Origin of the sequence: Candidatus Dactylopiibacterium carminicum (assembly GCF_014736495.1) — a bacterium.
Classification (GTDB): domain Bacteria; phylum Pseudomonadota; class Gammaproteobacteria; order Burkholderiales; family Rhodocyclaceae; genus Uliginosibacterium; species Uliginosibacterium carminicum.
In genome coordinates this window covers 1-57,671 of record NZ_MDUX01000004.1, presented here as the reverse complement: position 1 = coordinate 57,671, position 57,671 = coordinate 1, and the positions used below count along the sequence as shown (strand labels likewise).

At 64.7% G+C, this 57,671-nt stretch carries 45 protein-coding genes and 2 pseudogenes (1 of these 47 running past the window's edge); 29 read left to right on the top strand and 18 right to left on the bottom strand.

What is annotated here, in order from left to right; translation table 11 throughout:
- The 6 genes from BGI27_RS02175 to pcp form a co-directional block, all read left to right on the top strand.
- Window positions 1–692: the final stretch of a TonB-dependent siderophore receptor gene (locus BGI27_RS02175; protein ID WP_095523274.1), read on the top strand. The gene continues 769 nt to the left of window position 1, outside the view; only the last 692 of its 1,461 coding nucleotides appear in the window; the start codon falls outside the window, past its left edge; the stop codon is at window positions 690–692.
- A gap of 65 nt (window positions 693–757) precedes the next feature.
- A complete protein-coding gene (trxA, locus tag BGI27_RS02170; protein WP_095523273.1) occupies window positions 758–2,029 on the top strand; it encodes a thioredoxin in 1,272 nt (423 codons plus the stop codon).
- Between the two features lie 99 nt (window positions 2,030–2,128).
- Window positions 2,129–2,512 carry a hypothetical protein gene (locus BGI27_RS02165; RefSeq protein ID WP_095523272.1) on the top strand — a complete coding sequence of 128 codons (384 nt, stop codon included), beginning with the start codon at window positions 2,129–2,131 and terminating at the stop codon, window positions 2,510–2,512.
- Window positions 2,513–2,638: 126 nt separating this feature from the next.
- A complete protein-coding gene (locus tag BGI27_RS02160) occupies window positions 2,639–3,118 on the top strand; it encodes a hypothetical protein (RefSeq protein ID WP_141239694.1) in 480 nt (159 codons plus the stop codon).
- Window positions 3,115–4,377, top strand: a complete 1,263-nt coding sequence (locus BGI27_RS02155) for a thioredoxin family protein (protein WP_170942894.1) — start codon at window positions 3,115–3,117, stop codon at window positions 4,375–4,377. The genes BGI27_RS02160 and BGI27_RS02155 overlap by 4 nt, the downstream gene beginning before the upstream one ends.
- Window positions 4,370–5,026 carry a pyroglutamyl-peptidase I gene (gene pcp / locus BGI27_RS02150; RefSeq protein WP_170942895.1) on the top strand — a complete coding sequence of 219 codons (657 nt, stop codon included), beginning with the start codon at window positions 4,370–4,372 and terminating at the stop codon, window positions 5,024–5,026. The genes BGI27_RS02155 and pcp overlap by 8 nt, the downstream gene beginning before the upstream one ends.
- A gap of 73 nt (window positions 5,027–5,099) precedes the next feature.
- Here pcp and tldD read toward each other — a convergent pair whose 3' ends face one another.
- The 3 genes from tldD to BGI27_RS02135 all read right to left on the bottom strand — a co-directional run bounded on the left by tldD (window position 5,100) and on the right by BGI27_RS02135 (window position 9,822).
- On the bottom strand, window positions 5,100–6,551 hold the full coding sequence (tldD, locus tag BGI27_RS02145; RefSeq protein WP_095523269.1) for a metalloprotease TldD: 1,452 nt from the start codon (window positions 6,549–6,551) through the stop codon (window positions 5,100–5,102).
- A gap of 167 nt (window positions 6,552–6,718) precedes the next feature.
- Window positions 6,719–8,062, bottom strand: coding sequence for a TldD/PmbA family protein (locus tag BGI27_RS02140; protein ID WP_095523268.1), 1,344 nt, complete (start codon window positions 8,060–8,062; stop codon window positions 6,719–6,721).
- Window positions 8,063–8,106: 44 nt separating this feature from the next.
- Window positions 8,107–9,822 carry an ABC transporter ATP-binding protein/permease gene (locus tag BGI27_RS02135; RefSeq protein ID WP_095523267.1) on the bottom strand — a complete coding sequence of 572 codons (1,716 nt, stop codon included), beginning with the start codon at window positions 9,820–9,822 and terminating at the stop codon, window positions 8,107–8,109.
- A gap of 567 nt (window positions 9,823–10,389) precedes the next feature.
- Between BGI27_RS02135 and BGI27_RS02130 the strand changes: the two genes are divergently transcribed.
- The 8 genes and pseudogenes from BGI27_RS02130 (at window position 10,390) to pepN (ending at window position 18,642) form a co-directional block, all read left to right on the top strand.
- Window positions 10,390–10,908: a sigma-70 family RNA polymerase sigma factor gene (locus BGI27_RS02130; protein ID WP_095523266.1), complete on the top strand. Its 519-nt coding sequence runs from the start codon at window positions 10,390–10,392 to the stop codon at window positions 10,906–10,908.
- A 1-nt stretch (window position 10,909) separates the two neighbouring features.
- Complete coding sequence (locus tag BGI27_RS02125; RefSeq protein ID WP_170942897.1) at window positions 10,910–11,833, top strand: DUF4880 domain-containing protein; 924 nt, start codon at window positions 10,910–10,912, stop codon at window positions 11,831–11,833.
- Window positions 11,834–11,988: 155 nt separating this feature from the next.
- A complete protein-coding gene (locus BGI27_RS02120; protein ID WP_170942898.1) occupies window positions 11,989–12,846 on the top strand; it encodes an energy transducer TonB in 858 nt (285 codons plus the stop codon).
- Window positions 12,847–12,897: 51 nt separating this feature from the next.
- Window positions 12,898–13,647 carry a MotA/TolQ/ExbB proton channel family protein gene (locus tag BGI27_RS02115; protein WP_095523263.1) on the top strand — a complete coding sequence of 250 codons (750 nt, stop codon included), beginning with the start codon at window positions 12,898–12,900 and terminating at the stop codon, window positions 13,645–13,647.
- Window positions 13,648–13,650: 3 nt separating this feature from the next.
- Complete coding sequence (locus BGI27_RS02110; protein ID WP_095523262.1) at window positions 13,651–14,076, top strand: ExbD/TolR family protein; 426 nt, start codon at window positions 13,651–13,653, stop codon at window positions 14,074–14,076.
- Window positions 14,077–14,091: 15 nt separating this feature from the next.
- A pseudogene (locus BGI27_RS18805) lies at window positions 14,092–14,463 on the top strand (aminopeptidase P family N-terminal domain-containing protein); the annotation flags it as partial.
- A gap of 55 nt (window positions 14,464–14,518) precedes the next feature.
- Entirely contained in the window at window positions 14,519–15,919 is a 1,401-nt protein-coding gene (locus tag BGI27_RS02105; RefSeq protein ID WP_223871551.1) for an aminopeptidase family protein P, read from the top strand.
- 53 nt (window positions 15,920–15,972) lie between these two features.
- A complete protein-coding gene (pepN, locus tag BGI27_RS02100; RefSeq protein WP_095523261.1) occupies window positions 15,973–18,642 on the top strand; it encodes an aminopeptidase N in 2,670 nt (889 codons plus the stop codon).
- A gap of 63 nt (window positions 18,643–18,705) precedes the next feature.
- Here pepN and BGI27_RS02095 read toward each other — a convergent pair whose 3' ends face one another.
- The gene (locus tag BGI27_RS02095; RefSeq protein ID WP_170942899.1) at window positions 18,706–19,254 is read right to left on the bottom strand and encodes a DUF1543 domain-containing protein; all 549 of its coding nucleotides are present in this window, start codon (window positions 19,252–19,254) and stop codon (window positions 18,706–18,708) included.
- A gap of 257 nt (window positions 19,255–19,511) precedes the next feature.
- Between BGI27_RS02095 and BGI27_RS02090 the strand changes: the two genes are divergently transcribed.
- The 5 genes from BGI27_RS02090 to queF all read left to right on the top strand — a co-directional run bounded on the left by BGI27_RS02090 (window position 19,512) and on the right by queF (window position 27,260).
- Entirely contained in the window at window positions 19,512–20,585 is a 1,074-nt protein-coding gene (locus BGI27_RS02090) for an efflux RND transporter periplasmic adaptor subunit (protein WP_095523313.1), read from the top strand.
- Window positions 20,582–23,908 carry an efflux RND transporter permease subunit gene (locus BGI27_RS02085; protein ID WP_095523259.1) on the top strand — a complete coding sequence of 1,109 codons (3,327 nt, stop codon included), beginning with the start codon at window positions 20,582–20,584 and terminating at the stop codon, window positions 23,906–23,908. The genes BGI27_RS02090 and BGI27_RS02085 overlap by 4 nt, the downstream gene beginning before the upstream one ends.
- Window positions 23,901–25,355: an efflux transporter outer membrane subunit gene (locus tag BGI27_RS02080; protein WP_223871550.1), complete on the top strand. Its 1,455-nt coding sequence runs from the start codon at window positions 23,901–23,903 to the stop codon at window positions 25,353–25,355. The genes BGI27_RS02085 and BGI27_RS02080 overlap by 8 nt, the downstream gene beginning before the upstream one ends.
- A gap of 135 nt (window positions 25,356–25,490) precedes the next feature.
- Window positions 25,491–26,192, top strand: coding sequence for a CerR family C-terminal domain-containing protein (locus BGI27_RS02075; RefSeq protein ID WP_095523258.1), 702 nt, complete (start codon window positions 25,491–25,493; stop codon window positions 26,190–26,192).
- Between the two features lie 222 nt (window positions 26,193–26,414).
- Entirely contained in the window at window positions 26,415–27,260 is an 846-nt protein-coding gene (gene queF / locus BGI27_RS02070) for an NADPH-dependent 7-cyano-7-deazaguanine reductase QueF (RefSeq protein ID WP_095523257.1), read from the top strand.
- Window positions 27,261–27,263: 3 nt separating this feature from the next.
- On the opposite strand, the gene BGI27_RS02065 is transcribed toward queF, so the two are convergent.
- Both BGI27_RS02065 and BGI27_RS02060 read right to left on the bottom strand, forming a co-directional pair.
- Window positions 27,264–30,224, bottom strand: a complete 2,961-nt coding sequence (locus BGI27_RS02065; protein ID WP_095523256.1) for a PAS domain-containing hybrid sensor histidine kinase/response regulator — start codon at window positions 30,222–30,224, stop codon at window positions 27,264–27,266.
- Window positions 30,225–30,306: 82 nt separating this feature from the next.
- The gene (locus tag BGI27_RS02060) at window positions 30,307–31,971 is read right to left on the bottom strand and encodes a sensor histidine kinase (RefSeq protein ID WP_170942900.1); all 1,665 of its coding nucleotides are present in this window, start codon (window positions 31,969–31,971) and stop codon (window positions 30,307–30,309) included.
- A gap of 183 nt (window positions 31,972–32,154) precedes the next feature.
- Between BGI27_RS02060 and htpG the strand changes: the two genes are divergently transcribed.
- Window positions 32,155–34,074, top strand: coding sequence for a molecular chaperone HtpG (htpG, locus tag BGI27_RS02055; RefSeq protein ID WP_095523254.1), 1,920 nt, complete (start codon window positions 32,155–32,157; stop codon window positions 34,072–34,074).
- Between the two features lie 350 nt (window positions 34,075–34,424).
- Here htpG and BGI27_RS02050 read toward each other — a convergent pair whose 3' ends face one another.
- The 6 genes from BGI27_RS02050 to BGI27_RS02025 form a co-directional block, all read right to left on the bottom strand.
- Window positions 34,425–35,381 (bottom strand): glucokinase, encoded by a 957-nt coding sequence (locus tag BGI27_RS02050; protein WP_095523253.1) that lies wholly within the window; start codon window positions 35,379–35,381, stop codon window positions 34,425–34,427.
- 792 nt (window positions 35,382–36,173) lie between these two features.
- Window positions 36,174–37,385 (bottom strand): M20 aminoacylase family protein, encoded by a 1,212-nt coding sequence (locus BGI27_RS02045; RefSeq protein ID WP_095523252.1) that lies wholly within the window; start codon window positions 37,383–37,385, stop codon window positions 36,174–36,176.
- Window positions 37,385–41,299, bottom strand: a complete 3,915-nt coding sequence (locus BGI27_RS02040; RefSeq protein WP_095523251.1) for a non-ribosomal peptide synthetase — start codon at window positions 41,297–41,299, stop codon at window positions 37,385–37,387. Before BGI27_RS02040 ends, BGI27_RS02045 begins: the two co-directional genes overlap by 1 nt.
- Entirely contained in the window at window positions 41,296–41,556 is a 261-nt protein-coding gene (locus BGI27_RS02035) for a phosphopantetheine-binding protein (protein WP_095523250.1), read from the bottom strand. The genes BGI27_RS02040 and BGI27_RS02035 overlap by 4 nt, the downstream gene beginning before the upstream one ends.
- On the bottom strand, window positions 41,553–42,839 hold the full coding sequence (locus tag BGI27_RS02030; protein ID WP_223871549.1) for an MFS transporter: 1,287 nt from the start codon (window positions 42,837–42,839) through the stop codon (window positions 41,553–41,555). The genes BGI27_RS02035 and BGI27_RS02030 overlap by 4 nt, the downstream gene beginning before the upstream one ends.
- 397 nt (window positions 42,840–43,236) lie before the next feature.
- Complete coding sequence (locus BGI27_RS02025) at window positions 43,237–44,703, bottom strand: YncE family protein (RefSeq protein WP_223871548.1); 1,467 nt, start codon at window positions 44,701–44,703, stop codon at window positions 43,237–43,239.
- A 373-nt stretch (window positions 44,704–45,076) separates the two neighbouring features.
- On the opposite strand from BGI27_RS02025, the gene BGI27_RS02020 reads away from it, so the two are divergent.
- From BGI27_RS02020 to BGI27_RS01980, 9 genes are all read left to right on the top strand, one after another.
- On the top strand, window positions 45,077–46,234 hold the full coding sequence (locus BGI27_RS02020) for an isochorismate synthase (protein ID WP_095523249.1): 1,158 nt from the start codon (window positions 45,077–45,079) through the stop codon (window positions 46,232–46,234).
- A gap of 8 nt (window positions 46,235–46,242) precedes the next feature.
- Complete coding sequence (locus BGI27_RS02015) at window positions 46,243–47,892, top strand: (2,3-dihydroxybenzoyl)adenylate synthase (RefSeq protein WP_095523248.1); 1,650 nt, start codon at window positions 46,243–46,245, stop codon at window positions 47,890–47,892.
- On the top strand, window positions 47,892–48,527 hold the full coding sequence (locus BGI27_RS02010) for an isochorismatase family protein (RefSeq protein WP_095523247.1): 636 nt from the start codon (window positions 47,892–47,894) through the stop codon (window positions 48,525–48,527). Before BGI27_RS02015 ends, BGI27_RS02010 begins: the two co-directional genes overlap by 1 nt.
- A gap of 37 nt (window positions 48,528–48,564) precedes the next feature.
- Window positions 48,565–49,335 carry a 2,3-dihydro-2,3-dihydroxybenzoate dehydrogenase gene (locus BGI27_RS02005; RefSeq protein WP_095523246.1) on the top strand — a complete coding sequence of 257 codons (771 nt, stop codon included), beginning with the start codon at window positions 48,565–48,567 and terminating at the stop codon, window positions 49,333–49,335.
- A gap of 31 nt (window positions 49,336–49,366) precedes the next feature.
- Window positions 49,367–50,470: an ABC transporter substrate-binding protein gene (locus tag BGI27_RS02000; protein ID WP_095523245.1), complete on the top strand. Its 1,104-nt coding sequence runs from the start codon at window positions 49,367–49,369 to the stop codon at window positions 50,468–50,470.
- A gap of 95 nt (window positions 50,471–50,565) precedes the next feature.
- Complete coding sequence (locus tag BGI27_RS01995; protein WP_223871547.1) at window positions 50,566–51,639, top strand: FecCD family ABC transporter permease; 1,074 nt, start codon at window positions 50,566–50,568, stop codon at window positions 51,637–51,639.
- Window positions 51,639–52,451: an ABC transporter ATP-binding protein gene (locus tag BGI27_RS01990; protein WP_095523244.1), complete on the top strand. Its 813-nt coding sequence runs from the start codon at window positions 51,639–51,641 to the stop codon at window positions 52,449–52,451. The genes BGI27_RS01995 and BGI27_RS01990 overlap by 1 nt, the downstream gene beginning before the upstream one ends.
- A complete protein-coding gene (locus BGI27_RS01985; protein ID WP_095523243.1) occupies window positions 52,448–53,308 on the top strand; it encodes an alpha/beta hydrolase in 861 nt (286 codons plus the stop codon). The genes BGI27_RS01990 and BGI27_RS01985 overlap by 4 nt, the downstream gene beginning before the upstream one ends.
- Window positions 53,309–53,567: 259 nt before the next feature.
- Window positions 53,568–54,512, top strand: coding sequence for an HrcA family transcriptional regulator (locus BGI27_RS01980; protein ID WP_095523242.1), 945 nt, complete (start codon window positions 53,568–53,570; stop codon window positions 54,510–54,512).
- Here BGI27_RS01980 and BGI27_RS01975 read toward each other — a convergent pair whose 3' ends face one another.
- The 6 genes and pseudogenes from BGI27_RS01975 to BGI27_RS01955 all read right to left on the bottom strand — a co-directional run.
- Window positions 54,513–55,031, bottom strand: coding sequence for a hypothetical protein (locus BGI27_RS01975; RefSeq protein ID WP_095523241.1), 519 nt, complete (start codon window positions 55,029–55,031; stop codon window positions 54,513–54,515). It lies immediately after the preceding gene.
- Window positions 55,032–55,185: 154 nt separating this feature from the next.
- Window positions 55,186–55,626, bottom strand: coding sequence for an aldose epimerase family protein (locus tag BGI27_RS18610; protein WP_317984270.1), 441 nt, complete (start codon window positions 55,624–55,626; stop codon window positions 55,186–55,188).
- Between the two features lie 85 nt (window positions 55,627–55,711).
- Window positions 55,712–56,035, bottom strand: a pseudogene (locus tag BGI27_RS18605) (aldose epimerase family protein); the annotation flags it as partial.
- Between the two features lie 11 nt (window positions 56,036–56,046).
- A complete protein-coding gene (locus tag BGI27_RS01965; RefSeq protein ID WP_095523240.1) occupies window positions 56,047–56,667 on the bottom strand; it encodes a DNA-3-methyladenine glycosylase I in 621 nt (206 codons plus the stop codon).
- Window positions 56,664–56,972: a putative quinol monooxygenase gene (locus tag BGI27_RS01960; RefSeq protein ID WP_095523239.1), complete on the bottom strand. Its 309-nt coding sequence runs from the start codon at window positions 56,970–56,972 to the stop codon at window positions 56,664–56,666. Before BGI27_RS01960 ends, BGI27_RS01965 begins: the two co-directional genes overlap by 4 nt.
- Before the next feature lie 228 nt (window positions 56,973–57,200).
- Window positions 57,201–57,671 (bottom strand): acetate uptake transporter (locus BGI27_RS01955; protein WP_141239823.1); only part of this gene is annotated, 471 nt, incomplete at its 5' end.

Sequence of the window (57,671 nt, the reverse complement as noted above, 5' to 3'; positions counted from 1 at the left end):
TCTATAACCTGACGCCCAGTATCTCCACCTATGCGAACTACGCGGAAGGTTTCAGCCCGCAGCTGGGCTATCGCATGTGCGAAGGGTCAAAGGCCGAGCCGATGCGCACCAAGAACCGCGAAGCGGGCATGAAGTTCGATCTGCTCGACAGCAAGTTCTCGATCACCACGGCGGCATTCAGCCTCGAGCAGAGCAACACCATGGTTTACAGCGCCGCGGGGGCCTGCTACACGCAACAAGCGGCACAGAAGACCAAGGGGCTTGAGCTGGACATGGCTGGCGAGCTGTACAAGGGGTTGAACGTGCTGTTCAACACCACCTACAGCACGGTGGAAGACCTTTCGGGCTCCAAGCTCGAGTTCGCCGCGCGTCCGAAGTACAAGGCCAGCCTGTGGAGCACCTATGAATTCCAGTCAGCAGCACTGCGCGGTTGGGGCGTCGGCATGGGAATCACGGCGAACGACAAGAGCTGGTTGGGCGACAAGTACGCCACCAGCACGAGTGACCCCGTGAAGCTCTCCGGTTCGGCACGCACCGATGCCTCCATCTCCTATAGGCAGAAGGACTGGTCGGTCATCCTGGGCGTGAAGAACCTGTTCGACCGCGAACTCTACGATTTCGCTACCACCACCAGCTACGTGCCGCTCCAGCAAGGCCGGACGGCAACCCTGACCTACAAGGTCAAGCTGTAATCACCCACCACACAGGCAGCGGGGCCGCGCAGGCTTTGCTGCCTTCATCTTTTCTGGAAGGCAACATGGCTGGATTGATACTGGAAGTAAGCGAAGAAACGTTTGAAAACGATGTGCTGGCGTCCAAGCTGCCGGTACTGCTGGATCTCTGGGCACCCTGGTGCGGTCCCTGCAAGGCGGTAGCGCCGGTCTTGAATAACCTGGCACCTGAATATGAGGGCGCGCTGGTGATCGCCAAGCTCGACGTGGAGAAATATCCCGCGGTGCAGAAGAGGCTCGGCGTCCGCGGCATTCCCACGCTGATCCTGTTCCGCGAGGGCAAGGAAGTATCCCGGGTTGTGGGCGTGAAGCGGGCGGACGAGTTCCGGCGCTGGTTGGCTGAAGAAGGCATCACGGCACCGGAGGGCGCCAATGCCGTGCGGGTCGATCAGGGGGCTGGCGCAGGCGCCTTCCATGGTGACGCCGAATTGCGTGAATGGCTGCTGGCCCGCTTGTGCCGGCGTGCGGCGGCAGGTTGCGTGGATGCTGCGAATTCAAGCACCTGGTACGACGGCAAAGGCAGTATGACGACCGCCATGGTGAGTCATGCCTCAGCCGAGGTGTTCACCCAGGTTACGGGCATGCCCGCATCATTCGGCGCCGCGTTGGAGTTCTGTACCCCGGGCGCGGTGGATGAGCAGAGCGTATTGCGTCTGCTCGAGGATGTCCGTCCTGGTGCAGACCTGCGCCAGGTCGGGGCGCGACTCGCGCTGCACATGCTGGGTGACAGCATGGCTGACTGGCCCGCCTTGCTGGGAGCTGAGCTCGATACCGTGCGTACCACCTGGATTTCGCTCGGAAACCGCAAACTCGCGGGAGAAAGTGTCGGCAAGGCGGAATGGCAGGCACTGGCCTCGGCATTGGAGGCCGTCAGTGCCAAGCCTCGTGCGCCGGAGCGCGCCGCGCAGACGGAGATTCTCGTATCACTGAGGGCACTCACCCCTTTGCCCGCGTCGGACGATACCGGCGCCTGGGGCGGAGGTCTGACCTATGGCGGGCGATTTCTCAAGAAAGTGCTGGCCGGAATCTTGCTTGGCTGGACGACTGAATTCGGCATCGAGGCTTTCCGGGATGGCTGGTTCCAGGCTCTGGAAGCCAAACAACCCGGGGGCAAGTTCACGCAGGAATCCCTGGGGGATGCACGCAATGCCTGGATTGCCGAGCATGGCGACAAGCAGGCGGTGATGGACGCCTTCTATCGTGATTACCAGGCCAATCTGGCCCCGGTATACGAGAACGCGATTGCCGAACTAAAACGCCTGATCCAGGCTGCACCCGTGGTTGTCGCGCAGGCCTGATCCTTGTGCCACCCCTGGTGATTCGAGCCATGGGCGGCACACCTGTAGCCAGAGGTCGTTCTGAAGGAACGGCGTCGTCATCAAAGGAAGGGAAGTCTGATGGATACCGCGTTCGCCGCACCTGGCGCTACTGAAAATGCGTTTTCCGGGGCTTTCCACGGCGATGCCGAACTTCGCGATTGGCTGCTCGCACGTCTGTTCCGGCGAGCGGCCGAAGGTCGTCTCAAAGGGTTCCAGTTCGAATGGGAAAACGGTCAGGGGGGTCTGACGGCGGGGCTGGTCAGCAGCGCTTCACCGGAAGTCTTCACCTCGCTGACCGGAATGCCGCCATCGTTTGCCGCCGCGCTGGAAGCCTGTATCCCTGAAGCCGTCACCGAAGCGCTGGCGCGCTCATTGCTCGAAGGTGTCAGCGTCGGCGCCGATCTGCGCCAGATCGCCCCCCGCTTCGTGCTAGCGATGCTGGATGATAGTGTGACCGAATGACTGGAGATCTTCGGCTCCGAGTGCGATGGCATGCGCCGCCAGTGGCGCAGCCTGACCCTGCGCGCCCTGGCGGGGGCTACCGTCGGCCAGAACGAATGGCAGGCGCTTCGCGCTGAACTGGAAGCGATGCTGCGCGAGTTGCGGCATACCACCTCTCAAAGGCATGCCTGTGTGGAACTGGGGTTGTTTCTGCATGCCCTCACGCCCCTGCCGGATCCTTGGCAGACAGGCGAATGGATGGGAGGGCTTTGGCGTGGCGGTTCGTTTTTGATGAGTCTCCTGGCTCAATGCCGTCTGGGCTGGCGCGAAGAACTCGGCTACGAGGCGTTTCGTCATGAGTGGTTCGTGGCACGCGAAAAACAGCAGCCCGAAGGAACATTCACCGATGAAGCGCTCCACGAAGCGCATCAGGTCTGGGCGTCTGAACATCCGGACAAGCAAGCTGCATTGGCCGAGTTCACCAGGGATTTCGAGCAACATCGGGAGCCTGTTCGCGCCGAATTTGCCGATGTCTTGCGTAAGCTGGTGCTTGCCGCCCCCCGGATCCCGAATGAAAATGACGCCTTGCCAAAGTATGCAGAAAAGCTAGCAGAGGTTGCCGGATGAGCAATGCAGGCAGTGGAAGGCAGGCGGTGACGGAGGCATGTGCGGCCGCGCGTGGGCGTACGGTACTGGCCGTTTTCTGGGCGCCCTGGCATGTGCGTGCCAAGGAAATGCTGGAAGAAGCCCGTCGTCTGGCGGATTCCGATCCGACGGCCCCCCTGGTGGTGCCCATCGATGTGGACTGCGACATGGATTTCGCCATCGAGCAGGGCATGCGGGCGGTGCCGCTGTGCATCCTGCTGAGAAACGGCGTGGAAACCGACCGTTCAGGCTGCACTTCGGGATTGGCCCATTGGTTGTGGCGCCATGATCTCGCATTGGCTAGCCGCCCCGCAGATTTCGATGGCGGCAAGGTTCAGAGCCCGAGCGGCGCTTTTCGCGGCGATGCGAAGCTGCAGGCCCGGCTTCGCGCAGAACTCAAGGAAAAGGCCCGCGCCGGTGCCATTTACGGTGCGCGTGCGCCACGCTGGTGTCATGGCCGTGGCACGATCACGGGCGCCCTTGCCGGCAGCCTGATCCCCGCACAGGCGGAGGCCGTTTCAGGCTTGCCGTTCTCTTTTGTCTGCGTGCTGGAGTTCCTCTGCTGCGACTGGTCTCCGGCCTTGGTGGATGAGATCTTCGATGCCATCGAACCTGGCGCGGAACTGGGCGGTATTGCCCTCAGGCTGATGTATCAGGCGCTGTCCGATCCGCATGTGGATTGGGCCGGGCAACTGGATGACCCGGCACTCGATGCGTGGCGCGTGCGCTGGTTACGCCTAGCGGAAAGGCAATTGGCTGGAATCCCCGTTGAAATGCAGGAATGGAGCGAGATACTGGTCGGGTGCGGCAGCCTGCGTTCGGCGCAGCGTGACCCATGGCGCGCCGTGCAGGATTGCGTGATCGATCTGCTCGGCCTGCTGTCACCGCCGCCGGCCAGCGATGAAGATCTGTGGGTGAACATCTTCTCGATGCACGGACTTCAGCTGATGCATTCGATCCGTGCGTACGAGTCAGGCTGGACGCGTGAGGATTTCGCCTTCGAAGGCATCCGCGCGCGCTGGTTCATGGATCTGGAGCGCCGCCAGCCGGGCGGCCGCTTCACGCCGGAAGCGCTGGAAGAGGCCCGCCAGGAATGGGTTGAAAGTGCCAGCCATGGCGGGCAGGCGCGCTTCGATCGCCTGCTTGAGGAGGCTTCTGCGCAATTCCCGCTATTTGAGCGGCGTATCCGCGAACAGCTGCTGGCACTGTTGGCAGAAACCCGGTATCGCCGTAGTGCCTGATCATGGCGGCATCCTGCTGACCGGGTTCGAGCCGTTCGGTCAGGCCGTTGAAAATCCTTCCGCGCATATCGCGCAGGCATTCGATGGCACGCAAGTGGCAGGGCTTTCCGTACAGGGGCGCCTGTTGCCCTGTGTCTTCGGTGAGGCCCGCCGGCATCTGGCGGCCCACATCGCAGACTGTTCGCCGTCTATCATCCTCTGCCTTGGGCTCGCGGCGAAGCGACCAGTCATTTCGATCGAGCGGGTCGCTCTGAACTTCATCGATGCCCCGATACCGGACAACACAGGCAAGCAGCCGATGGAGGCGCCCGTCATTGCGGGCGGGCCGTCTGCCCTGTTTGCCCGATTGCCGCTGCGCAGCCTCCTGGCTCGGCTGCAGCAGGCCGGCCTGCCCGCGGAAATCTCGCTGAGCGCTGGCAGTTACGTCTGCAACGAACTTTTCTATGGCTTGCTGCATTCCCTGTCGCAGCAGCCCGCAGATATCCAGGCTGGCTTCATTCACGTGCCGCCCATGCCCGGGCAAATTCCGGAGAATCCGGGCTTGGCGCTGGAAGCGCAGATATTCGCCATCCGACTGGTTCTGGAGTGCCTCACCGGAAGCTGCGCACCGCCCGCAGGGCTGACAGGGGCGAGCGGGCGCTGCGACTGATACAGCCTAGTCTTCAAACGTACAACAGCGTCGGGTCGCCCTGTTCTGCGCTTGAATGCAAAACGGCATGAAATCAGGCGGTGCCACCCACCAGCAGCCGGTCGACTTTCAGGGTCGGCTGGCCGACACAGACCGGTACATTCTGGCCCGCCTTGCCACAGGTCGCGAAGCCTGGATCCAGCGCGAGATCGTTGCCGACCATCGAGATGCGCTGCATCACTTCCGGACCATGGCCGGTCAGGGTCGCGCCTTTCACCGGCGCGCCCAGGCGGCCATTCTCGATCCGGTAGGCCAGGGCGCTCTGGAAGGTGAAGCGGCCACTGACGATATCCACCTGCCCACTGCCGAGGTTGGCGAGATATAGCCCGGATTTCACCGAGGCGATGATTTCCTGTGGATCGGAAATGCCCGCACGCATATAGGTATTGGTCATGCGTGGCATCGGCAAATGGGCGTAGGACTGGCGCCGGCCGTTGCCGGTCGGCGCCACGCCGGAGAGCCGGGCGTTCATGCCATCCTGCATGAAGCCACGCAGGATGCCGTTCTCGATCAGCACGGTTTCCTGACTGGCTTCGCCTTCGTCATCGACCGTGAGGGAGCCGCAATGGCCGGGCAGGGTGCCGTTATCGACGATCGTCACCCCGGCTGCTGCAACCTGTTGCCCGATGCGTCCGCTGTAGATCGACGAGCCCTGGCGGGTGAAATCTCCCTCGAAGCCGTGGCCGACCGCTTCGTGCAGCAGCATGCCGGGCCAGCCCGGGCCGATCACTACCGCCATTTCGCCGGAAGGCGAAGGCTGAGCATCCAGCTTGATCAGGGCTTCATCCACCACTTGCCGGAGTGTGGCGTCGAGCGTTTCTTCAGTGACGGCGTCGAAAGTGAAGCGGCCGCCGATGCCGCTGCTGGCCGATTCCCGCTGATTGCCACGGGTAACGATCACGAAGACCGAAAGCCTGAGCATCGGGCGTACGTCCGCCACGAGCCTGCCGTCCTGGCGCATCACCAGAATGGTTTCGTGCGCACAGTTGAGCGAGGCGTTCACTTCGCTCACGCGGCTGTCGAGCGCGCGTGCCTGGCGATCGATGCGTTCGAGCAATGCGATCTTGGCCTGCGCGTCGCGTGATGCCAGCGGGTCCTGCGTGTCATAACGCGCCGGATGTCCAAGCGATGGGTGTGCTGCGATGGCGGCGCGACCCTCGCCGCCCTGGCGCGCGATGGCGCGCACCGAGGCAGCGGCTTCGAGCAGGCGTGCATGGGAGATCTGTTGCGAGAAGGCGAAGGCGGATTGATCCTGATCCAGGGCACGCAGGCCGAAGCCCTGATCGCGTGAAAAGCTGCTGGAGCGCACGATGCCGCCTTCAAGGCTCCAGCTTTCGTGGCGGCTGTTTTGCAGATAGAGATCGGCGGCGTCTACGGCGTGCGCCATCACGGCATCAAGCGTGCGCGAAAGATCCTGGACGTCCAGGCCATTCGGTGCGAGCAGGCCTGCCTGTGCAAGTTGTAGCGGGGTTAGGGCTGAATTCATGTTCGATAGGTCCTGGACTGGCTTTGAAGCCTGTTCATAGTCTTGCTGCGATGCCGCGATCGGGGCTCATGTGCTGCTCGGAATCCTCGTGTATCCCCATACACGCCGCTTCCTGTGTTGAGCTTCGCCTCGCTGACAGCCTTTCGCTACAGACTTTGAGCAGGCTTTTAGCGGCTGGCCACATGCATGCGGGAAAGGAGGATGGAGCCGGTGCTGAAGGCTCCGCTGACAAAGGTGTCGGCGCCGATGGCGGCGATCGACTGCCACATCTCAAGCAGGTTGCCGGCGATGGTCACGCCATCCACGGCGTGACGGATCTCTCCGCGCTCGACCCAGAAACCACGTGCGGCGCGCGAGTAGTCGCCATTGATCAGGCGTGCGCCTTCGCCGGAAAGATTCGTCACCATCAGGCCGGTGCCGAGCTTTCTCAACATCGCGGCCAGATCGTCATCGGGCCGAGTGAGGCGGCTGGCGATCTGCACATTGGTGTTGCCGCCGGCATTGCCAGTGACCGGCAGGCCCAGTCTGCGTGCAGAGTACTGGCCGAGCAGCGCGCCGCGCAGCACACCGGATTCGACCAGCACGCGCCGGCTGGCGCTGATGCCCTCCGTATCGAAGGGCTGGCTGGCCAGGGCGCCGGGGATGAACGGATCCTCAATGACATCGATATGCTCGGGGAAGATCGGCTGGCCGAAGCGTTCGCCAAGGAAGCTGGTCTTCATGTACAGCGGCCGACCACTGATGGCCTGGCACAGGTGCTGGAGCAGGGAGATGGCGCTGCGCGCGTCGAACAGCACGGGGAATTCGCCGCTCGCGATGGGGCGCTGGTCCAGCAGGGAGATTGCGCGTCCCGCAGCCTGGGCGCCGATCTGTTTCGCAGCGGGAAGCTCACCTTGCCGCCGCCCGCCTTCGTGCCAGAACTCACGGCAGCGGATGTCGTCACGCGCTGCCAGCACGCTGGCGGTGAAGCCATGGTAGGACTGGGCGTAGCCGGCGCTGAAGCCGCGGCTGTTGGCGAGCCGCACCTGGGATTGTCCGGCCGAGGCCCAGGCGCCGTCACTCGCGGCTTCGGGCCAGTCCGCGATACCTTCTTCGATCTGCCGTGCCAGCGTGACCAGCGTTTCGCTATCCGGCTCCCAGGGATGGTAGAGATCCAGGTCGAGTGGGGTCTTGCAGAGCGCGTCGGTGTCCGGCAGCCCGGCAAAAGGATCTTCCTGCGTGTGCTGCGCAATCGCGCAGGCTGCCCTGGCCATTTCTTCCAGACTGTCCGGCGTGAAGTCGGTCGAGTGGGTGTGGCCCTGACGCTGCCCGATATACACCGCCAGCGACAGGCCACAGCTCACCTCCCGGCTCAGTGCCCGGATGCGGCCCTGGCGCAGATGGGCAGTCTGCCCCTTGTTCTCTGAAACGCTGGCCACGGCATCCGTGGCGCCATGCCGCCGGGCTGCATCGAGCAAGGCTGCGGTGATGGCATCGAGCCCGGCCTGATCGTGGGGAAAGAGATTGTTCATGCAATGAAGGTCCTTGCTGCTACGGAAGGGTGTTGAGAAGGCATTCAGGCGGAGGCGCCTTGCGGTGCGGGGGGCGTTCCGATATCGAGCACGCGATCGTGCAGACGCAGGAGGGAGTCCCGGTGCGCCACGCTGACCACGCAACTCTTCGGCAACTGCCGCATCACCTCGCCATACACGTGCGCCTCGATATCGTTGTCCAGCGCGCTGCTGGCTTCATCAAGGAAGACGTAATCCGGCCGGTGCAGCAGCACGCGGGCCAGGGCCAGGCGCTGCTGTTCGCCGCCGGAAAGCACCTGTTGCCAGCGTTCTTCATCATTGAGCCGTGCGCTCAGTGCTTCTAGACGGCAGGTGGTGAGGGCCTGGCGGATGTCCTCGTCACTGAAGTGGCCTATGGCCTCGGGATAACTGACCGCCGCACGCAGGCTGCCGGAAGGGATGTAGCTGCGCTGTGGTACGAACATCATGCCTCGCGCCGGTGTGTGTACCCGGCCGTTGCCATAAGGCCATAGACCCGCCAGCGCCCGCAGCAGGGTGCTCTTACCGGTGCCGGATGGGCCGCGCACCAGCCAGCGCTCACCGGTTGTGAAGGCAATCTGAGGAACGGTGGTCAGCGTCTGGTCTGTCGGCGTACGCAGCTCCAGTGCCCCATCCGTACGGATGCCCGAGGGGCTGTCGGTATCGTGTCGGATGCCCGCTTCGACATGCTCAGCTTTGCTGATCGCATCGGAGAGCTCACGCAGACGGCGCGTGACCGCCACGAGCTGGGCAAAACCGGTGTAGGCCTGCTGGAAGAAGTTCAGGGAGCCTGATACCGAAGAATAGGCCCGGGTGATGCGAACCATCTCGCCATAGGTGGTATGGCCTGCCAGAAAGGCGGGCAGAGCAAGCAGCGTGGGGATGGGCTCCGTCAGGTGGCCATAGACCGCCCGTGCGATACCCAGGCGCAGTTCGCACCAGATCATCTTGATGTTGTTGAGCCGTACGCTTTCGAAGCGCGACTGCAGGCGGGTGCTTTCGCTTTCTCCGCCCTGGTTGAATGCGACCTGCTCTGCGTTTTCGCGCAACTGGACAGCCAGATGGCGGAAGTTGGCCTCCACCGTTTCGTTGTGGTGGTTCAGCTGCATCAACGGTCGCCCTGTCAGGTGGGTGACCAGCAGCGCCATGCCCTGATGCAGGAAGCATGCAAGAAGCATGTATGCCGGAATCGTCAGCGCGATACCCCAGGGAGACAGGTCCAGATCGCCGGAGAGTCGATAGAGCACGATACTGAACGACACCACCGTTGCTGTGACCTGGACAATATTCAGGGACATCTGCAACAGACTGCCGGTGAAGTTCTTCACGTCCTCGGCGATGCGTTGATCCGCATTGCTCAACAGGCCGTCGCGTTCGATGGCGTAGTAGGCGCCTGCCGTTGTCCAGCGATCGAGAAACTGCCGCGTCATCCAGACCCGCCAGCGAAGCTTGAGGCGGCTATCCAGCATTACGCGCACATAGGTAAGGCAGCTGTCGGCGATTGCGACAGCCACCGAGACGATGAACAGTGACTTGATCGCCCCCCACTGCCTGCCGACGAGGGCGTCCGTGAACTGGCCGAGCAACTCGTTGGCCCAGATGCTCAGATATACGCCATAGAACGTGATCGCGAGGATGAGCAGAAGCATGGGGATTGCCACCCGGGCTTCGCGCGAGAGCCAGAAAGGCAGGAACAGCGCTCTCAAAGGGGTTCGGTACTGTTTTCTGGCTGAAGGATTCATTGCTGTCGGCTCAGGGGAATGGAGGCGCGAGGCGTTGCACCGCGTCTTGGTACCTGTTCATGGTCTTGCTGCGATGTCGTGACTGAGGTCCGTGCGCTGCTCGGCCGCCTGCGGCTGGCCTTGTACAGCCCGCCGGTCAGGCGTGCAGCGTGCTGTGCGAAACCGCTGCCTGCGGCCTCGTGTAGCCACATACACTCCTGTTCCTGTGTTGCCCTTCGTGCCGCTGACGGCCTTTCGCTACAGACTTCGAACAGGTTCTTACCACTCCATGTGCAGCCAGTCCTGAAAAGTGACAGTCGCCAGGTAATTTCACATATCGAAAGAAGAGAAAAGTCGTTGGCGTGCCTGTGTCGGAGGTCGAATACTGACCGGCCTTGATCGATGTCATGAAGTGGTGCGTCGTGCTGTTTTTTTCACCAAATTGGCTCAACAGGCGCGAAAGTTTGCGTTCCGTAACCTTTTGCCAGAAGCAATTTTCTCGGAGTGACGGCGCTTTGCCGGAGAGCGGCATGTTGTTTGCTAGTTCGCAACAGAAACTGCCCTTTCGTGCCAGTCTGGTAGCCCGTCATGAGTAGCAACCCCCGCCCCGAACATAAGCGCCATGAGGCGCTGAGCCTGATCTTCCGCAGCGATTACCGCTGGCTGGCCGAGCGCCTGCGTTTCAGGCTCGGTTGCGGTTTCCAGGCCGAGGATGTGGCGTCCGAAGCGTTTGCGCAGCTGGCCGCGCTACCGGATCTCGATCATGTGCGCGAGCCACGTGCCATGCTCACCACCATTGCCCAGCGTGTGATGTACGAAACCTGGCGGCGGCGGGATCTCGAACGTGCCTATCTGAACGTGCTGGCACAGATGCCCGAGGCCGTCCATCCATCGCCCGAGGATCGAGCGCAGCTGGTGGAGTCGCTGTTGGCAATCGACCAGGCACTGGATGGCCTGTCCGCCAAGGCGCGTAGCGCTTTCCTCTACAGCCAGCTCGACGGCCTGACCTATGCCGAGATCGGTGAGCAGCTCGGAGTGTCGGCCAGCATGGTTCGGCAGTACATGGCCAAGGCGCTGGCCTGCTGCTACGCGGCGGCCGAGGCTTGAGATGAGCGCGCTGGCCGATCCGATCGCGAACCAGGCCGTCGAATGGATGGTCTTGTTGCGTTCGGGCGCAGCCACCATCCAGGACAGAGAGGCCTTCGAGGGATGGCGTGACGCCGATCCCCGGCATGAAGCGGCCTGCCGGCGCATCGAGGGTGTGTTGGGCGGGCTGGCGCAGTGCCAGGGCGAGCCCGTGGCGATGCACAAGGCCTTGCTGTCCCGGCGCCGTGCGGTGAAAGGATTGTTGGGGCTTGCTGCGGCAGGTGTGGTGTCGTCCGGCCTAGTACGGTATCAGCCTGAACTGAGCGGGATGATGGCCGACCACCGTACCCCCGTCGGCAGGCGGCAGCGGATCACGCTGGCCGATGGCGGCACGCTGCTGCTCAATGCGCGGACTTCGCTGAACCTGAGTGCTCAAGCGGTCGATCTGATCGAGGGAGAAGTCCTGTTGCGTACACCCGCAACAGGCGAATCCTGGCAGATCCGCACGGCAAACGGGATCGTCCATGCCGAAAGGCCGGCAGCGCTGGCGGTACGCCACAAGCGTGGTGTGAGCCGTCTGGCGGTGCTGGATGGAGAGATCCTGCTGCAGTCGGGGCGTGGCCTGAGTCGTATGCTGGAGGCCGGGCAGCTGGCCTCGTTCGGAGACGCCGGCATCTATCTGCTTCAGGGCGTGTCCGTGCTTGCCGAGACCGCCTGGGAAGAGGGTTTGTTGCAGGTGGACGATCGCCCGCTGGTGGAGGTTGTGGAGGCGCTGGCGGATTATCGTGCAGGTGTGCTGAGAGTGGCTAGCTCCGCGGCATCCATGCGGGTGAGCGGTCTCTTCCCGCTGGATGAGCCGGACCGCGCCCTGCGTGCCATCGCCAGCGTGCTGCCGGTGCGCATCCGCAGCGTCACGCCGTGGTGGGTCAGCATCGAAGCTGTCTGAGCCGTCTTTCCGCATTCCTGGCTGTCACTTTTCCCTTTTCATTGCACAGACATTGCAAAAGCAGTGGAAAAGGAATGTGTCATGCCGCGTTTGATCCAGAACCGACGCTTCAAGCCTGTCTCCCGGCGGTTGGCCGTATCCGTGGGAGTTCTCTGATGGCAGTCCTGGAAGCATTTGGCCGCGCACCGTCCGCATCGTCGGCGCCTTTGATTCCCGGTGGTGCGGGATGGCGTATGGCCGGGGGGCCGGAAGAGTCCGTACTGCACAGGGATTGGCTGACGGGAAGCGGTGTGTTTGCGCTCGTTGTGCTGGCACATGTCTGCGTGTTGGCGCTCGCGCTGACCCAGCTGATCGGTATCGATCCACCGTCGGCAAAGGGAGAGAACGGCTCCCTGAGAGTCCGGCTGGTAGCAGCCAGAAGCGAGGCTGTTGCGGCGCTCGCGCAGCCGGAGCCCAGGCCGCAGCCACCGGAACCGAAACCTCAGCCTCCCAGACCCGAGCCCAGACCGGTGGCTCCACCGGTGATCGAGCGCAAGGTCGTTGTGAGCGAGGCGCCAGCCACACGCGTGGTAGCCCAGGCGCCTGAAGTGCCTGCTCCCGTGCCTGAAACACCTCCGCCGGCAGCGTCGGTGGCACCGGCACCCCAGGTTTCCATTCCGCCCGTCACCGCGACCCCTGCGGCTGCGGGGAGCACCAGCGGTCATCCCGACATGCTGGACCCCGACAAGCAGGCGCCGCAGGAGGTCAGCCAGATCGATTGCGCCGTGCCACGGCCGGACTATCCGCGCAGCGCGCGCCGCCAGGGCCTGGCCGGGCAGGTCACGGTCCGCCTGGTGATGGATTCGCAGGGGCGGGTCACCAGTGCAGACGTGATCCGCAGCAGTGGCCACGCAATGCTCGATGAAGCCGCGCGCAATGCTGCTCTGGGCGCCGCATGCAGACCGTATCGCGTGGCCGGGCGTGCCATCCGCGTGAGCGCTCTGCAGCCCTTCGATTTCATTCCTTCCAACTGAGCCAGTTGAGCCATTCCTCCTCCTTCTTCACGCGTTTCAAGAGGTAACCCCATGAACCAACTCGATCTTGTCGCCTACTGGAACCAGGGCGATTTCATCAGCCATTTCCTTACCGTCGTGCTGCTGATCATGTCCGTCTCTTCCTGGTCGGTGATGATCGTCAAGGCTGGCAAGTTGCTGCGCCTGCGCGGGCTGGCGCAAAACGCGCAGAGCCGCTTCTGGTATGCACGCAGTTGGGAAGAGGCGCTGAACTCGCTTGGCTCGCGCATCGAGAATCCGTTCTACAACCTCGCCCGTGCAGGGGAGGCGGCTACCACGCATAGACTCGAGCGTTCGGAGCTGCAGGGCAAGCTGGATCCCAGCGACTGGATCGCCCGCTGCCTGAAGGATGCGCTCGACGAGCACGCGGAGAAGACCCAGAGCGGCATGGCGGTGCTCGCATCGGTGGGCAGTACGGCACCGTTCGTGGGCCTGTTCGGCACCGTGTGGGGTATCTACCACGCGCTGCATGTGATCGGCATGACCGGTCAGGCATCTCTCGGGCAGGTGGCTGGCCCGGTCGGCGAAGCCTTGATCATGACCGCGCTCGGCCTTTTCGTGGCGATTCCGGCCGTGCTGGGCTACAACGCGATTGCCCGTCGCAGCAAGTCGCTGTCGCACAAACTGCATCGCTTCGCCAACGATCTGCATGCCTACTTCCTGACAGGCTCGCGCGTGGAACTGGCCCAGGGCAATGCTGCTGCCAACGATGTGCGCCCCGTGGTGGCTGCCAGCCCGCTGCAGGCACAGGCAAGGGGATAAATCATGAGCATGTCTTCGTCTGAATTCGACTCCGATGGCGGGGCGATCAACGAGATCAACATGACACCGCTGATCGACGTCATGCTGGTGCTGCTGATCATCTTCATCGTCACGCTACCGGTGATCCATGGCGCGGTGAACGTGGAGCTGCCGCAGGCCTCCAACCAGCCGGTGGATCAGCAGGAGCGCACCGTGGACATCTCGGTGGCTGCCGATGGCACGATCTACTGGGACAAGGAGGCCGTCAGCGATGGTGAGTTGCAGGGGCGGGTGGCTGCGGCTGCGGCCAATGGTGCGCAGCAGGCACCGGTGGTTCGCATCTATGCTGACAAGGCCGTGCGATATGAGCGCGTGGCTTACGTGCTCTCCAGCGCGCAGGGTGGTGGCCTGAGCAAGATCGATTTCGTGACCGATGGCCCTTTGCAATAGAACGATCTGAAAGATATGAACAAGCCGAGCGATCTTCCTTTGGCCGCCGAGCGGCTGGCGCGCCTGCGTGCCGCGATGCTGGAAGCTGGCATGGATGCCTGCGTGCTGCCTTCGTCGGACCCGCATGTATCGGAATATCCGCCGGCACACTGGGCCTTGCGTGAATGGCTCTCTGGCTTCAATGGCTCGGTGGGTACGCTGGCGATCACGTCCGAAGCCGCTGGCCTGTGGGTGGACAGCCGCTACTGGGAGCAGGCGGAACGTCAGCTACAGGGCTCCGGCATCGTCCTGATGCGCCAGGGGGCGGCTGATGTGCCAAGCCTGGAAGACTGGCTTCATGCAACGCTGGATTGCCGCGCACAGGTTGCCGTGGATGGCATGGTGCTGGCGTGGAGTGAGGCCGTTGCATTGCGCAACCGCCTGCAGGCCAAGGAGATCGTGCTTGCGCACGGATGTCGATCTGATTTCTCCGCTGCTGGCGGATCGCCCCGCATTGCCTGTCACACCGGTATTCGAACAGCCAGATGGCGAAGCCGGAGAGTCCCGCGCCGCCAAGCTTGCCCGCCTGCGTCAGCAGCTCGCCGGGCTTGGGGAAGGAGTCTGTTTCCTTTCCGCGCTGGACGACATCGCCTGGTTGCTGAATCTGCGCGGTGCGGACGTGCCCTTCAACCCGGTGTTCCTGGCCCATGCACTGGTGGATGCCCGCCAGGTTCGCCTGTTCATCGATGGTAGTCGCGTACCTGGTACGGTGCGTGCCCGTCTGGTGCTCGACGGTGTGCACATTGAGCCTTATGCCGAAGCGACGGAAGCTCTGATGCGCTTGCCGGCAGACTGTTGCGTGCTGATCGATCCCGAGCGCACGGTGGCTGGCCTGGTAGAGGCCTTGCCGGTCGAAGTTCGCCGCCTGGAAGCGGTGAGTCCGGTGGTGCTGATGAAGTCGCGCAAGAACACCTCCGAACAGTGCCATGTACGCGCCGCCATGGAGCAGGATGGTGCTGCGCTCTGCCGCTTCATGGCCTGGTTCGACGAAGCCGTGCCGGCTGGCGGGCTGGACGAGTTCAGCGTGGCGGCCCGGTTGCTGGAAGAGCGGAGTCGCAACACAGATTTTCGGGGCGAAAGCTTCGGCACCATCTGCGCTTTCCGTGCCAATGCGGCATTGCCGCATTACCGGGCCGAGCCTGAGCTGGCCGCCCGTATCGAGGGCGGCGGCATGCTGTTGCTGGATTCCGGTGGGCAATATCCCGCGGCAACCACCGACATCACCCGCATGTTGCCCGTTGGCCAGCCGGATGCCGAGCAGAAACGGGACTGCGCGCGGGTGCTGCGCGGGGTGATTGCCTTGTCCCGTGCGGTGTTTCCCGCCGGTATCGGTGCACCGATGGTGGATGCCATTGCGCGTGCACCGATCTGGGCGGATGGCATCGACTATGGTCATGGCACCGGGCATGGTGTGGGCTGCGACCTGCATGTGCACGAAGCACCGCAGCGCATCGCTTACCGGGGGCGCGTGCTGCCGCACAACACGCTGGAGTCCGGCATGATCACTTCCATCGAACCGGGAATCTACCGGCCCGGCAGATGGGGCGTGCGTATCGAGAACCTGGTGTTGGCGCGCGAAGCAGCCAGCACGGAATTCGGTGAATTCCTGAGTTTTGAAACCCTTACCTTGTGCCCGATCGATCTGCGCTGCATCGATCTGGCGGTGTTGCGACCAGACGAGATCGTCTGGTTGGATGCCTATCACCGTGAGGTGCGCCGCCGCCTCGAACCCTTGCTTGAAGGGGTTCCGCTGGCCTGGCTGCGCGCCCGTACCGCTGCCGTGGGCGGGCAATTGACCACCTGATCCGCCCACCCCGGCTGCGTTCATTCCCCACCTCTCGCAGAAAGAGAACCATCATGTCCGCTCCAGAAGCGCGTGCCGTGCTGCGCGCCGATTACACGCCTTATCCGTGGCAGATCGAATCCACCCATCTGCATTTCGAGCTGACCGAAGAGGACACGCTCGTTCATGCCCGGCTGGTGGTGCGTCGCCTTGCCGATACGCCCGCAGGAGCTTCGCTTGTGTTGCAGGGGCGAGCGCTGGAAACGTTGTCGCTGAGCATCGATGGTGTGCCGCTGACGCCGGAGGCCTGGTCACAGCAGGGCGAGGAGCTACATGTACAGGTGCCGGATGGCGCGTGCTTCGAGTTCTTCAGCGTGGTGCGCATCCATCCGGCCAGCAATACCTCGCTGATGGGCTTGTATCGCTCCAGCGGGCTGCTGTGTACGCAGTGCGAACCTGAAGGTTTCCGTCGCATCACCTGGTATCCGGATCGTCCGGATGTACTCAGCCGTTTCCGTGTGACGCTGGATGCGTTGCGCACCCGCTATCCGGTGCTGCTTGCCAACGGCAATCCGGTGGAGCGAACCGATCTGGGTGATAGCCGCCATCGCGTGGTCTGGGAGGATCCGTTCCCCAAACCCGCGTATCTCTTCGCGCTGGTGGCCGGCGAGCTGGCCTGCCTGGAGGACAGCTTCACAACTTGCAGCGGGCGCGAAGTCGCACTGCAGATCTACTCGGCGCCTGCGGATGCCGACCGCCTCGGGCATGCCATGGTCAGCCTCAAGCATGCCATGCGCTGGGATGAGGAGAATTACGGCCGCGAATACGATCTGGATATCTTCATGATCGTGGCCGTGGCCGATTTCAACATGGGCGCGATGGAAAACAAAGGGCTCAACATCTTCAATGCTGCCGCCTTGCTCGCCAGCCCGGAGACGGCCACAGACGTGGCGTGGCAGCGCATCGAGGCCATCGTGGCACACGAGTATTTCCACAACTGGTCCGGCAACCGCGTGACTTGCCGAGACTGGTTCCAACTCTCGCTCAAGGAGGGTTTCACCGTCTTCCGCGATGCGCAGTTCTCGGCGGACATGAATTCGCCCACCCTCAAGCGGATCCAGGACGTGAATCGTCTGCGCACAGCACAATTCGCCGAAGACGCCGGCCCGATGGCACACCCGATCCGTCCGGATTCCTATCTCGAGATCGCCAACTTCTACACCATGACGATCTACGAGAAGGGGGCCGAGGTCATCCGCATGCTGCGTACCTTGCTGGGAGCGGAAGGCTTCCGGCAGGGCAGCGACCTCTATTTCGCGCGTCACGATGGCCAGGCCGCCACCTGCGATGATTTCCTGCAGGCCATGGCGGATGCCACGGGCACAGATCTCACCGGTTTCGCGCGCTGGTATGCCCAGGCTGGCACGCCGCGTCTGACGGTGCGTGGGGAATGGCTGGCGGCGGAGCATTGCTATCGCGTGCATCTGGCACAGCGTTGCCTGCCCACGCCGGGGCAGGTCGAGAAACAGCCTTTCGTGATTCCCGTCGCCCTGGCCCTGTTTGGTGCCGATGGCAAGGCCATCGAGACCACGGACGGGCAGGGCGCGTCTGTCGCCGAGCGTGTCGTGGTGCTGGAGCAGGCCGAACAGAGCTTCGAATTCCACGGCGTGCAGGAAGTGCCGGTGCTGTCCGTATTGCGTGGCTTTTCCGCGCCGGTGATGGTGGCGCAGGACTGTACTCGCGATGAGCTGGCCTTCCTGATCCGTCACGAGACGGATGGCTTCAACCGTTGGGATGCGGCCCAGCGTCTGGGCGTGCAGGTCCTCCAGGAAATGATTGCAGCCCTCGCTGCGGGGAAGCGGGCCGAGGCCGATCCGATCCTGCTGCAAAGCCTGGGCGCCGTGCTGGCCGACGAGACACTGGACCTGGCTTTGTGCGCCGAACTGCTGGTGTTGCCGGGCGAGCACTACCTGGCTGGTCTGGGGGAAGCGGTGGATGTGGATCTCATCCGCCGCGCGCGCGATGCATTGCGCCGTGCCATCCAGGCAGCGCATAGTGAAACGATGCGCCAGCGGTATCTGACCTTGCATGCGGCCTCGTGTGCCGAGCCTTATCTCGCCAATGGCGGGCAGATCGCGCGCCGCGCCCTGCAAGGTGTTTTGCTGGGCTACCTTGTGCTGGCTGCGGATGACGATGCGCTTGCCCTGTGCGTGGCCCAGTATCAGACAGCTCATAATCTGACGCTGCGCCTCGGTGCGCTCGGGGCGCTTCTCAATGCGCCAACTGATGCATCAGGCTATGAAACCGCCCGCGTGCAATTACGGGCTGATTTCGCGGAGCGTCATGCCAGTGTGGCCCAGGTGATGGATAGCTGGTTCGCCGTGCAGGCCGGCTGCGTGGCCGGTGATGCCGTGGCGCGCGTGCGCAGGCTCATCCTGGATCCACGTTTCAGCTTGCGTAATCCGAATCGCGCTCGCGCCGTGATCGGCAGCTTCTGCGCCAATTTGCCGGCATTCCATCGGCGTGATGGAGAAGGCTACCGCTTCCTCTGCGAACAGGTGCTTGCCGCCGATGCCTTGAATCCGCAGCTATCCGGGCGGATGGTCAGTCCACTCACGCAATGGCGTCGCCACGATGCCCCGCGCCAGCAGGCCATGCTCGCCAGTCTGGAGTCTCTGAAAACCCAGGGCGGGTTGTCGCGTGACCTTTACGAGATTGTCAGCAAGAGCCTGTCAATCCAGTGAGTGCGCTCCAGGCGGGTACGCGTCAGCGTACCCGCCTCATTTTCACTGCGTTGCTGTGCGGTATCAGGCATTGAAGCCGTTGGCCTTCAGGAAGTCCTTGGCAAAGGGTTTGTAGCCATCGTGGGCCAGCGGCTGCCCTGCGGCCTCCGTGCGGGTGACGCGGATGCGGAAAGGAGAGCCCAGCGCGGCGAGCCGGTCCGATACCCTGTGCAACGCATCCGTATGCAACTGTGCGCTGCCGGCTCGGGTGGCCAACTGCTTCGCTCTGGCCTTGGCTTCGTCTGCTGTCGAGGCAATCACGAAGAGGTTTTCGTGCCCTTCGACAAAACTGGCCTTGCCAGCTTCGTAGAAGCCCAGATTGACATGCCAGAGATCAAGGGCGCCATCGGGCGCCGCATCCGTATCCAGCGAGATGCAGGCGCCGTCCACCATATCCAGGATCATCCAGGAATCCACATGTGGTGCCTTGCCGGGTGCGAACCAGGCCTTGAGCAACTGCCCACCGATCGACTCGATATCCGGACCCACCGCGAATACGACGTCGTGAATTTCGACGCTGGTACCTGCTGGATTGCCGCCCAGCATGACGGCAAAGAGTTTGTCCTCGGACACTTCGTGACTCCTGAGCGGGAAGGGCGCCAAGTCTAGCACTGCCAAAAAGCACCTGATCGAAAGCCCACAAGTGGCTTGTACGAGCTTGACTACAGTTTTGATCAAAAATATAGTTCGATCGTACGAACTTATCAGCATCTGATGCCTACGGACAGAATTTCGAGATACCCATGAATCGTTTCATTACTCATACGCTCAGCCGCCTTAGGGCGATGTCAGCCGAACTGGAGGGCAACGCCCATGGCACAGGCCAGGGCATGCGATCGCGTTCGGTACTTGTGCTGTCCATCTGCGCATGCCTGCTCGCTGCCTGCGCTGATCACTCCGGTTCGCCTGCGTCCGCATCTGTGCCAGTAACAGCAGATGTTGCCGTGGTGCGGCTGATGCAATTACCAGTGACCAGCGATGTGACAGGCTCCATCGTTTCCGATGGGCGCATCAATGTAACCACGCGTGTATTGGGGTTCATCCGTCAGCTTGATGTGCGCGAAGGTCAGCCCGTCAGGAAAGGCGACCTGTTGTTGCGGATCGATGCTTCTGACATCGATGCGGCCATCGTGCAGGCGGCGGCTGGCGTGCAGGTCGCCCAGGAGGCCTGGCAGGATGCGCAGTACGACGTGCGCCAGAATACGCAGTTGGTGCCTGTCGGTGCGATCCCTGCTGACTTGCTTCGCAAGTCCCGGCTGAGGGAGGAGACGACCCGTGCGGCGCTGGAGCAGGCCCGGGCAGCACTGGCGGCAGCCCAGGCGCAGCGCAATTATGTAGACATCACCAGCCCGGTGGATGGCGTGGTCGTCTCCGTGACGGGCCGCAGCGGCGAGATGGCCGCGCCCGGTGCGCCGCTGCTGACGGTGGAGTCACGCGAGGTCCTGCTGTTCAAGACTTTTGTTCCTGAGCACAACCTGGCGGCGATCAAGGCAGGTGATTCGGTTTCTGTTCGCGTTGATGCATTGGGCGATGAGCGCTTCAAAGGGCGAGTCCGGGGTGTGGTGCCCTCCGGAGATGGCGTAAGCCGCCGCAACGAGGTGGATATCGTGTTGCCGCGGGATGCACGCTTGTTGCCGGGCATGTTCGGCCGCCTTGAGATCCTGGTGGATGAGAAGCCGGTCATCACCGTTCCCCGTGCGGCACTGGTGCGCCGTGGCGGGCTGGATGGCGTTTTCGTGTTGCAAGAGGGTGTAGCGCGTTTTCGCTGGCTGCGCACCGGCAAGCATCTGGGTGATGCACTCGAAGTGAGCGCGGGCCTGTTGGACGGGGAAACTATTCTCGCCCGCGCCACCGATGTCGTCCGCGACGGTACGCCGATCCAGGTTGTCGGGAGCGTACGATGACAGCACCCCGTCTGAACTTTGCCGGCCTGCTGGCGAAGTACTTCATCACCTCCAAGCTCACGCTGGTTTTCATCATCGCGGTGGCGCTGTTGGGCGTCATGGCCGTGCTGCAGACGCCGCGCGAGGAAAATCCGCAGATCGTGGTGCCCGCAGCCGCCGTGGTGGTCGGTTTGCCGGGCGCCTCGGCGGCGGAAGTCGAATCGCTGGTGGTCACGCCGCTCGAAGGCATCCTGAGCGAACTGCCCGGTGTCGACCATATCGAGAGTGCTTCGCACAATTCACAAGGGATGGTGCAGGTGCAGTTCAAGGTCGGCGAATCCAAGGAGGCATCGCTGGTCAAGCTCTACGATCGCGTGATGGCCAGTCGTGCCTGGCTGCCCGCCGAAGCCACAATGCCGCTGGTGCAGAGCGTGGACGCCGACGACGTGCCCATCGTCACCTTCACGCTGACCTCGTCAACGTATGACGCCTACGCGCTCAACCGCGTGGCCGAGCGCATGGCCGAGCGCCTGCGTAGCGCCGAGAACGTCTCGGTGGTGTCGCTGCGTGGGGGGCTGCACCGTGAGATCGCCATTGAACTGGATCCAGACCGCCTGCAGGCATATGGTGTAACGCTGGGGCAGGCACGAGCTGCCGTGGCGGTCAGTAACCTGAATGTGCCCTTGCCACCTACGGTGCGTGGCGGACAAGTGCAGGCGATCAAGCTGGAGGCAGCCTATGCCTCTGCCGAGGATGTGCGCAACCAGCTCATCGCCGTGCATGACAACCGGCCGGTTTACGTGCGGGATGTGGCCACCGTCACTGATGGCGCTCCGTCGGAGCCGGCGATGATCAGCCGTTTTTCCTTCGGCCCGGGCGATCCGCGTGCCGGGGCTGCCGATACCGGCGATCTGCCCGCCGTTACCGTTTCCGTGGCCAAGAAAAAAGGGGCCAATGCCGTGGTGGTTGCCGATGCGGTGATCAAGCGCATGCAACACATGCAAGCCACTTTTGTTCCACAGGACATCCAGGTCATCGTGACGCGCAACGACGGCCAGAAGGCCGACGATGCGGTCAATCTGCTGCTGGAGCATCTGCTGATCGCCCTGGGCACTGTGGGCCTGGTGCTGATCTTCTTTCTGGGCTGGCGCGAGGCACTGATCGTGATGGTCACGGTGCCGCTGATCATGGCGATTACCCTGGCGGCCAACCTGCTTGGCGGTGTCACCATCAACCGCGTCACGCTTTTTGCGTTGATCCTGGCGCTGGGGCTGCTGGTGGATGCCGGCATCGTGGTCATCGAGAACATCCATCGTCACTATGCCAGCGGGAACCCGAAAGCTGACAAGGTGGCCGTGACCATACTGGCCACCAACGAGATCGGCAATGCCACCAATCTGGCCACCTTCGCGGTGATGCTGGTCTTCATTACGCTTGCAGTAGCCTTGACCGGCATGCCACGTCAGTACTTCTTTCCGGTGGCGGTTACCGTGCCGATGGCCATGGCAGCGTCCATCTTGGTGGCATACGTCGTCACACCTTGGGCGGCCAATCGATGGGTTCATCGCCACGCCATCCGGCACGATGAACCACAGGCAGAGTCATCGCATGAGGACTCGCCGCCGACACATGGTCACGGTGTGCCAGGGCGACTCGAGCGTGTGTACCTTCGGTTGTTCGGTCCCCTGCAGCAGTGCAAAAGGGTGCGTATCGTCTTCGGCGTGGCGGTGCTGCTGTTGCTGATGCTTTCCACCCTGCAAGGCGCCTGGCAGTTTGTACGCCCTTCGGGGGTTGGCGGGAGCGTGTCCGCACTGGGGGTACCGATCGGTTTTCTGCCGAAAGATAACCAGAATACCTTCAACGTGGTGGTGTCGATGCCTGAGACCACGCCGGTGGAAAACACGGACCGTCTTGTGCGCGAAATCGCTGCGGTACTGGCGAAAGAGCCACAAGTGGCCAACTGGCAGACCTGGATCGGCCAGGCTGGCGTGGCGGATTTCAATGGCCTGTTCAAGGGTACTGCCGCGCGTGCCGGCAGCCATGTGGCGGAAATCCGCGTCAACCTGGTCGACAAGCATCAACGCAAGCAAAGCTCCATCGACATCGTGCGTGAATTGCGTCCCAAGGTGGAAGCCATTCGCAAAGCCTGGCCCGGGGCCGAAGTGGCGCTCGTGGAACAGCCTCCCGGCCCGCCCTTACGTGCGACCGTGCTGGCAGAACTCTACGGTCCTGACGCCGAAGGTTTGCGCGTGTTGTCGGCCCAGGTACGCAAAGCCTTCGAGCAGACCTACGATACGACCGACATCACCGATAGCGAACCGGAAGACGTGCTTGAGCATCACGTCATACCGGACAAGGACAAGGCCGCGCGCTCTGGCGTCTCGGTCGCACAGATCGCCGAGGCGCTGCAACTGGTCTACGGCGGTGTCACCCTTGGTCGCGCTCACCTGCCTGACGAGAAACTGCCCGTGCCGGTCAAGGCCCTCGTACCGCGCCGTGCGGAGGTCGATCCAGCACGGCTCGATCGGGTGTTCGTGGCCAATACCGCCGGCCAGCCCGTGCCGCTGGCTGAACTAGTGAAAGTCCTCCCCGCATCAGTCGATCGACCCATCCTGCATCGCGACAACGAGAAGGTCACTTTCGTCGGTGCGGAATTGTCGGACTCGGTGCCGTTGTACGCCGTACTCGACCTGCAACGACGGTTGCAGGGGATCATCGCACCGGACGGCCGACCGCTACGCACGGGCAATCTGCGCTTCAAGGAGGATTCGCCCGACACCATTGACGGCTACCAGTTGCTCTGGGGCGGCGAGATGCGCATGACGCTGGATGTATACCGGGATCTTTCAATCTCGCTCAGCGGCGCACTGCTGATCATCTACTTCGTGCTTGTTGCCTACTATCGCTCGTTCATCGTTCCGATGGTGGCCATGTCGGCCGTGCCACTGGGCATCATCGGCATCTTTCCGGGGTACTGGCTCGTCGGCATGGACTTCTCGGCAACCTCGATGGTCGGCATCGTCGCGTTGGCGGGCGTGGTGATCCGCAATTCATTGCTGATCATCGATTTCATCCAGGACAACATCCGTCACGGCATGCCACTACACGAAGCGGTGCGCCAGGCTGGCGCCGTACGCCTGCGGCCGATCCTGCTGACCATGCTGGCGATCATTTTCGGCTCGGCCATCATGGTGACTGACCCGGTATTCGGCGGACTGGCCATCTCGCTGATCTTCGGCACGCTTGCCTCGACCGCACTGACCGTATTCATCGTACCGCTGCTCTACGAGCTGCATGCAAGGCGTCATGAAGCGTCGACTGCAACAGGAGCAGACCATGCTTGAAAAGATTCACACAACAACGGCGATTGAGTCCCGCCCGCGGCGGACGGTTCGCGATTGGCTGGTTGGCACATTGGGGCTGACGGCATTTGCGATGCTGAACGCCTGCGTCTCGCTGGCGCCAGCGCCTGAGCCCGTCGCATCACCGATCGCCGGGGATTGGCCGACACCCTCCGTTGCATCCGGCGGCGTGCTCGCAACCGGACTGCCCTGGCGTGAATACTTCACGGATCCGGCGTTGCAGACGCTGATCGAGACCGCACTGGCCAACAACCGCGATCTGCGCGTAGCGGCATTGCGCGCCGAGGAGGCGCGTGCAGCCTTCCGCATCCAGCGTGCGCAGCAGGCGCCGATGGTGGGTGTGAGTGTGCAGAGGATCCGTGCCGGTCTGCCAGATAGCCTGCAACCCCTGGCGGGCAGTTCGGTTGTGGAAGCCAACGTGGCCTCCGTAGGAATCAGCAATTGGGAGCTGGACCTTTGGGGGCGCGTGCGCAGCATGAAAACCGCTGCGCTGGAGCAATGGCTTGCCACCGAACAGGGGCATCGCGCCGTGGAGATTGCGCTGATCTCCCAGGTTGCCGATGCCTATCTGGGGCTGCGCGAGCTGGATGAGCGCATCGCGCTGGCGACGCGCACGGTGGAGAATCAGCAAGCGTTGGCACGCATCTTCGAGAAACGCTACGAGTTGGGACATGGCTCGCGGCTGGAGCTGACCCAGGTGAATACGCTGCTCAGTCAGGGCAGGGCCTTGCAGGTGCAACTGGCGCTGGCACGCGAGCAACAGCGCAACGCCCTGGCGCTGCTATTGGGCAGTGAGCCTCAATTGTCGCAGTCATCTGTCGCAATGAATGACAGCATGGTGATGCCGGAGCTAAGCCCCGGACTTCTGTCGGATCTGCTGATCAACCGTCCGGACATCCTGGCCGCCGAACATGCCTTGCAGGCACGCCAGGCCAATATCGGTGCGGCACGTGCAGCGTTCTTCCCGCGTATTGCCTTGACTGGCGCCGCCGGTACGGTCAGCGCTGATCTGAATGACCTGTTTTCATCGGGGACTGGCGCCTGGCTATTCCGGCCCGTGATCGAACTACCGATTTTCGATGCCGGCATGCGACGGGCCAACCTCGATTTGAGTGTCGTCCGGCGGGACATCGCCATTGCCGAATACGAGCGGGCGATCCAGGTCGCGTTCCGCGACGTCTCCAATGCCTTGGTCGCAAGACAGAAACTTGCCGAACAGACCATCGTGGCGCGCCAGGCACGTGCCGAACAGACCGAGCGTCTGAAACTGGCACGGACACTGTTCGATGCCGGCTCGGCTGCATACCTGGAGGTACTGGATGCCGAGCGTGACCTGCTGGCCGTCGAGCAGCAACTGGTGCAGCTGCACCGGGCGGCATTGTCGAGCCAGATCGGGTTGTATGCGGCACTGGGAGGTGGTACGAACTAGCGTCGGGTATTGCGTTGGGGCAGCACAGCCGCCGCCTGGCTCCATGCAGGAGTGCACCCGATCCCGGGCCGTTCCATTACCATCGAAAAGATAATTCATACGAACTATCTTTTTGTAGGAGCAGCAGGAGGATCCATGCCAAATCATGACAAAACAACCAGCGGTCATGAAGCACGCAGTGCCAAAACCCGATCTCAGTTGATCGAGGCGACGATCAGTGTCATTGCTGCCGTGGGCTATGAGGGCGCGACCACCCGCGCTTTGTCCCAGGCGGCCAACACCACCTTGTCAGCCATTCCCTATCATTTCGGCAGCAAGAAAGAACTCTATCTGGCCGCTGCGGACATGATCGCCGGATACGCTGCGGATCGCTTCGAAGAGGCGGCGAGCCTGCTGGATGATGCTCCGGACTCGGAACTTTCCGTTCGCTTCGAGCAAACGCTGATCCAGCTGCTCAACATCATTCTGGAGGAGGCAGAACCACATGCCTGGACGGCATTTGTCGCTCGCTGCGCCTACGACAACGATGATGCCTTTGCCTTGATTCATCAGCGCGCAATTGCACCGCTGCAAGCCCGCCTGATGCAGGTCGTCAGCCAATTCACCGGTCGGTCGGCCGATGACGAAGCGCTGCGGCTGCGTCTGAACGCAATCATGATGGCGATCTTCAGTTTCAGGTTTCTGCGCGGCGTGATGCTTCGTGGCATGGATTGGAAAAACATCAAGAATGAAGCGGTCTGGCAGATGACGGACATGATCCATGATCTTTGCCGAAGCGGCTTTCTTGCTGTCCGGCAGATCGATCCGGGTCATCTGGAGCGTCTCGCTCAAAAGTAGGAAGAGAGCCCTTTTGCCCGGAAAATGGACAAGGTTTCCCGATCGCAGCCTTGCCAGAGGTGAGTACCGGAATCTGGGGCAGAAACGAAATTCAGTGCATCGATCAATGCACGGAGCTGACGATCCGGGTGGCTTGGTTCCACGAAGGGGCTCCAGGCGTGCGTGCTACCATGCGGCCCCCTCTAACGGGGCTGCGTACGAAGCACGTTGAACAGGTGCCACATGAGTGATTTCCAGTCTTCCCTGAATACCCCTTCCGACTCTCCGCTGGGCAAATCGAGTGCGTATCGCAGCGATTACGCACCGGAGTTGCTGTTTCCGATTCCCCGCCGTGGCAAGCGGGAGGAGATCGGTGTAGATGAGGCAGCCCTGCCTTTCGTAGGGGAAGATCTCTGGAACGCCTACGAGCTTTCGTGGCTGGATCCGCGTGGCAAGCCCGTGGTGGCTTTGGGCGAGTTCAGGGTGCCGGCATCGTCGCCTTGCCTGATCGAATCCAAGTCGCTGAAGCTGTATCTGAATTCCTTCAACCAGACGCGGCTTGCTGGGCTGGGTGAGGCGCAGGCTCTGATCGCGCGGGATCTTTCGCAGGCGGCGGGATCTGAGGTGCAGGTATGCCTGCAGTCGCTGGATGCCGAGCGGGTTTTCGTGAAGCCTGTGGGTGTCTGCCTGGATGCACAGGAGATCGAAATCGATCGCTACCAGCCCGAGCCGGAACTGCTGCGTGCCGATCCGGCGCGCGTGGTGCAGAATGAACTGCTGTATTCGCATCTGCTGAAATCCAATTGCCTGGTGACTGGCCAGCCGGACTGGGGCGCGGTGTTCGTGCGCTACAGCGGCCTGGCTATCGATCGCGAGGCACTGTTGCGTTACATCGTTTCGTTCCGCGAGCACAATGAATTCCACGAGCAATGCGTGGAGCGCATCTTCTGCGATCTGATGCGCCAGTGCCGACCGGCAACGCTGATGGTGTGGGCGCGCTATACCCGGCGCGGTGGACTGGACATCAATCCTTGCCGCGTCACACCCGGCATGTCGTTGGCGGAGAATCTGGGCGAAGTCCGGCAGTGATCGTCAGTTTGTTGCGCGGTCTTCGATCAGGGGAATGCCCGCCGCTGCCAGATTGCTGACCACACGCGTGAGTGCTGCGGCCAGGCGTTGTTCGTCGATGGGTTTGGTGATGAAGTCATTCATGCCGGCACCGAGATAGGCCTCGCGATCTTCCACGCTGGCATTGGCTGTCAGCGCGATGACTGGAATGGCCGCATTGCGCACGGGCGTGCCGTCCGGGCCGCCGGCGCGGATCAGGCGGGTGGCTTCGTCGCCATCCATTTCGGGCATGCGCCCGTCCATCAGCACGGCATCGAAATCTTCCGCCGCGAGCTTTGTCAGTGCTTCGCGGCCGTTTTCCACGAAGATGCATTGCTGGCCCAGATGCTCCAGTTGCGCTTGCAGAATCAGGCGGTTGACCGCGGAATCCTCCGCACAGAGCAGGCGCAGGCTGGGAAGGGTCGGCGTGGGTAACGGTGGCGGGGCGTCATCTGCAGCCTGTGCCGGATGCAGCGGCAGCGTGAAGCGGAAGCAGCTGCCTTCCCCTTCGCGACTTTCCACGCCGATCACTCCGCCCATAGCCTCCACCAGTTCGCGGCAGATCGCCAGCCCGAGGCCCGTGCCGCCGAAGCGACGTGTGGTGCTGTGATCGGCCTGCTGGAATTTCTGGAATAGCTTGCCCACCACTTCGGGCGGAATGCCGATGCCGGTATCGCGTACGGCGAACAGGATGCGACCTTCTCCGGTATCGACATCCACGGTGACGGTGATGCGCCCATGGTGGGTGAATTTGATCGCGTTGCCCGCGAGATTGACGAGCACTTGCCGGATCCGTACCGGGTCTCCGAGAATCCAGCGCGGCAGTGCGGGGGCGACGTCGAGCATGAAGCGCAGCCCTTTCTCTCGGGCCGCGTGGCGCATGATCAGCATGCTATCGTCGAGCAACAGCGGCAGATCCAGCGGGATGTGTTCGATCTGCAATTCGCCCGCCTCGATCTTCGAGAAATCCAGGATGTCGTTCAGGATGCCGAGCAGGGATTCCGCGCTGGAGAGCCCGGTGGCGATGAAGTGCCGTGCTTTTTCGGGTACGCGGGCTTCACGCAGCGCCAGCCGCAGCGTGCCGATCACGCCCGAGATCGGGGTGCGGATTTCATGGCTCATGTTGGCCAGGAAGGCGGATTTCGCGACGTTGGCCTGTTCGGCCAGCTGCTTTGCTCGTTGCCAGCTGGTTTCCGCTTCGCGGATGGCGGTGATGTCAGAGAGCACACCGATGCGCACAGGCTGCGCATCGGCGCCGGAACTCACCGTATCGAGCAGCACGTAGTGGCGGGGCATGCCTTTCTCGAGCTCCAGTCGCAGGCTGCGTTCATGGATGCGCGGGTCGCCGCCATGATCCTGACTCAGCTCCAGCGGCATGTCGTCGGGCAAGGGCGGCAGGCCCAGTTGCTGGCTGGACTGCCCGGGCAGACTCTGACGGAAGACGCCCAGGGCGCGTGACAGGGCACGGTTGGCCATTACGAACAGGCCATCGCGGTCTTCGACGAAAATCGGTGTGGGCAGGGTGTCGAAGATGTCCTGGAAGAAATAGAGCAACTGAGATTGCTTGCGCAGTGCAGCCTGCAAGGCCAGCTCGGCACGCCGCCAAGGAGTGATGTCGAAGTTCGAGCCGACGATCACCTGTCGTCCATTGGCATCCAGACAGGCCTGCTTCGAGATCACGCGGAAAGCATCCTGCCCGGTGTAGGGATGGACGATGTGCTCTTCCTTGAGTACGACGAGTCCTTCACCAAGAATGGCCCGGTCTTCCTCTTCCACGTTGTGGGCGTATTCGGCGCTGCAGCCCAGATCCTGGGGCGAGTGGCCGAGCAGATCCTCGCTGGTCCTCTCGCTGTCGCGCACCATCGCCTTGTTCACCATGAGGTAGCGGCTGTCGGCATCCTTGACGTATACCGGCTGCGGAATCACGTCGATCAGCCGCTGAATGAACGCCTGGGTACGCTGGCGCAGGTCCGTTTCGCGGGCCACGGCTTCCTGCAGGCGACGCTCGGCCAGTTTCCATTCGGTGATGTAGAAATGTGCGCCGAGCACCAGGGCGCGTCCGTCGGGATCCTGGCAGCGGCGCTTGCGCACGATGCGGAAGACCTCTTCGGTACTGCCCGGCAGCGTCGTGTGCTGCTCCTTGGTGACTTCCCCGCCGGCCAGCACGAGGTCGTCCTCGCTTTCAGCAATGTTGGCGATCTCTTCAGAGGAGGCCAGATCCCGCGAGCTGCATCCGATCAGCGAAGCCTTGTCACGCCGCCTCTCCTTGGCGAAAGCCTCGTTCACCAGCACGTAACGGTGATTGGCGTCCTTGAGATAGACAGGTTCGGGGAAGACATCGATCAGATGCTGGATGAAAGTCTGCAATTGCTCACGCTGGATGGATTCGATCGCCAGCGCCTGCTTCTGTGCCTGTTCGGAAGCATGCCAGTGGGTGATGTCGAAATTGCAGCCGATGATCACGCGCTGTCCATCGGAGAGGCGGTGGCACTGCTTGCTCACCCGCTGGAAGCGGTCTTCCCCGGTCAGGGGATTGGGGCGGCGTTCATCCTTGAGGAGGGTGGCTCCACCGAGTACGTACGTGTCTTCCGCAAAGATCTCCCTGCCGTAGTCTTCATCGAAGATTTCCAGCGCTGTCTTGCCGATGACCTGTTCGGCGCTCAGACCGTGAGATTCGAGAAAGGCCTTGTTGGCGAGGAGGTAGCGTGCCTGGTTGTCTTTCGCGTAGGTGGGGGCTGGGATGACTTCGAGCAGCGCCTGCAGGCTGCGCTGGACTTCTTCACGCATCCGTTGCTGCCGGTAGCGATGCTGGAACCACTGTGCGAGCAGCAGCGCGGCGGCGAGCAATACCAGCGCCAGCATGGCGGATGGTGCCATCACCCACGACAGGAGCAGGGCGACGAGCGTGACGGCCAGGTGAATGAGCAGTATCCGGGCGAATGACATGGAAGGCTCCGGCGTGCGTGACTTGGCTGGGCTGAATTTACCCGGGGCTATCCAGGGATTGTATGCCGGAGTGCCCTCGGGATCACGGTGCCTGACGCCGGCGGATCACGCGGGCGCGCCGGGGAAGCGTGAAACTGAAACATGCGCCTTCGCCGGGACTGGATCGCGCCTCGATCTGGCCTCCATGGCGCTCGATGATGCGCCGCGCGGAAGCCAGACCGATACCCGTACCGCCAAAGGTCTGCTGGTTGTGCAGTTGCTGGAATGGCTGGAACAGGTGGCGTGCATGCGCCATGTCGAATCCGATGCCGTTGTCGCACAGCGTGAGGCGCACGCTTTCAGGTTCCACCTTGCCGGACAGACTGATGCGCGCCGGATGCTTATCCCGTGTGAATTTCCAGGCGTTGGCGATCAGGTTCGCGAGTGCGTTCTGCATCAGGGCTTCGTCTGCTTCCACATGCAGCTCTCCTGTGTGGCTGAACAGCACCTCACGGTCGGGCTTGGTCTTGCGCAGATCATCGATGATTTCTTCGGCCATGCGCCCCAGATCGAGCTTGCGCAGGGAAAGGGGAGAGCGGGAAATGCTGGCCAGTTTGAGCAGCGCGTCGATGAGCTCTCCCATGCGCAGGCTGGCGCGGTAGATACGCTCGACATAGTCCTTACCCTGTGTATCCAGCAGGCTGCTACTGTCTTCGCGCAACGCATGGGCAAAGCCGTTGATGGCACGCAGGGGTGCGCGCAGGTCATGGGAGATGGAATAGCTGAATGCCACCTGCTCGCGATTGAACTGCTCCAGTTCCCCCGTGCGTTGATGCACGCGCTCTTCCAGTGATGCATTCAGGCGCGCCACCGCGGCATGTGCGCTCTTCTGCCGGCGGAACTCATGCTGGATCAGCCAGGCCAGGGCACCGAGCAACAGGATGAGGCTGAGCGCCCCGGCGATGAGGCGTTGGCGGGTCTGCAGGAAGTCCGGACTGGAAACGTCGGCCGGGCGGCTCACGGCGAGCAACAGACCGTACTCGCGCATCGGGCGGATGGCTGCCACATAAGGCTTGCCCGCGTGTTCGAAACGGATGCTGACCGTGCCATCCGAATCCGGTGGCGGCAGTGCGGAGAACTGGGTTTGCGCACCAGGTTTGCCCTGGGTGAGCTGGAGCACGACGTTGCCCTGGGTATCCAGCAGGCTGAGTCGGTCTTCCGCGCTGGTATCCACCTTGCGCAGATAGGTGATCAGCGTGTCGCTGCCGATGAATGCCAGTGCCGAGCCCAAGCGCCGGCCGTTGCTCGCGTTCAGCGTGCGCTCCACGGCAAGGAAGCTGCGCCCGTCGTCAGCCCGCGATGGCGGATGAAAGATCGTACCGGCGCTGGAGTGGGCACGCGCGTAGTCTTGCGGCGTGGTAGGCAATGGTGGCAGGTGCGGCATGCGCCGGCTGCCGGATACCTGGCCCACGACACGGTCGTCTGCATCCCGGAGCAATACAGCGGCGATGCGTTGGCGCTGAGAAAGGGTACGGGAGGCGAGAGGCGTGAAGTGCTGGATCGAAGCGTTCGGGACGGATACCGCGTAGAGATCGAACAGGTTCAGCAAATCGTTGGCCTCACGCAGGCTGTTGCCGAGGAATTCGCTGTTGGCCAATGCATGTGCGGCCAGTTCGGCGTCTTGTGCCTGCTGCTCGCGTAGCCAATCCTGTGCAATCAGGGCCCAGGCTCCGAGCAGAGTCAGGCAAGCCAGGAAAAGGTAGACCACCAGAACCACTGCGCTCGAGCGAAGCCCGTATCGATCGTCTGGCGGCGGAACCTGGGCTGAATCTGCAGGAGATTTCGGCAAAAGGCCTCCACAGGGGCATTCGGATGACCGGGGCTTGAAATGGCTCGGGTCGTCCCAATCTTGGGGAATGTTAAACAAACGCCTTTCCGGAGGATTCAGAGCATGACTGATCGGGCAGCCTTTGCCGCTGAAACACGTGGGTTCCAGGCCGAAGTGAAGCAATTGCTTCACCTGATGATCCATTCACTGTATTCCAATCGCGAGATTTTTCTGCGCGAATTGGTTTCCAACGCTTCCGACGCCTGCGACAAGCTGCGTTTCGAGGCCCTGGACAAGGCGGATCTGTTCGAGAACGACAGCGCGCTGAAGATCCGCATCGGTTTCGACAAGGGCTCGCGCACGATCACCATTTCCGACAACGGGATCGGCATGAACCGCGACGAGGCCGTCGCCCATCTGGGGACGATCGCCAAGTCGGGCACCAAGGAGTTCTTTTCCAGGCTCTCCGGCGACAAGCAGAAGGATGCCAACCTGATCGGCCAGTTCGGCGTCGGCTTCTATTCGGCCTTCATCGTCGCCGACAAGGTCACGGTGCTGAGCCGCCGCGCGGGCGAGCCGGCCGAGGCCGGCGTGAAGTGGGAGTGCTCGATGGCCGGCGACGAGGCCGGCGAGTACACCGTCGAACCCTATGCCAAGGCCCTGCGCGGCACCGACATCATCCTGCAGCTGCGCGAAGGCGAGGACGACCTGCTCTCCGGCTGGAAGCTGCGCAGCATCATCCGCAAGTATTCCGACCACATCGTGCAGCCCATCCTGATGCAGAAGGAGGAGTGGGACCAGGAGAAGGCCGAGAACGTCCTCCAGGACGAAGAGGAAACCATCAACCAGGCCAATGCGCTGTGGACCCGCGCCAAGAACGACATCTCGGACGATGACTACAAGGCCTTCTACAAGCACGTCTCGCACGATTTCGAGGACCCCATCGCCTGGAGCCACGCCAAGGTCGAGGGCCGCCACGAATACACCCAGCTGCTCTACATCCCGAAGCGCGCGCCCTTCGACCTGTGGGACCGCAATCCGCGCCACGGCCTGAAGCTCTACGTGCGCCGCGTGTTCATCATGGACGACGCCGAGAAGCTGTTGCCGCACTACCTGCGCTTCGTGCGCGGCGTGGTCGATTCGGCCGACCTGCCGCTCAACGTGTCGCGCGAGATCCTGCAGGAGAGCAAGGATGTCGACACCATCCGCGGCGGCTGTGCCAAGAAGGTGCTGAACCTGCTCGAGGACCTCGCCGAGAACCGCCAGGAAGACTACGCCGGGTTCTGGCGCGAGTTCGGCCGCGTGCTCAAGGAAGGCCTGGGCGAGGACCACGCCAACAAGGACAAGATCGCGGGCCTGCTGCGTTTTGCCTCCACGCATACCGACACGGCCGACGAGAGCGTCTCGCTCAAGGATTACATCGGCCGCATGAAGGAAGGCCAGGAGAAGATCTACTACGTCACCGCCGAGAGCTTCAATGCGGCGAAGAACAGCCCGCACCTCGAAGTCTTCCGCAAGAAGGGCATCGAAGTGCTGCTGCTCTCCGACCGCATCGACGAGTGGGCGGTGGGCTACCTGACCGAGTTCGACGGCAAGCAGATCGTCTCGGTGGCCAAGGGCGACCTGGATCTGGGCAAGCTGGAGGACGAAGCCGAGAAGAAGAAGGTCGAGGAGCAGGCCGAGGAATTCAAGCCGCTGCTGGAGAAGATCAAGACCAGCCTGGGCGAGCGCGTCAAGGAAGTGCGCGTGACGCACCGCCTGACCGACAGTCCGGCCTGCCTGGTGGTCGACGAGCAGGACATGGGCGCGAACCTCGCGCGCCTGCTGAAGGCCGCCGGCCAGGACGTGCCGACCTCGGCGCCGATCCTCGAGATCAATCCGGAACACCCGGTGGTGAGCCGTCTGAAGAGCGAAGAGGCGAAGTTCGACGACTGGGCCGCGGTGCTGTTCGATCAGGCGCTGCTGGCCGAGGGCGGCACGCTGGACGACCCGGCGACCTTCATCAAGCGCATGAACCAGCTGATGCTGGACATGCGCCAGTAAGCCCGCCGCCCGCCAGACCGACTAAGGCCGCGCAAGCGGCCTTCGGTGTTTCAGGCTGACAAACTTTCGTCTGGCTGGCGCCCATTCATGCTTCGATACCTCAGCACGAACGGGATTGTGGCAAGGAGCGTATCCGGCACGAAATCCGTTCGTGCTGAGGTATCGAAGCGCGAGCGGATTTCATCACGACCGACCTTCGAGCGTCCGAGCCAAGCTGAGGTCGCACAGACGGGCTTCGTTTGTGGGTGAAGCTGGCCCGATGGCGCCATGGCGGAATCCTGGAATCCATGCCCCGGATTCCAGCCTTCGGCCTGCACCCGAGCCGGCTGCAGCGCATTCAGTTTCGCGCTTCAGCCTGCCGCTGGGCTGAGCGCCTCGTCGAGCAGGGCATTCACGCCCAGCAGCGCGGGGGTTTCGGCGGTGATGAGGTAGCAGGGAATGCGTGCGAGGTAGGTGGCAAAGCGGCCCTTGGCCTCGAAGCGTTCGCGGAAGATCGAGTTCAGGAACAGCCCGCCCAGCCGGGGCAGGATGCCGCCGCCGAGGTAGATGCCGCCCAGCGCGCCCAGCGTCAGCGCCAGATTGCCGGCCACGGCGCCGAGCATGCCGCAGAAGCATTCCACCACTTCGCCTGCGCGTGCATCGCCCCGCAGCGCCGCCGCGGTGATCTCCGCCGCCGTGCGCGGTTCGGGCGGCAGGCCGTCGCGTGCGCGCAGGGCGTCATGGATCAGTTCCAGCCCGGGGCCGGAGAGCAGGCGTTCCGCCGAGACGTGGCCGTGGCGCTGCCAGGCGTACTGCAGGATCTGGATCTCCCGCGCGTCCGTCGGCGCGAAGCTGACGTGGCCGCCCTCGCTGGCCAGCGCCCGCCATCCGGCGCCGCTGCGGACCAGGCCCGAGACGCCCAGCCCGCTGCCGGGGCCGAGCAGGCCGATGGCCGCGTCCGGCTCGGGCTTGCCGCCACCGATGCGCACCAGCTCATGCCGCCCGAGCACGGGAATGGATCGCGCCAGCGCGGTGAAGTCATTGACGATCAGCAGCGTCTCCAGCCCCAGACTGGCGCGCATCGCGGCGATGGAAAAGCGCCAGTCGCGGTTGGTCATGCGCACTTCGTCGCCACTCACCGGATTGGCGATGGCGATCGCGGCATGGCGGACCCGCGCCTGCTGCGTTGAAAGATAGGCGCGGATCGCGGATTCCAGGCTCGCATGATCGTCGCCCTTGAGCGTGCTGACGGCATGGATCTCGCCATCGCACAGGGCGAAGCGCAGGTTGGTGGCGCCGACGTCGGCTAGCAGGCGGGGTGTGTGCATTGTTGTGGGTTCCCGGAGGCTGACCGGGGAATTGTAGGGCGCAATCGACGCGAAGCACATTGCCGGGGGTTGCCGGCAGGGCAATCGCCTGAACATCTGAACGGCAACCCCTGTTCACCGCAGAGGCGCAAAGACGCAGAGGGCCGCGGAGAAAAGCGAGCGGCGCATGTGATTCCGGGCGCAGACAGATGAGAACCCGGGGTTGCTCTGCGTTGCTCCGCGTCTTTGCGTCTCTGCGGTGAGCCGCCCGCAGGGCCGACTACGTTTCAGGCGATGGCCCTGGGCTTGCGGCACCCGTTCATGCTTCGACAGGCTCAGCACGAACGGGGTTGTGGCAGCGGGCACGCCTGGAGTCCGGGCGATGGATTCCGCATTGGCTTCATCCCGGCGCAAGCCGGGATCCAGAATGGCCCGCCCCCTGGATTCCGGCTCGGGCGAAGCCCAGCTTGTCCCCGGATCGAGTCCGGGGCCGGCTCTGAGCCTGCCGAAGGGCCGAAATGACAGCCATTTTTTCGCCATGCTCCATCCGGGCAGCGGCTGGCGCCCGTTCATGCTTCGATACCTCAGCACGAACGGGGTTGGGACGATGCGCGCGCACTCACCGAAATCCGTTCGCACTGTGGTATCGAAGTGTGGGCGGATTTGGCGTGCCAGGCGATGAACATGGCGCACCTACGCGACTCCCAACTCTCGACTCCTGAAACCTGCGGACACGATCCAGCGCAAAACCTTGCGCTCGAACATAGAATCTACCGCCTGGCACGGGCGGGCGCTCGTCGGGACGATCCGCCCTCAATCCGCCGGCCGGGCTAGCCAGCGCTGCGCCAGCCGGGCGAGGAAGCCCGCGCCCAGCGGCAGGATGGCGTCGTTGAAGTCGTAGCTCGGGTTGTGCACCAGGCACGGTCCGTCGCCGTGGCCGGGCAGGCGGTGTTCGCCGTCGCCGTTGCCGATGAAGGCGTAGCAGCCGGACACCGCTTCGAGCATGAAGGAAAAATCCTCGGCGGCCATGATCGGCGTTTGCTCGATCACCTGCGCTGGCGTCAGCAGTTCGCGCAGCACCTCGCGCGCGAAGGCCGTCTCGCGGGCATGATTGATCGTGGCCGGGTAGTTGCGGCGGAATTCGAAGTCCACCCGCGCGCCGAACACGGCGCCCGTGTGTTCGGCGATCTCGCGCATGCGCCGCTCGACCAGATCCAGCGTCCCAGCGGCATAGGCGCGCACCGAGCCCTGCATCTCGCAAGTGTCCGGAATGACGTTGGGCACGTCGCCGGCATGCAGCATGGTGATGGAGATCACCGCCGTTTCCAGCGGCGGCTTGTTGCGGCTGATGATGGTCTGGAAGGCCTGCATGATCTGCGCGGCGACCGGGATCGGGTCGATGGCCAGATGCGGCATGGCGGCATGCCCGCCCTTGCCGTGGATGGTGAGTCTGAACTCGTTGTTGGAGGCCAGCACCGGCCCGGGCGACAGCGCCACCGTGCCGGTCGGGATGCCCGGCATGTTGTGCAGGCCGAACACCGCTTCCATGGGGAATTGCGCGAACAGCCCGGCGCGCATCATTTCACGCGCGCCGCCGCCTTGCTCCTCGGCCGGCTGGAAGATCAGGTACACCGTGCCGTCGAAGCCGCCATGCGCGGCGAGGTATTGCGCCGCGCCGAGCAGCATCGTGGTGTGGCCGTCATGCCCGCAGGCGTGCATCCTGCCTGGGTTGAGGCTGGCATGGGCGAAGCGGTTGGTCTCGGCGATCGGCAGGGCGTCCATGTCCGCGCGCAGGCCGACGGCGCGCGGCGAGCCGCCATGCTGCAGGATGCCGACCACGCCGGTGCAGCCCAGCCCCCGATGCACGGGAATGCCCCAGCCGGTCAGCAGGCTCGCCACCAGGTCGGCGGTACGCTTCTCCTCGAAGGCGAGCTCCGGGTGGGCATGGATGTCGCGCCGCAGCGCCGTCAGATAGTCCGCCTGGGCGGCGATCTCCACGACCGGACGCAGGGAGGTGCGCGGCATCAGGCGGCTCCTGGCGACAGCTTGGCCAGCAGCATCGGCGCGATCAGCGCGCTGGCTTCCGGGCCGGTCATGTGGGCATGCAGCATGGGGATTTCGAGCGTTTCCAGATGCTGCGCGTAGGGCTGCCACAGGGCGGCCTGCAATTGCGGCTTGTCGGCGTGGTCCAGCCCCGCGCGCACGTGCAGCAGGCTGCCCGCATGGCGCTGATGATGGTGCTGGCGGATCAGCCGGTTGGTGTCGGTGACGACGCGCACCACGCCTTCCAGCGCTTCCACCGGCAGATGCCCGAGCGCCGAGTCGCCCTGGCGCAGGAAGGCGACGACTTCCTCCTGGGTGGTGAGATCGAGGTGCGCGTCCGGGTCGATGCCGGCCACCGCCAGCAGGGCGCGCAGCGCCTGGGCCGGCGTCGGCTCGGCCTCGGCGCGCCAGGCGTCCGAGGGATAGGCGTCGAGCATGGCGACCAGGCCGACCTCGTGCCCGTCGCGGCTGAGCGCCACGGCCATGGCCTGGGCGATGATGCCGCCGACCGACCAGCCCAGCAGGTGGATCGGGCCGTGCGGCCGGACTTCGAGCGCGCGCCGGGCATATTCCTCCGCCAGCGCGTCGATGTCGTGCGGCAGCGGGTGGCCGGGGGCCAGGGCCGGCGATTGCAGCCCGAACACGCTGCGCGACGGGCCCTGCGCGGGTCTGGCCAGGGCCTGCGCCAGATGGCGGTAGCCCCAGGCGATGCCGCCCGCCGGATGGATGACGAACAGCGGCGGTTGGACGGGGTCTCCCGCGGCCAGCTGGATCAGCGGCGCCAGGCCGCTGTCGAAGCGCGCCTCGCTGTGGTCGATGACGGCCGCCAGCGCTTCGACGGTGGGCGTCGCGAAGAGCGTGCCCAGGCCGGGGTTGCGCTGCCAGTGCTCCTGGATGCGCAGCATCAGGTCGACGGCGGCGAGCGAATCGCCGCCCAGGTCGAAGAAATCGGCCTCGGCGCCCGGCGTGGCCGCCAGGCCCAGCACCTCGGCATAGAGCCGCGCCAGGGCCTGCTCCGTGGCCGTCTGCGGCGGGCGCTGCGCGCTGACGCTCTGCGTGGGGGCGGGCAGCGCCTTGCGGTCGAGCTTGCCGTTGGCGGTCACCGGCCAGTCTTCCAGCTCGACGATGGCGCTGGGCACCATGTAGTCCGGCAGCTTGGCGGCGATATGCACGCGCAACTGGCCGGCGTCGTATTCCGCGCGCGGCTGGACGTAGGCGACCAGGCGCTTGTCGCCGGCGCGGTCCTCGCGGACGATGACCTCGCCGCGCACCACGTGCGGATACGCCGCGATGGCGGCCTCGATCTCGCCGAGTTCGATGCGCAGGCCCCGCAGCTTGACCTGATGGTCGCTGCGGCCGAGGAAGATCACCGCGCCGTCCTCCCGCCAGCGGGCCAAGTCGCCGGTCTTGTAGATGCGCTCGCCCGGGCGGTGCGGGTCCGCCAGGAAACGCTCGGCGGTCAAGTCGTCGCGCCCCAGATAGCCGCGCGCCAGTTGCACGCCGCCGAGGTAGAGGTCACCGGCCACGCCCGGCGGCAGCGGGCGCATGCGCTCGTCGAGCACGTACAGCCAGGTGTTCCACACCGGGAAACCGATGGGGACGGGATGCGCATGGTCGTCGCGCCCGGCCGGCCAGTAGCTGACGTCCACGGCGGCCTCGGTGGGGCCGTAGAGGTTGTGCAGCTCGCCCGACAGCGTGGCGTGGAAGCGGTCGCGCAAGGGGGCGGGCAGTTCCTCGCCGCTGCAGAAGACGCGTTGCAGTTGCAGGCCGCGCGCGCCCGGGGTGGCCAGGAAGGCCGACAGCATGGAGGGCACGAAGTGGCAGGTGCCGATGCGCTGGTCGCGCAGGATGCTGGTCAGCCAGGCGGGATCGCGGTGTGCCTCGGGCGGGGCGATGACCAGGGTGCAGCCGGTGATCAGCGGCAGGAAGAATTCCCACACCGAAACGTCGAAGGTGGCCGGCGTCTTCTGCAGGATGCGTTCGCCCGGGGCGAAACCGTAGTGCTGGCGCATCCATTCAAGCCGGTTGACGATGGCGCGATGCTCGATCATCACGCCCTTGGGCTCGCCCGTCGACCCCGAGGTGTAGATGACGTAGGCGGCCTGCGTGGGCCGTACCACCGGTAGCGGTGCGGCATCGGCCTGCGCCGGCCAGCGTTCGGGCGGCAGGCAGTCCAGGCCGTCGGGCAGTCTGGCCGCATCTTCCGCGTGCACCAGGGCGCAGCGCGGTCCGGCCAGCGCGACCACGCGCGCCAGGCGCTCGGCGGGGTGGGCGAGATCCAGCGGCAGGTAGGCGCCGCCCGCACGCAGCACCGCCACCAGCGCGATCAGCAGCTCCAGCGAACGGGGCAGGGCGACGGCAACGAGTGCATCCGCAGCCACGCCGCGTTGCCTGAGAGCGCCGGCCAGCGCGCGCGTGCGCACGTCCAGTTCGGCATAGCTCAGTTGTTCGCCCTCAAATTCGAGCGCGATGGCCTGCGGATCGCGTGCCATGCCGGCTTCGATCAGGGCTGTGAGGGGGGGGGCCGGCACTGCATGGGCGGTGGCGTTGACCTCGAAAAGGTAGCGTTGCGCTTCGGCCGGACTGGCCAGCGGGATGTCGCCCACGGTGCGCGCGCCCAGGGCCGCGTCGAGGAAGGCCGGCAGGCGGGCCAGATGGGCGGCGACGCTGTCGGCGCTGTAGAGATCGGGGTTGGCCTCGATCTCCAGGTCGAGCATCTGGCTGCCGTCGCCGCGGAAGCCGATGGTGATGTCGTCGACAGGGCCGGTGCCGAGGATCTCCAGTTCGGTGCTGACGCCGGGCAGCACCACGGGCTTGTAGAAGGGCTGCACGTTGATCAAGGCGCCGTGCAGCCGGCGCTGGCCGCCGAGCAGGCCGAGATCGCGGCGCAGCTGTTCGCTGCGGAAGCGGCCGTGGCGCCGAGCGCGCAGCTGCTTGGCGGAGAGTGCCTGGATGAAGTCGTGCAGTGCATCGTCGGCGCCGGCGGCAAGCGCCAAGGGCAGCACGTTCATGACGGTGGCCGTGGCGCGTGCGCTGGCGCGCCCCAGGCGGTTCATGTAGGGCACGCCGACGACGGTCTGCGCGGCACCCGCCATGCGCAGGCAATAGAGGGCGGTGAGCGCGGTGGCGACGTCCGGCCAGGGTTGGCCGAGCTGCTGGGCGAAGGCCAGCAGGCGGGTGCGCTGCGCCGGCGGCAGGGAGGCGCTCTGGCGGTGTGCGTGGCGGGTGCTGACCGCGCGCCCGGCGGCCATGCCGGCCACTTCCGGCATGGGGGTGAAGGCTTCGCGCCAGAAGGCGCCGTCCTGCGCGCGCCGTTCGCCGTGCAGATAGGCCTGGTCCTCGTCGATGACGACCAGCAGCGGGTCCAGCGGCACCTGCAGCGTGGGCGGGATCTCGTTGGCGTAGTACTCGCACACCCGCGTGGTCCACAGGGCCATGCCGTAGCCGTCGTTGGTCAGATGGTGCGCGCGCTGGTACCAGGCGAAACGCTGCGGCCCGAGGATGTAGAGCTGCTGGCGCGCCAGCGGATCGCTCGCCGGCGCGAGCGGCGTGGCCATGTCCCGCTGCATGGCGGCGCGGGCCGCCGCACGCGGATCGTGCTCCCGGCTCAGGTCCACGAGTTCCAGCCAGGGCGTGCGCGCGGGGTCCAGCCACTGCTCGGGACCGTTCGGGCCCTGGCGCATGGCCAGGGAGAGCGACTGCGCTTCGCGCGCGGCCTGGTTGGCCGCCTCGGTGAAGGCGGCCACGTCGAGCGGGCCGTCGATCCACAGCGCATGCGCGGTGTTGAAGCTGGGATTGTCCGGTGCCAGCTGCTGGGCGTACCACAAGCCCGACTGGGCCTCGGTCAGCGGCCAGACGACCGTCTCGGGAATGGCCGGTTTGCCGAAATCGTTCATGTCCGTGCCTGACGCTTGCTGATGACTTGCCACATGGCGTTGAGGGTGAGCTGTCCGGCCAGTTCGGAGATGTCCAGCTGCAGTCCCGTCCGGTTCCACTCGGTGATGAGGTTGAGCAGGCGCAGGGAGTCCAGCCCCCAGTCCATGAGGTTGTCGTCCAGGCCGATATCCTGCGGGGATTCATGGATGATCCTGGCGATTTCGGCGCGCATGGTGTCCAGCGTGAGTGCGGCGGAAGTGGCGGGGTTTGTGTTCATGGCTGTGCTTGGGGAGAAGTGGGTTCAGAAGGGGGAACGGTGGCGCGGCGCAGCCCGGCGAACAGGGCCAGGCCCAGCAGCAGGGCGCCGATGAGCAGATAGGGCAGGCCGGGCGCGATCCGGTACAGCAGGGTGCCGGCCAGCGGCGCCACCACCATGCCCAGGCCCTGGGCGGTGGAGATCGTGCCGGCGGCCGCGCCTTGCTCGTGTTTCTGCACGGCATTGGCGGCCATGGCCTGGAAGGCCGGAAAGACGAGGCCCATGCCGAAGGCGGCCACGGCATAGCTTGCCAGCAACTGGCCCTGCGTCGTCACCATGGGCACGCAGGCGAAGCCCGCGCCGGCGATCGAGGCTCCGAGCCAGAGCCAGCGGTTCAGCGGCATGGCCTTCAGGCGGATGACGAACTGCTGCGCGACGATCTGCGCAACGCCCACGGCCGACAATGCCAGGCCGGCGGCGCGGGCGCCGCCGAGCGCATCGAGCTGCAGGCGGTCGATGGCGACGAATCCCACCAGGACCTGGGCGACGGCGACCGAGGACATGGCGATCAGCGCCGTCGCGCTGGCCAGGCGCAGGCGTGGATCGAACAGCCGCACGCCACTGGCCGGACGGGGGCCGCCGGACGAGGTGCCGTCGGTGCGGCGCGGGACGCCGAGGAACACGGCGAGCAGCGCCAGCACGGGCAGGGCCGCGGCGGCATGGAAAGCCAGTCCGAGATCCCAGGCCGCCAGCCCGCCGGCCACAGCAGGGCCGAGCACCATGCCGACGGCGTTGGCGGAGCCAAGCTTGGCCATGCGGGCAGGGCGTTGCGGGGGCGGCGTGCAATCGGCGATCAGCGCCGCGGTGGTGGGCGGCACGGCTGCATAGACCGCGCCGATCAAGGCACGGGTGAGGATGAGCAGCGCGATCGTGGCGAGGATGCTCATCTGCTGGCGCAGCGCCATGTCGACGCCCGCGGCGAGAACGAAATAGGTCAGGGCGAATACCGCAAACCCGATCAGCAGCACCGGTTTGCGGCCATGGCGGTCACTCACGCCGCCCCACCAGCGCGCAAGCGCCATCCAGAAAACGCCGCCGATGGTGATCGACAGCCCCGGCACCCACTCCGGCAGGCCGAGTTCGCGCGCGGCCGGACCAATCACGGCGACATAGGCCATCATCGCCATGCTGCCCGCCAGCGCGGCGAACATCAGGACGGGCAGGCGCAACGCCCGCTCCGGCGCGGAGGACGGCGGGAGCGGGCTGGTAGCGCGTTCGGCGGGAGGCGTGTGGTTCGTACTCACTGGGTTTCGGCGAAAGTCGGAATGCAAGACAGCATGGCACACGGCCATTGGCAAGCGTCCTCGACAGGCTGGAAAGCGCATCGCGCCGGATGGGTTCCGGCGCGATGCGTTGCATGCTCTCAGAGCTGGTTCAAAGTCTTTTCATTGTCATAAATCTGGCAGCAGTATGGTTGGGACGCTGCGTAAAACTCCTCCCGGCCTCCCCTTATCAGGAGAGGAGTAAACCAGATCGTGCCGGAGCGAACTCTCTCCCCTGATAAGGGGGCGGGAAGAGGGAGTTCGCAAGGCACTGCCTTGCGCCTCTGAAGCGGATCAGGTGTGCAAACCTGATCCTCCGGCTGGGGAGGGGTTTTCATGGCATATGGAAGACATTGAACAAGGCTCCCAGGCCCTGCCGTCAGCGCGGCGTGATGCGCGTGACACGGTCGCCTTCGGGGTCCTCGCTGCCGCGGGTCTTGTTGATCAGATAGATCGTGCCCTTGCCATCGTCGGCAACGTGATTCGGATAGGAGCCTCCCGGCAGGTTGGCGACGATCTTGCCGTCCATGTCCACCACGGTCACGGTACCGGCCGCGCGGTTGGATACATAGGCCCAGCCACGGCCGGCATCGACCGCCACGTTCAGGGAGCCGGCGCCCACCTTCACGTCGTGCAGCGTCTTGCCGGAGGCGAGATCGACGATCAGCAGGTTGTCGGAGCCCTGGGCGGCGACCAGCAGGCGGTTGGTCTTGGCATGGAAGGCCACGCCGATGGCGGACAGGGCGCCCTCGACCGGGAACACCTTCTCGACTTCGCCAGCCTGCGTGTCGATGACGGCGGCTTCATTGGTGCTCATGCTCACGGTATAGAGCTTGTGGTTCGTCGAATCGAGCTTCAGGCTCAGCGGCGAGAACGCCTTGGGCGCACCGCCGCCGGGGCCGCCGGCAGCGATGGTGGTCTTGATCTCGATGTTCTTGACGAACTCCAGCTTCTTGGCATCGAAGACGGCGACATTCGGCGTGCCGAACGCGGAGGTGTAGACCTTGCCCGCCTTTTCGTCGACCTGCACGTCACGGGCGTGCGGCACCAGGCCGGGCTCGAACTGCTTGAGCAGCGTGAGGTCGGACTGGCGATACACGGCCACGGTGTTCTGGCGCGTGTTGGTGACCCAGACGTTGCCATTGACATCGTCCACGGCAACGCCATACACGGCGAACAGGCCGGGATCGCGCGGCGCGTTGCCGCCCGGGCGTCCCGCACCGCCTGCCGGCAAGGCCGGCGCCGCGGCGGGCGTCACCGCCTTGGCGATCTCCAGGGTCTTCGCGTCGAGCTTGACCAGCTGGGTCTGGTTGACCGGCGGACGGCCGACGGCGGAAGTGACGTAGATGGCATTGTTCTTGGACGAATAGGCCGACTGATAAAGCCCCGGCACCACCTTCTGCGCAGTCATGGCGAAGCGGTCCTCGCCCGAGAGGGCCACATCCGGCGACACCTTGAGTGTGTGGATCAGCGCGGCGGCGGGCTTGAGCGCGCTCACCACCACCGAATGCTGGCCGATCGGCGCGTCCGCCGGGACGCTGAATTCGGCGCGGAACGTGCCGTCGGCGCCGACCACCACGGGCTGGCCGCTGCCCAGCGCGAGGCCGCCATAGGTCAGGCGGATCTCCTGCCCCGGCTTGAAGTCACGGCCAGCCAGCTTGACCTCGGTGCCAGGCACCACCACCGGCGTGTCAACCATGACGCGACCCTTGAAACCGGTGTCCGGCGTGTCGAAGGGCGTCGCCGCGTGGGCGCCCGCCGCTATGAGTACCGTAAATGGCGCGAGCAGGGCGATGCGTGCCGCGGCACGAACGGGGCCGTGGAACGAGAAGGGGCTGTGCTTCATGTGTGCTCCTGGAAAAGGTGTTGCATGGAAGGGAGAGTTCCTTGTTGCGCGGGGAGCCCGGAGGACGCCGTCGGCAAAATTCGCTGTCACTTGTTAATGAGAGTGGTTATCATTTATACCACTGGCTTCCGCCCCAGGGAAGCTGCGGCCGGCCGCGAAATGCCGTGCTTACGAACTTTTACGGGGCGTCCGTTTCCGTCGCATAAGTAATGAAAATTATTTCCATTTATAATTTTCCGCAGGCTGCTTGCCCAGGCCCCGGGCATCCGGAATCGGTCTGTGCGGGCGTCGCCGCGCAATCCGCGCGACAAGCTTTGCCTCGCCAGTTTGCCCATGCGGGTATTCGTTGCAGCTGCCTGGAGGTGGGTGATCGATGAGTGACATGCGGTTTTCCGGCGCCGCCGAAGTGGCGTCGTTGTTCCTGTTGCAGGCTCCGTTGCGTTCCCTGGAAGCCACGGGCTGCCGGACGAGGCTGCCCGCCGGGCCGGCGGCGACCCTGGCGGCAAGGGTGCGCACCTTCTTCGCCACGCCGCGCAGCGGGCCGGCCCTGCTGGTGGGGGCCCTGCCATTCGATCCGCATGCGGACGATGCCTTATTCCAGCCGGAGCAACTGACGACGCCCGATCTGCATGGGCGCGGGCCGCTGCCCGTGCTGGCCGGGGAGATCGTGGCCGAGCCGCCGGCCGCGGCCTATGCGGATGCCGTTGCGCAGGCGCTGGTGCGTCTGCAGGCAGCGGCTGGCGCTCCGTGCAAGGTGGTGCTTGCGCGCAGCCTGCATGCGCAGGCCGCGCAGCCGGTGAATCCCCGCGCGCTGGCCGCGCGCCTGGGGCGGGATGCCAGCGTGGCGACCTACGTGGCGCCATTGCCCGTCGCGGAGGAGCGGGAGCCGGCCTGGCTGGTGGGGGCTTCTCCCGAGTTGCTGATTTCGCGTCGCGGCACGGCCATCGTTTCCCATCCGCTGGCCGGATCGGCACGCCGCAGCGCCGATCCCGCCGAGGATGCGCGCATCGCGGAAAGGCTGCTGGCCTCGGCCAAGGATCTGGACGAACACCGCTATGTGGTCGATGCCATCGTCGAGGCGCTGAAGCCCTTGTGCGGCGAACTGGACGCGCCCGAACGCCCCGGCCTGCATGCGACCGCGACGATGTGGCATCTGGGCACGCGCATCACGGGCACGCTGAAGGATGCCGCGGTGTCGGCCGCCGAACTGGCCGGACTGTTGCATCCCACGCCCGCAGTCTGCGGCACGCCGCGCGAGCCCGCGCTGGCGGCCATCCAGACGCTGGAACCGGTGGCGCGCGGGTTCTATGCCGGTGCCGTCGGCTGGACCGATGCCGAAGGCGATGGCGACTGGTATGTGGCGATCCGCTGCGCGCATGTGCAGGGCACCGCGCTGCGCCTGTTCGCCGGGGCGGGGATCGTGGCCGAATCCAGGCCCGAGGCCGAGGTGGATGAAACCGCGGGCAAGTTCATGGCGATGCTGAACGCACTCGGCATCGACGATGAGCAGGCCCTTTCCGACAAGGGTTGAATCAGCAGATGAACGATACTTCCGTGGCCGCCCGCGTGCCGTTGCGCCAGGTCTGGCCTGAAGCGCTGGTTGCGCGCTATCGCGCCGCCGGCTACTGGCGCGATGAAACCATGCCCGGCTTCCTGTGCGACCGCGCCGAACGCTTTGCCGACGACGTCGCGGTGATCGGCGGCGATGTCCGCTGGACTTACGCACAACTGTGGCGGGAGGCCGGACGCATCGGCGCCGGCCTGCTGGCGCTGGGGCTGCGCCCCGGGGACCGGGTGCTGGTGCAGCTGGGCAACGTGCCCGAATTCATCGCCGTGGTGTGCGGCCTGTTCCGTGCCGGCATGGTGCCGGTGTACGTGCTGCCCGCGCACCGCATCACCGAACTCGCGCATTTCGCGCGCAAGGCCGAGGCCAGCGCCTACATCACCGCCGGGCTGCACGAGGGTTTCGATCACCGCGCGCTGGCGCGCGCCCTGCGCGCCGAAGTGCCTGCCGTGGCGCATGTGGTGATCGCCGGCGAGGCCGAGGAATTCATCGCCCTGTCCGCGCTGGCGGGGGAGCCGGCCACGCTGCCGGCCGATCCGGACCCCCGGTCGGTGGCCTTCCTGCAGATTTCCGGGGGCAGCACCGGCCTGTCCAAGCTGATTCCGCGCACGCACGACGACTACATCTACAGCTTCCGGGCGAGCAACGAGCTGTGCGGCATCGACCACGACAGCGTCTATATGGTGGCCTTGCCGGCAGCACACAATTTCCCGATGAGCTCCCCGGGCTGGCTCGGCGCCCTGCATGCCGGCGCGCGCGTGGTGCTCAGCCCCGGCCCGGGCCCCGATGCCGCTTTCCCGCTGATCGCGCGCGAGCGCGTCACCGCCGTCGGCCTGGTGCCGCCGCTAGCCTTGCTGTGGGCGGATGCCGCGCCGAAGAGCACGCATGACCTGTCTTCGCTGCGGGTCGTGCAGGTCGGCGGCGCGAAACTGGTGCCGGAGGCCGCCAACCGTGTGATCGCCGGGCTGGGCTGCACGCTGCAGCAGGTGTTCGGCATGGCCGAGGGCCTGGTCAATTACACGCGCCTGGATGATCCCGCGGAGATCATCGTGAATACGCAGGGGCGGCCGATCAGCCCGGACGATGAGGTGCTGGTGGTCGATGACCTGGGCAATTCCGTGCCGGATGGCGCCAGCGGCTATCTGCTGACGCGCGGGCCGTACACCATCCGTGGCTACCACAATGACGACGCGGCCAATGCACGCAGCTTCACCGCGGACGGCTACTATCGCACCGGCGACGTGGTGCAGCGTCTGCCCGGCGGCTATCTGGTGGTGCAGGGCAGGGCGACCGACCACATCAACCGCGCCGGTGAGAAGATCTCGGCCGAGGAGATCGAAGACCATCTGCTGGCCAACCCGGGCGTGTTCGATGCCGTGGTAGTGTCGGTTCCCGACGAGTATCTCGGCGAGCGCAGCTGTGCCTTCATCATCCCGCGCGGCGAGCGCCCGCGGCCGCCGGCATTGAAGGCCTGGATGCGCGAGCGCGGGCTGGCCGCCTTCAAGGTGCCGGACCAGATCGTCTTCGTCGATGCCTTCGAGACCACGGCGGTGGGCAAGATCAGCCGCCGCGAACTGCGCGCGCAACTGCGCGAGAAATATCTTTCGCAACAGAAGGAGTCCTGATGGGCCTGCCCGTCATTCCCCCCTATGCCCTGCCCACGCAGGCCGAACTGCCCACGCCGCGCGCGCCCTGGCGGCCGCAGGCCGGGCGCCTGGCGCTGCTGGTGCACGACATGCAACGCTACTTCCTGCGGCCTTACACCGCCGATGCAGCGCCGCTGGCGCCGGCCATCGCCAACATCGCGCGCCTGCTCGAACACTGCCGCGCGCTGGAGGTGCCGGTGTTCTACACCGCCCAGCACGGCAACCAGGATCGCCGCGACCGCGGCCTGCAGGCCGATCTGTGGGGGCCGGGCATGAGCGCGCTGCCCGAGCACGAGGCGATCGTCGCCGAACTGGCGCCGCGGGCCGGCGAGCACGTGCTGGTCAAACACCGCTACAGTGCCTTCCAGCGCAGCAATCTGGAGACGCTGATGCGCGTGCGCGGGCGGGATCAGCTGCTGGTGACCGGCGTGTATGCGCACATCGGCTGCACCGCCACGGTGGCCGAGGCTTTCCAGCGCGACATCGAGCCCTTCATTGCCGCGGACGCCGTCGCCGATTTCTCGCGCGAGGATCACCAGGGGGCGCTGCGCTGGATCGCGCGCACCTGTGGCATGCCGATGACTACCGACGCCTTGCTGGAGGCCCTGCAATGACGGTCGACAACGGCCTCCTGGCCTGGATGGAGTTCCGATGCGACTGAGTGGGTTCGAAGGCACGGTCGCCCTGGTGACCGGCGCGGGCGGCGGCATCGGCGCGGCCCTGGTGCGCCTGCTGCGGGCCAGCGGCAGCGTGGTGGTGGCGACCGATCTGCTTGCGCCGGCACTGGCCGCACAGGCGGAGGCGCCGGCCGCGCATGCCGCGGCGCTGGACGTGGCCGATGCGGCGGCGGTCGACGCCCTGGTGGAGCGGGTCGAGCGCGAGATCGGCCCCATCGGTTTCGGCGTGAATGTGGCCGGGGTGTTGCAGAGCGGGACCATCGACACGATCGACGATGCCGAATGGCGGCGCGTGTTCGCGGTCAATGCCGATGGCGTCTTCCATGTGTCGCGCGCGCTGGCCCGCGTGATGAAGCCGCGCCGGCGCGGCGCCCTGGTGACGGTCAGTTCCAACGCGGCGGGCGTGCCGCGCCACGGCATGGCGGCGTATGCCGCCTCCAAGGCCGCCGCCACGATGTTTACCCGCTGCCTCGGGCTGGAGCTCGCGCCGCTGGGCATCCGCTGCAACATCGTGGCGCCCGGTTCCACGCTGACGCCGATGCAGACCGGCATGTGGACCGACGGCGACGGCGCGCGCCGCGTCATCGCGGGGCTGCCGGAGATCTACAAGGCAGGCATTCCGCTGGGCAAGCTGGCCACCCCGGAGGATATTGCCGGCGCGGTGATGTTCCTGCTGTCGGAGCAGGCCGGGCACATCGCGATGAGCGATCTCTACGTCGATGGCGGGGCGACCCTGCGCGCATGACCCCGGCCTTTCTTCTCCAGGAATCCCTTTCATGAAACGAGTCGTGCCTCGCCTGGCCGCCGTCTGCGGCCTGCTGCTGATGCTGTTGTCCGCCGCCGCGCCGGCGGCCGAGATCGTCGATCTGCGCGGACGCAAGGTCAGCGTGCCGGACAGGATCCAGCGCATCAGCATCGATGACGGCCGCTATCTGGTGGCACTGTCCCTGATCCATGCCGATCCGGTGAAGATGCTGGCCGCCTGGCCGCGCGACATCAACCGCATCGGCCCGGAAACCCATGCGCAGTTCCTGCAGCGCTTCCCGGCGCTGGCGCAACTGCCGCAGGTGGCCAGTTCGGCGGGCAGCTTCAACCTTGAGGCGGTGCTCTCGGCAGCGCCCGACGTGGCGGTGGTGTCGCTCGGCAGCGGCCCCAGCGATGCCCAGGTGGCGCAGTTGCAGGCGGCGGGGATTCCCGTGGTGTTCATCGACTTCTTCACCTACCCGTTCAAGAACCAGGCGGCGAGCCTGCGCATCCTCGGCAGGCTCACCGGCGCCGAGGCGAAGGCCGAAGCCTTCGTCGCTTTCCGCGAGCAGCATCTGCAGACGATTTCCCGGCGTGTGGCGAAGATCGCGCCGAAGGATCGTCCGACGGTGTTCCTCGAAGCCCACGCGGGCATGACCAGCGATTGCTGCAATTCGCCGGGCAAGGGCAACGTGGGGGATTACATCGAGTTCGTCGGCGGCCACAACATCGGCGCCGACGTGCTGACCGCGGCGGCCGGCAAACTGAACCTGGAATACGTGATCTCGCGCGATCCCCGGGTGTACATCGCCACCGGCGGGCCGCATCTGGCCAAGAGCGGCGGGCTGGTGCTGGGCGTCGGCTACGACGCCGCGCAGGCCCAGGCCTCGCTGGCAAGGATCGCCGGCCGGCAGGGCATCGCCGAGCTGACGGCGGTCAGGAAGCTCCGCACCCATGGCCTGGCGCATCAACTGATCAACTCGCCGATCGACATCGTGGCCATCGAAGTCTTCGCGCGCTGGGTGCATCCGGAACTGTTCCGCGATCTGGATCCCGCGCGCACGCTGGACGAGATCAACAGGCGTTTCCTGGTCGTGCCATACACTGGCACGGCTTGGGTCGATCTGCGCCCCTGATCCGGGGCCTGTCATTCCGGCTTTTGCCGGGATGGCGCCGATGCCAAGGGTTTCGCGTCCGACGCAACAGCATTGGAGTTGGGAGAATTTTTCGGGTGAATGAAAACAGCGTGAAGGGTGCCGCCACGGACGGCGCATCGATCCTGGCGGCCTACCGGCGCCTGCTGGCGCGGCGGGTGGCCATCGTCGCCGGACTGGCCTTGCTGTGCGTGATCGCCTTCGTGCTGGATCTGGTGACCGGACCGTCGACGCTGACGCCGGCGCAGGTGCTGGGCGGCCTGTTCTCGCCGGAGACGCTGACGCCGCCGCAACGCGCCATCGTCTGGCAGGTGCGCCTGCCTTACGCGCTGATGGCGGTGCTGGTCGGCGCCGCCTTGTCGCTGGCCGGGGCCGAGATGCAGACCATCCTCAACAACCCGCTGGCCAGCCCGTTCACGCTCGGCGTTTCCTCGGCGGCCTCGTTCGGCGCGGCGCTGGCCATCGTCATCGGCTTCAGCCTGCCGTTCGTGCCGGCCGACTGGATGGTGCCGCTCAATGCCTTCCTCTGCGCCTTCGGCTCGGTGCTGTTGCTGCAGATGATGACCCGCCGGCGCGGCGCGGGGGTGGAGACCGTGGTGCTGATGGGCATCGCGCTGGTGTTCGCGTTCAATGCCCTGGTCGCCTTCGTGCAGTTCGTCTCCTCGCAGGAAGCCTTGCAGCAGCTGGTGTTCTGGAGCATGGGCTCGGTGTCGCGGGCGACCTGGGGCAATGTGGGCGCGCTGGCGGCCGTCCTGCTCATCGTCCTGCCGTTTTCCCTGCATGCCGCCGGGCGGCTCACCTCGCTGCGCCTGGGCGAGGACCGCGCGCGCAGCTTCGGCGTGGATGTGTCGCGCCTGCGTTTTCTCGCGCTGCTGCGCGTGAGCCTGCTGTCGGCGACCTCGGTCGCCTTCGTCGGCACCATCGGCTTCATCGGCCTGGTCGGGCCGCACGTCGCCCGCCTGCTGCTGGGCGAGGATCACCGTTTCCTGCTGCCGGCCAGCCTGCTGTGCGGGGCGCTGATCATGTCCCTGGCCTCGGTGGCGAGCAAGACGCTGGTGCCTGGCGTGCTGATGCCGGTGGGCATCGTCACCGCCATGGTCGGCGTGCCGATGTTCCTGTTCCTGATCTTCCGCCGTCCGGAGCGTTCCTGATGACTGATGCCGCATTGCAGGTGCGCGGGCTGAGCGCCGGCTATCGACACCGCAAGGTGATCCAGGACCTGACCCTGCCACCGTTTCGGGCGGGGGAGGTGCATTCCCTGGTGGGGCCCAATGGCGCGGGCAAGAGCACGCTGATGCGCGCGCTGGCCGGATTGCAACCGGCCGCCGGCTCGGTGACGCTGGCGGGGCGCGAACTGCTCGGCCTGTCGCTGGCCGAGCACGCGAAGCAGATCACCTACATGCCGCAGACCCTGCCGCAGGGCGTGGCGCTGAGCGTGCTGGAAAGCGTGATCAGCGCGCTGCACGCCTCGCCGACGGGCGGCGATGGCGTGCGCAGGCAGGGCATGGAACAGCGCGCGGTGGCGGTGCTCGGGCGCGTCGGTATCATGCACCTGGCCATGGACGGGCTGGACCAGCTTTCCGGCGGCCAGCGCCAACTGGTGTCGCTGGCCCAGGCGCTGGTGCGGGAGCCGCGCGTGCTGCTGCTGGACGAGCCGATCAGCGCGCTCGACCTGCAGCATCAGTTGCGGGTCATGAAACTGGTGCATGAGCTCGCGCGCGAGCGCGGCATGATCGCCCTGGTGGTGCTGCACGACCTGCAGGCCGCCGCGCGCTGGTCCGACGGCATCGTGATGATGTCGCGCGGCCGGCTGATCGCCAGCGGGACGCCGGTCCAGGCCATCACGCCGCAGACGCTGGCGCAGGTCTATGGCGTGCGCGCCCGGATCGAGCATTGCTCGCGGGGGATGCTGCAGATCCTGGTCGATGACGTGCTGCAGCCCGGCGAGGCGGTCGCTCCATGACACAGGCCATCCTTCCCGGCGGTACGCCCTGGCGCGGGCTGCTGATGCCCGGCGCGCGGGAATGCAGGCTGCGCGCGGGTGCCAACGGCGCCGACTATCGCCTCAGCCTGTGGCTGCCGCCCGGCACGCCGCCCGTGGGCGGCTGGCCGGTGATTTTCGTGCTTGACGCCAACGCCTTGTTCGGCACCTTCGTCGAATCGATCCGGCGCTCCAGCCGGCGGCCGGACGCCACGGGCATCGGTCCGGCCGTGGTGGTCGGCATCGCCGCCGATGACGACGATCTGTATGCGCCCGCGCTGCGCGAGCGCGATTTCACGCCTGCCGCGTCCGGTGCGGAAGGCGGCGCCGATGCCTTCCTCGCCTTCCTCGTCGATGAGCTGGCGCCGGCGCTGCGCCGCGAATTGCCCCTGGATGGCGGGCGCCAGATCCTGTTCGGCCACTCCCTGGCCGGCTACTTCACGCTGCATGCGCTGCTGGCCCGTTCCGGGGCCTTCCACGGCTATGCGGCGATCAGCCCCTCGATCTGGTGGAACGAGCCTCATCTGCGCAGCCGCCTGCCGGTGCTGGCGGGGATGGAAGCACGCGTGTTCGTCGGGGTTGGCGAATGGGAGGACGAGCTGCCTCCCTGGCAGCGCGGCGTCGGCGGGCATGAGAAAGTGATCGAAACGCGCGCGCAGCGCCGCATGATCGCCAATGCCCGGGCCTTGGCCGGCGAATTGGGCGCCGTGCTGGGAGAGGACAAGGTGCTCTTCCGCCTGTTCCCGGACGAGGATCACGCGTCCGTGCTGATGATCGCAGTCCAGCGGGTGCTGCGCTTCGCGCTGAGGCCCGTCGCGGCGGACCCGGAGTCCTGCTGAGGGCCATTCCCTTTGGGGGCGGCTTCAGCCTCGAACGCTGGCCGGAATCGAGGTTCGCAAGCCGCGGCTTGCTCCTGCTCCGCATGTGGCACGCTACCCGGTAGGAGCAAGCCTCGGCTTGCGAAGCCTTCAACCGACAAATGGCCCCGACGCCTGGAAAGGGGCCTGGCCGGCGGGGCACGCGGAAATCGCTTCGATAGCGCTCACCAGTACGGGATTGGCGTTTTCGCAAACCGGCGCATGCAATAGAATCTGCGTCATGTCCCAGCTTGATCAACGCGCCCAGCTTCTGCTCAAGACCCTCGTCGAACGCTACATCGCCGAAGGGCAGCCTGTCGGTTCGCGCGTGCTCTCGAAGCATTCCGGCCTCGAACTGTCGCCCGCGACGATCCGCAACGTGATGTCCGACCTGGAGGACATGGGGCTGATCTCCAGCCCGCATACTTCCGCCGGCCGTGTGCCGACGGCACGTGGGTACCGGCTGTTTGTCGATACCTTGCTGACGGTGAAACCGCTGGCGCGGGCGGAAGTGCGTGAACTGGAGTCGCACATCCATCCGGACGAACCACGCCGCGTGCTGGCTACGGCCTCCAGCCTGCTTTCCGATTCGCGCGTGCTGCTGATCATCGTGACGACGAACGGCGACGTGCAGAATCGCATCTTGTTCACACGTCGCCCCTATACCTCGTCCGAGCTCACGGTGGCGGCAAACTACCTGAATCACCATTGTGCCGGGCTGGCATTCGGCGAGATGGTGGAACACATCCGGGGCGAGTTGCAGCAGTTGCAGCAGGATATGAGCGAGCTGATGACCGCTGCGATCAGCGTCGGCCAGGAGGCCATGGCCGAGAACAACGGAGGCTACGTGATCTCGGGCGAACGCCATCTGCTGGACGTGGAGGATTTGTCCTCCAACATGACCCGGCTGCGCGAACTCTTCCACCTGTTCGAGCAGAAGTCCGGTCTGGTGCAGTTGCTGGAAATTTCCAACCGCGCCGAAGGGGTGCAGCTCTTCATCGGGGGAGAGTCCGGCATCAGCCCGCTGGATGAATGCAGCGTGGTAACCGCACCCTACGAGGTCGACGGCCAGGTGGTCGGTACCGTGGCTGTGATCGGGCCCACACGCATGGCCTATGAACGTGTGATCCCGATCGTGGACATCACCGCGCGCCTGCTCTCCAGCGCACTTTCCAGCAAGGATTGATCAGCCCTGTGCCGGCTGGGGTTCTTCAGGCTCGATGTGCTGCTGCAACGCCTCCCACAGTCCCATCGCATCATTGCTGCCGACCAGGAAGGATTTGCCATCCCGTTGCGTGATCAGCACGCAATCCCGCCCGGAGACGTTGTAAAGCCAGCCGCGCCGCGTGTAGTGAATACCCCAGCCTTCCATGAAGCGTGACGTCGTCACCTCCGCCTTGACGATATCCACCAGCAAAACCTGCTTGCGGATCAGGCCCGGGCCGAAGATCACGCGCAGCCGCGTCTGATCGACCTCGGTCCACAGCCAGGCAAATTGCCAGGCCAGCAGGGTCAGCGCGCCAGCCACGCCGAGCAGTGAGTTCTGTTGCTGCGGGTGGAACTGAGACGAGGCCAGACACAAGGCGATGGGGATTGCGAACAGGGCCAGCATGGTCCAGCCGGTCTGTCGATGACGATAGGTTTGGGCTTCGTTCTGGTTGTCGGGCTTCTGGTTGCGTCGGGTGCGGCGAGAAGGTTTGCTCATGGTGTGGTCGGATTTTCATTTGTGTTGTTACAGGGGCTGGAAGCTTCGCGCTCAGTCCACCTGCCCGCGCAATGAACACCGGGGCTGCCTCAACGTGTGAAACGCTGGAGCCAGCCCCGGGAGAACGGTCTTTCAACCGGTCACGAGTAGATCTTCAGAGTGCGACGAGGCTCTGACGCCCCCACCAGGATTCCTGCGGCGGCAAGGATACCGGATGTTCGATGACGCCGGCTTCGACGCAGAGCATGCGACGGAAACCACTGGCTGGCATATCAGGAATGGTGGCGCAAGTGATCTCCCAAGGGTTCCATACCACGGTATCCGGCATATTTTCGGCGTTGATGCCGAGCGAGCGGCGATCGTCGCGCAGCAGCAGCGGATTCTGCGTGTCAAAGTACAGCCGAGTGGTTTCACGATCGATGGAAACGAACGTGCCGGTTTCCTGATGCTCCTCGTTTTTGAGCAGATCCCGATAACGCTGTCCGCGCAGTCCTTCGAGCTGTACCTCTTCGACTTCCTTCACGCCAAGATAGGTGTGCAGGGCGGCCGAGAAGGTAAAGGGCGTCTCGCCGGTGTTTTCGATCTCCAGTTCCATGTCCAGGCGGCCACCGGTGATGGCTTACCGTGAATTCGATCCGGAATGTGTGTGGCCAGAGCGCCCGTGTGGCCTCGTCAGCCTCCAGGCTAAGGATGGCGACCGCGTAATCATCTCCGGTACGGGCGTCACTGAGTTGCCAACTGCGGTCACGCACGAAGCCGTGCTGGGGCAGGGGGCCACTCTTGCCGAACTGGGGAAAGCAGATCGGAACGCCGCCGCGCACGGGCTTGCCATCCTCGAAGACGGCCTTGTCCGAGAGGTAGAGACGCTCTTCGCCACCGGCCGGCTTCCAGGAGACGACATGCGCCCCGTGCAGCAGCACCACGGCTTCGGCTCCGTCTGGTGCGCGTAGCTGGACTGCGGGGAGTCCCTTGAAAGTGATCTGGTTGGCAACCGCCTGGCTCATGAAAATTCTCCTTATCGGGAAGTGAAAGGTTTGAATGGGGTATCGGCTGCCTCTGCATGGCAGAAACAGTCGACGGTGTGATCATTGACCATGCCGGTAGCCTGCATGAAGGCGTAACAGATGGTGGATCCCACGAAACGGAAACCTGCCTTTTTCAAGGCTTTGCTCATGGCGTCCGATTCAGCGGTGCGCGCCGGTACCTTCTGCATGCTTTGCCAGCGATTCTGATGTGGCTGACCACCCACGAAGGACCACAGCCAGGCCACTACGTCACCCTGTGCCTCGCGCAGGGTCAGCCAGGCCCTGGCGTTGTCTATCGTGCTGGTGATCTTGGCCCGATTGCGGATGATGCCGGCGTCCTGCATCAGCTGCTCCACATCCGCGTCGGTCATCGCCGCCACGTGTTCGATATCGAATCCCAGAAATAGCCGACGGTAGTTTTCGCGCTTGCGCAGCACGGTGATCCAGGCCAGACCCGCCTGCGCACCTTCCAGCGTCAGCAATTCGAACAGTGCGCGCTCATCGGTGCAGGGCCTGCCCCATTCCTCGTCGTGGTAGACGCGATACAGCGGATCGGCAGCGCCTGCCCAGGTGCCCAGCCAGGCGCAGCGGGGGCGGTTATCCGTACTCATGCGTTGAATTCGCTCATGGGGGAAAGGGTGCGAATGTCTGGCAGTCCCTTCATCTTGCCGACCAGTTGGAGCACGGTCCTGGCAATCAGCGGAGAGTTCAGGTGGCGGTGATGGGCTTCCTGACTTTCCCAGCACTCTATGGTGTTGAGCAACAGAAAGCGTTTGGCATCGTGGTAGAGGTCCATGCGCAGGCAGCCTTCTTCCTGGCGTGCGAGCTCTATGGCTTCGACCAACACGCGACCAACCTCTTCGAGATGCTCAGGCAAGGCTTCAGCCTGTGTGATGACGTGAACGGGGCGATTCATGACTGGAATTCTGCTGGGGGAGTAAAGCTGGATTCTGGGTGTATGCGCAAAGACTTTGCAAGTGGTTGTCAGACAGCCTTTCTCAAGCTGTCAGTTATTTGATCGTAACGCGTAACGATAGTCCGCCCCCGTTTTGCAGGGCATTCGGGTTTGCCGTGGGGGGGCCTGAAGTCGAAAAAAAAAGCGATGCCCGAGGGCATCGCCTTGTCTCTGCAGGATACGAAGCACTTAGCCCAAGGGCAGCACTTCGCGGCCGTAGATTTCGTTGAGAATCTGTGCAGCAGCGGCATACATGGCCGAAGCGCCACAGATGATGCCTTCCCAGCCGGCCAGATGCTTGATGGTCTCATTGCCGGTTGCATCCCCGAGCCCCAGCAGAATGAACAGCAAGGTCAGCGAGCCGAAGATGAACTGCAGGGCGCGGGTCAGCTTGAGAGTGCCGACGAACAGGATCGCTGTGAAAATGCCCCACATGATTAGAAAGGCCACCATGCTGCCTTCGCCGGCAGGTGCCATCAGGCCGGTCTTGGGCAGACTGACGATACCGACCAGGGTCAGCCAGAAAAAGCCGTAGGAGGTGAAGGCCACCGTGCCGAAAGTATTGCCTTTCTTCCATTCCATCAGGCCTGCGAAAACCTGGGCAATGAATCGCCCCCGGTTCACTAGACACTTCGAAGCCTTAAGCTGGCAACCAAGTGG

Bases quoted from the DNA above. Each gene is read 5' to 3' on its own strand.
- BGI27_RS02130 (WP_095523266.1), top strand. From the start codon at position 10,390: ATGAGTAGCAACCCCCGCCCCGAACATAAGCGCCATGAGGCGCTGAGC.
- BGI27_RS02025 (WP_223871548.1), bottom strand. From the start codon at position 44,703: ATGAAGCACAGCCCCTTCTCGTTCCACGGCCCCGTTCGTGCCGCGGCA.
- BGI27_RS01975 (WP_095523241.1), bottom strand. From the start codon at position 55,031: ATGAGCAAACCTTCTCGCCGCACCCGACGCAACCAGAAGCCCGACAAC.
- BGI27_RS02015 (WP_095523248.1), top strand. From the start codon at position 46,243: ATGAACGATACTTCCGTGGCCGCCCGCGTGCCGTTGCGCCAGGTCTGG.
- BGI27_RS02160 (WP_141239694.1), top strand. From the start codon at position 2,639: ATGCTGCGCGAGTTGCGGCATACCACCTCTCAAAGGCATGCCTGTGTG.
- BGI27_RS02085 (WP_095523259.1), top strand. From the start codon at position 20,582: ATGACAGCACCCCGTCTGAACTTTGCCGGCCTGCTGGCGAAGTACTTC.
- BGI27_RS02045 (WP_095523252.1), bottom strand. From the start codon at position 37,385: ATGCCGCGCACCTCCCTGCGTCCGGTCGTGGAGATCGCCGCCCAGGCG.
- BGI27_RS02005 (WP_095523246.1), top strand. From the start codon at position 48,565: ATGCGACTGAGTGGGTTCGAAGGCACGGTCGCCCTGGTGACCGGCGCG.
- BGI27_RS02165 (WP_095523272.1), top strand. From the start codon at position 2,129: ATGGATACCGCGTTCGCCGCACCTGGCGCTACTGAAAATGCGTTTTCC.
- BGI27_RS02010 (WP_095523247.1), top strand. From the start codon at position 47,892: ATGGGCCTGCCCGTCATTCCCCCCTATGCCCTGCCCACGCAGGCCGAA.
- BGI27_RS02125 (WP_170942897.1), top strand. From the start codon at position 10,910: ATGAGCGCGCTGGCCGATCCGATCGCGAACCAGGCCGTCGAATGGATG.
- pepN (WP_095523261.1), top strand. From the start codon at position 15,973: ATGTCCGCTCCAGAAGCGCGTGCCGTGCTGCGCGCCGATTACACGCCT.
- BGI27_RS01990 (WP_095523244.1), top strand. From the start codon at position 51,639: ATGACTGATGCCGCATTGCAGGTGCGCGGGCTGAGCGCCGGCTATCGA.
- BGI27_RS02000 (WP_095523245.1), top strand. From the start codon at position 49,367: ATGAAACGAGTCGTGCCTCGCCTGGCCGCCGTCTGCGGCCTGCTGCTG.
- BGI27_RS02040 (WP_095523251.1), bottom strand. From the start codon at position 41,299: ATGAACGATTTCGGCAAACCGGCCATTCCCGAGACGGTCGTCTGGCCG.
- BGI27_RS02120 (WP_170942898.1), top strand. From the start codon at position 11,989: ATGGCAGTCCTGGAAGCATTTGGCCGCGCACCGTCCGCATCGTCGGCG.
- BGI27_RS02075 (WP_095523258.1), top strand. From the start codon at position 25,491: ATGCCAAATCATGACAAAACAACCAGCGGTCATGAAGCACGCAGTGCC.
- BGI27_RS02110 (WP_095523262.1), top strand. From the start codon at position 13,651: ATGAGCATGTCTTCGTCTGAATTCGACTCCGATGGCGGGGCGATCAAC.
- BGI27_RS01985 (WP_095523243.1), top strand. From the start codon at position 52,448: ATGACACAGGCCATCCTTCCCGGCGGTACGCCCTGGCGCGGGCTGCTG.
- BGI27_RS02135 (WP_095523267.1), bottom strand. From the start codon at position 9,822: ATGAATCCTTCAGCCAGAAAACAGTACCGAACCCCTTTGAGAGCGCTG.
- BGI27_RS02155 (WP_170942894.1), top strand. From the start codon at position 3,115: ATGAGCAATGCAGGCAGTGGAAGGCAGGCGGTGACGGAGGCATGTGCG.
- BGI27_RS18610 (WP_317984270.1), bottom strand. From the start codon at position 55,626: ATGGAACTGGAGATCGAAAACACCGGCGAGACGCCCTTTACCTTCTCG.
- trxA (WP_095523273.1), top strand. From the start codon at position 758: ATGGCTGGATTGATACTGGAAGTAAGCGAAGAAACGTTTGAAAACGAT.
- BGI27_RS02020 (WP_095523249.1), top strand. From the start codon at position 45,077: ATGAGTGACATGCGGTTTTCCGGCGCCGCCGAAGTGGCGTCGTTGTTC.
- BGI27_RS01960 (WP_095523239.1), bottom strand. From the start codon at position 56,972: ATGAATCGCCCCGTTCACGTCATCACACAGGCTGAAGCCTTGCCTGAG.
- BGI27_RS01980 (WP_095523242.1), top strand. From the start codon at position 53,568: ATGTCCCAGCTTGATCAACGCGCCCAGCTTCTGCTCAAGACCCTCGTC.
- htpG (WP_095523254.1), top strand. From the start codon at position 32,155: ATGACTGATCGGGCAGCCTTTGCCGCTGAAACACGTGGGTTCCAGGCC.
- tldD (WP_095523269.1), bottom strand. From the start codon at position 6,551: ATGAATTCAGCCCTAACCCCGCTACAACTTGCACAGGCAGGCCTGCTC.
- BGI27_RS02090 (WP_095523313.1), top strand. From the start codon at position 19,512: ATGCGATCGCGTTCGGTACTTGTGCTGTCCATCTGCGCATGCCTGCTC.
- BGI27_RS02080 (WP_223871550.1), top strand. From the start codon at position 23,901: ATGCTTGAAAAGATTCACACAACAACGGCGATTGAGTCCCGCCCGCGG.
- BGI27_RS02115 (WP_095523263.1), top strand. From the start codon at position 12,898: ATGAACCAACTCGATCTTGTCGCCTACTGGAACCAGGGCGATTTCATC.
- BGI27_RS02140 (WP_095523268.1), bottom strand. From the start codon at position 8,062: ATGAACAATCTCTTTCCCCACGATCAGGCCGGGCTCGATGCCATCACC.
- BGI27_RS02035 (WP_095523250.1), bottom strand. From the start codon at position 41,556: ATGAACACAAACCCCGCCACTTCCGCCGCACTCACGCTGGACACCATG.
- BGI27_RS02050 (WP_095523253.1), bottom strand. From the start codon at position 35,381: ATGCACACACCCCGCCTGCTAGCCGACGTCGGCGCCACCAACCTGCGC.
- queF (WP_095523257.1), top strand. From the start codon at position 26,415: ATGAGTGATTTCCAGTCTTCCCTGAATACCCCTTCCGACTCTCCGCTG.
- BGI27_RS02065 (WP_095523256.1), bottom strand. From the start codon at position 30,224: ATGTCATTCGCCCGGATACTGCTCATTCACCTGGCCGTCACGCTCGTC.
- BGI27_RS01965 (WP_095523240.1), bottom strand. From the start codon at position 56,667: ATGAGTACGGATAACCGCCCCCGCTGCGCCTGGCTGGGCACCTGGGCA.